Genomic DNA, 55939 nt, shown 5'->3' with positions numbered 1-55939 from the left:
CCGACCGGCTCCCCGAGACCTCGGGCCGCGGCGTCGGGGAGGGCACGTGGATGCCGGCCCCGATCGTCGGAGCGTCCGGCGAACCGGGGTAGACCGGGTCGTCCGGGTCCTCGATGAGCGGGCGCAGCCGCTGGCGCACCTCGTCCAGCGACATCCGCGCTTCCGGCTCCTTGCGCATCAGCGCGGTGATCACGTCCACGACCGGACCGGACCCCCGCGGCCGCGGCACCTCCCCGTCGACGACCTCGGTGATCGTGGCGACGGGGTCGCCGCCCACGTCGTAGGGCGGGCGGCCCTCGACCGCCGCGAACAGCGTGGCGCCGAGGCCCCACAGGTCCGCGGCCGGGGTGACGGCCTTGCCCATCGCCACCTCGGGCGCGATGTAGGCGGGCGAGCCGAGCACCAGGCCCGCGCTGGTCATCGGCGCGTCGGCCGCGTTGCGGGCGATGCCGAAGTCGGTGAGCTTGACCCGCCCGTCGTCGGCGATCAGCACGTTGCCCGGCTTCACGTCGCGGTGGGTGATGCCGCTGCGGTGCGCGGCGCGCAGCCCGCCGGCCGTCGCGAACCCGACGACCGCGGCCTGCGACGTGGTGAGCGGGCCCTGCTCGCTGATGATCGTCGCGAGGTTGCGCGACGGCACGAGCTCCATGACGACCATGGGCTCGCCCTCGACGTCGACCACGTCGTAGACGGTGATGATGTTGGGGTGGGAGAGGCCGCCCAGCGCGCGGGCCTCGCGCATGATCCGTTCCCGCGCCTCCGCCGCCTCGTGCTCGGGCACGCCGGGAGGGACCTTCAGCTCCTTGACCGCGACGCGGCGCTGCAGCACCTCGTCGAAGCCCGACCACACGGTGCCCATCGCACCGGCGCCGAGCAGCCCGGACAGCGTGTAGCGGCCTCCGATCCGCCGCACCTGCTCGGAGTCCGAGCCGTCCTGTCCCACGGGCCCATTCTGGCCAGTCGGGGCGCACGCTGCGCCTCCGCCCCCCGGATCCCCCCTCCGGGTGGTGCGGTCCGGCTCACGCGTCGCCGGGTGCCCAGCGGGTAGCCCTCCGGTCATGCCCCGCCCTCGACAGCACCGCCGCCCACGGCGGCCCGCGGGGATCCGTCGCGCGCGTAACACACGCGACGAACGGCACGACTACCCGTTCGGCGCAAGGGGTGACGACCGTTCGTCAGCCGTCACGTGCCCGCCCGCCTCACGTCGGCAACACCTCGGCGCCGAAATCGTGAACAGACCCGGTTCCGGTTGGTCTACCGCCGTCCGGGTGAGCACGATTGGAAGATGCACGTGAGAGCAGCCTCGACGCGCGGTCCGTTGGCGCACCGCGCCGTGGCGGACCGACCGAGGGTCGGCCGGGCAGGTGGTGCCCGGTGACCCTCCTGGAGGCACACACCGACCTCGTCGTCGCCGACCTCGCCGTGCCCGACCTCGGTGCGGGCACCGGCCCCGCATGGCTCGACGCATGGCTCGACGCCCACCGCGCCGACGTCGTGGGCTGGCGCCGATCGTTCCACGCGGTACCGGAGCTCGGTCGGTCCGAGTTCCGCACCACGCAGATGATCGCCCAGCGGCTGATGGCGGCCGGTCTCGAGCCGCGCACCCTCCCCGGCGGCACCGGTCTGGTCTGTGACATCGGGTTCGGCGAGCGGTGCGTAGCCCTGCGCGCCGACCTCGACGCGCTGCCCCTCCGCGAGGACACCGGTCTCCCCTTCGCCTCCACCGTCGACGGCGTGATGCACGCCTGCGGCCACGACGCGCACGCCGCCATGCTGCTCGGAGCCGGCCTCGCGCTGGCGTCGGCGCCCGCCCTCCCCGGCCGGGTCCGCCTGATCTTCCAGCCCGCCGAGGAGGTACAGCCCGGCGGCGCCATCGACGTGGTCGCCGACGGCGCCATGGAGGGTGTCGACCGGATCTTCGCGCTGCACTGCGACCCGCGCCTGGAGGTCGGCAAGGTCGGCACCAGGGTCGGGCCCATCACGTCGGCCTGCGACGTCGTCGAGGTCCGGCTCACCTCCCCGGGTGGGCACACCTCGCGCCCGCACCTCACGGCCGACCTCGTCGAGGCCATCGGCCTGCTCATCACGCAGGTGCCGCTGCTGCTCACCCGGCAGGTCGACCCCCGCTCCGGCACGGTCCTCGTCTGGGGCGCGGTGCAGGCCGGTGAGGCGGCCAACGCGATCCCGCAGCACGGCGTGTTGCGCGGCACCCTGCGCACGGCCGACCACGCCACGTGGGGCGAGCTGGAGGACGTCGTCCAGCGGCTGGTGGAGTCCGTCCTGGCGCCCACCGGGGTCTCCTTCGAGCTGGAGCACATCCGCGGCGTGCCGCCCGTCGTCAACGAGGCCGTCAGCTCCGGCATGCTGGCCGGCGCGGCCGTCACCGTCGGCGGCCCGGAGGCCGCGACCGAGACCCAGCAGTCCAGCGGTGGCGAGGACTTCGCGTGGTACCTCGAGCACGTCCCGGGCGCGATGGCGCGCCTGGGCGTCTGGCCCGGCCACGGGCCGATGCTCGACATCCACCAGCCCACGTTCGACCTGGACGAGCGGGCGCTCCCGTTCGGCGTGCGGGTCCTGACCCACGCAGCGCTCACCGCACTGACCACCTGACGGCCGGCCCGCCCCGCCCGGGCCCGGACCCCGACGCGCGACTCCGGGCCCGGGTGGGGCGTCAGTCGAGGTCGCCGTGGCGCATCAGCTGCCGCCCCGCCTCGGTGATCGAGCCGGACAGCGACGGGTAGACCGAGAACGTGTGGGCCAGGTCGGCCACCGTCAGCCCGTTCTGCACCGCGAGCGCGATCGGCAGGATCAGCTCGCTCGCCACCGGCGCCACCACGACCCCGCCGACCACCACGCCGGTGGCCGGGCGGCAGAACAGCTTCACGAAGCCCCGGCGCAGCCCCTGCATCTTCGCCCGCGGGTTCGTCGACAGCGGCAGCATGATCGTGCGCGCGGGGACCTCGCCCGCGTCGATCGCGCGCTGGTTGATCCCGACCGTGGCGATCTCGGGGCGGGTGAACACGGCCGCCGCCACGGTCTTGAGCTTGATCGGCGCGACGCCCTCGCCGAGGGCGTGCCACATCGCGATCCGGCCCTGCATCGCCGCCACCGAGGCGAGCATGAGCAGGCCGGTGCAGTCGCCCGCCGCGTACACGCCCGGCACGCTGGTGCGCGACACCCGGTCGACCGGGATGAAACCGCCCCGCCCGGTCTCGACGCCGATCTTCTCCAGCCCGAGGTCGCTGGTGTTCGGCACCGACCCGACCGTCATGAGCGCGTGCGAGCCGGTGATCGTGCGGCCGTCGGCGAGCGTGACGACGACGCCGTCGCCGTCACGCTTGACCGAGTCGGCCCGCGCCTGCGACAGGATCTCGACGCCCCGCTCGGCGAACACGTCCTGCAGCACCGCCGCCGCGTCGGCGTCCTCGCCGGGCAGCACCCGGTCCCGGCTGGACACCAGGGTCACGCGGGCGCCGAGCTCGACGTAGGCCGACACGAACTCCGCGCCCGTGACGCCGGAGCCGATCACGATCAGGTGCTCCGGCAGCTCCTGCAGGTCGTACAGCTGGCGCCAGGTGAGGATCCGCTCCCCGTCCGGGACGGCGTCGGGCAGCACGCGCGGGGTGGCCCCGGTGGCGATCAGCACCACGTCGGCGGGCAGCTCCTCGCGGCCGCCGTCCGGGGTGCGGGCCTCGACGAGGTGCGGCGCGTGCGGGGACGTCTCGTCGGTGAACGCGGCCGTGCCCCGGATGATCCGCACGCCCTCCCGCTCGACCCGCGCCCGCACGTCCGCCGACTGGGCGAGCGCGAGGCCTTTCACCCGGGCGTGCACGGTGGGCAGGTCGACGCCGACCGCCGCCGGGTCGGTCATGACGCCCAGATCAGGGGCCCGGTGCATGTCGACGCGGACCCCGGCCGAGGAGATGAACGTCTTCGACGGCACGCAGTCGTGCAGCACGCAGGCGCCGCCCATGCCGTCGCGTTCGACGACGGTCACGTCGCTCCCGTGCTGCGCTGCCACCAGAGCGGCCTCGTACCCCGCCGGCCCGCCGCCCATGATCACGATCCGCGTCACCGGAGCACGCCCTTCCCTTCGTCGACACGCTTCCCCGAGAACCGTACGCGGAGGGCCTCGCTCTACCCTGGTGCGGTGCCGCTCTACGCCGCCTACGGGTCGAACATGGATCCCGCACAGATGAAAGAGCGTGCCCCGCACTCGCCGATGGCGGGTACCGGGTGGCTCATGGGGTGGCGGCTGACCTTCGGCGGCGAGGACTTCGCCTGGGAGGGCGCGCTCTCCACGGTGGTGGAGGATCCGGACTCGCAGGTCTTCGTCGTGCTGTACGACGTGTCCGAGCTCGACACCGCCCAGCTCGACCGCTGGGAGGGCGGGGAGCTCGGTCTGCACAAGAAGCTGCGGCTGCGGGTGCACACGCTGGACGGGGACGTGCTCGCCTGGGTGTACGTGCTCGACGCCTACGAGGGTGGGCTGCCCAGCGCCCGCTACCTCGGGGTCATCGCCGACGCCGCCGAGCGGGCCGGCGCGCCGGACGACTACGTCGCGGAGCTGCGCAGCCGCCCCTGCCGCAAGAGCTTCTGACCCACCCCGCGAGTCGCGCCCGGGTACGCGCGAGTCGCGCTCTGGACGTCGGCGAGTCGCGCGCTGGGTGCGGGCGAGTCGCGCTCCAGGTACGCGCGAGTCGCGGGCCGGGTGTCCGCGAGTCGCGCGCTGGGTGCGGGCGAGTCGTGGGCTGGGCGTCGGCGAGTCGCGCCCCGAGTGCGGGCGGGTCGCGCCCCGAGTGCGGGCGGGTCGCACTGGGCGCCCCCGTGTCGCAGCGCGGCTACCGCCGAGTCGTGGCGTGCGCGTCAGCCGGCGGCCCGCACCCGGCGCTCGTCCGGGTCGCGGTGCCTGAGCCCCCGGAGCGCGCCCCGGGCCCGCCCGCTCACGTCGGCCCCTCGCTCCCGGAACGCCCGGGTGAGCGCCGCTTCGAACCGCCCGGGCGACGCGAGGTCCTCCGCCTCGACGACGATGACGATCCACCCCCTCCGGCGCAGGTCGTCGTTGCGGGCGGCGTCCTCCGCCGTGCGGTCGGCGTGGACGGCGTAGCCGTTGTACTCGACGGCGATCCGCAGCTGCGGCCACGCGTAGTCGAGCCGCCGGACCTCCCGGCCGTCCGGCCCGCGCAGCGACCAGTTGACCTCCGGGACGGGGAAGCCGCAGTCGACGATCCGCCAGAGGAACCAGCTCTCGGCAGGCGACTCGGCCCGCCCGGTCGCCACGGCGAGGATCCGGGCTCCGCGCCGGGTGCCCCGTGGGTCCCTGCGGCGTTCGAGCCGCTGCGCGATGAGCTTCCGGTACGCCTCCCTCCCGCCGGGGTCGACCATCGCGAGGACCTCGTCGGCCAGCGCCAACGCGTCGGTCGGCCGCGCGCGGCAGAGCATGTCGGTGAGCACCCGTTCGAGGTTGAACACGGCGAGCCCGTCGCGGACCTCGCGATCCGGGTCGATGAACCGGGCGTTGTGCACCTCGAGCCCAGGACGGGTGCGCAACCAGTGGCCGTAGGGCACGACGAGGTGCACCGGCAGCGGTTCGACGCTGCGGCAGCCGTGGACGTACGCCGCCGTCCGGCCGCCGAGCACCGCGTTCGGGCCTGCGAACACGAGGGCCGCGCAGGCGCGGGTGAGCGGGTCGGCGAGCCGGTCCTCGTCGACGAGCACGCCTGGCCACGGGGCGCGCCACCGCGCGGACTCCTGCATCCGCCGTACTTCCTGGGGGCCGAACCGGGCGATGGCGTCCTGACGGGAGAGCGCGCCGTGCGGGCCGAGGGGTGAGGTGTCCACGGCGACGACGATCGCCGCCGGAGCGCCCTTCGGACGGACGATGTGCGCAGCTGTGGATGGCCGGCGGCCGATGTGGATAACCGCGGCCCGCGGCCCAGACCCTCGACTCGCCCACACCGAGACCGCGACTCGCGGGCACTGGCGCGCGACTCGCCCGCACCGAGGCCGCGACTCGCGGGCGCTGGGGCGCGACTCGCCGACAGGCAGACCGCGACTCGCCTGCATCGAGAGCGCGACTCGCCGCCGCCGAGGGCGCGATTCGCCGACGCCGAGGGCGCGACTCGCCGGGGGACAGTCGGGGTGGGGTCCGGGCGATCCCCGATGCCACGGCCTCGAACGCCGCGGACGATCGACGGCATGAGCACCCTGCCTGCCACCGCCCGCGTGCCCGTCGGCGCCGCGCTGCTCGCCGGGGTCGGCGCGCAGTTCGTGGACGACCTCGCCTACGTCGTGCTCCCGCCGACCGCCCTGCTCGCTCCGCTGAGCGGGCTGATCGCCATCCTGCTCACGGCCGGTGCCGCCCGCTACGTGACGCGCGACCGCACCGGCCCCGGGGTGGCCCGCACCGGGCTCGCCGTCGGCCTGGTGTCGGCGGGCGCCGGGCTGCTCGTGTCGGGTGTCGGCGTCCTGGCGCTCGTGCTCGCCGGGCTGACCGTGCTGGCGGGGGTCGCGGGAGCCGTCGCCGGGCGCGGGCTGACGGCCGGCGTGGGCGACTGACCCGTCACGAACCCGCGGCCGCGACCGCGGCGGCCAGCAGTTCGGCGATGCGGTGCCGCAGCTGCCGCGCGTCGGTCGGGGCGACGGTCGCCCACTCCACCCCGTCCTCGCCGGTGGTGCGGGTGAGCAGGTAGCGGCCGCGCGGCCCGTCCAGCACGCCGAGCACCCCGCCGGCCCGCCGCAGCACGCCCCACCGGTCCGCCGCGAGCGCGACGACCTGGGCCCGCCGGCTGGTCCCCGCGAGCATCGACGTGAGCAGGGTCGCCTCGGTCTCGGGCACGCCCCCGGCGATCAGCGCAGGCCGCAGCTCGGCGGTCGCGGCGGACGCGAGGAGGGCGCTGGGCACCGTGCAAGCCCGGCCGGGCCCGCGGTCCGCGGGCGGGAACGCGCTCAGCAGCGCCGACGGCAGCGAGCCACACGCCGTGACGACCACGCCGTCCGCCTCCCGCACGGCCAGCGCGCCGACGCCGTGCCGGCCGGCCGCGAGCGCCCGCACCTCCTCGCCCCACCACCCGCGCAGCTCGAGCTGCTCCGCGGGCCGCGCGAGCAGGTGCATGAGCCGCGCGGTCTCCGGGTCGGGCCCGGCGGGCCCGGCGAGCTCCCGCTCGCGCAGGCCGCGCCACGCCTCGGCCTGGATCATGCGCCGCTCGGTGTGGGTGCGCCCGGGCGAGGTGAGCTGCAGGACCACCGGGGTGGCACCCAGCCCGAGCCACTCCCAGAGCACGTCGAACTCGGCGGTGGTGAGGACGTGGCGGCGGGCGTCGACGGCAGCCGAGACGGTGTCGGTCACGGGCGGGGACGCTAGGCCGCCGCCGCGGCGGGCCGGGGCGGTTCGGCGCGGATCGTGTGCGGGTGCGAACGGGCCCGGACACACCGACGGCCGGTGCGCGGGCCCACGCACCGGCCGTCGACGTCGTCCTTCAGCTCGTCCGCGCGAGCGCCGAGTTGGGACTGCGGCACCCGGTGAGCGGGCAGAGGCTCGTGCAGGCGAGGCGGCGACGCAGCTCCGCGTCGCCCCGGGTCCCGGCGAACGGCCAGTCCCCGGTGAACCGCTGCAGGTACCAGTACAGGAACAGGTAGTCCTGGTCAGCGGTGTCGGTGACGAACACGGGACGCCCCGGCAGCCGGTGGACCCAGCTGGCGTAGGCGTGCATCGCCGGGGCGGGTGGTCGGCTCGCCCGCCTGCTGGAGAGCCAGTCCTCCGACCGCCGCCTCCACGACTGGAGGGCGCGCGGGTGAAGGGTCGCCCCGGGCAGTTCTCGGATGTTGGTGGTGAACACGGAGGTCGGTCGTCCCTCGCCGTGCGGGTACGCGGCGGAGACGAGGGTGAGCAGGGAGTGTGGGCCGGGGATCGGCCCGTCGGTGTGGATGTGGCTGGTCACATGGGTGTCGGGGGGCATGACGGATCCTGGTCGCCGTAGCTCGGTGGATGTGGCGTGTTCACGGCGCGGCTCAGCCAGCGTGGTGAACGGATCCGCGGCGCGGTGTTCCGCGTGGCGGTATCACCGGGCCCCGTGGTCAGTCGTCACACGGGTCGTCACTGCTTCCGCTATGCACTTGTTCAGCACGGTGCGGTGAGCTGTGGTTCACCTGGCGGGGTGACGTTAAGCCGCGGTGTAGTCGATCGTCAACTCTGCGTCGCCGAACGCCGCCGGGTCAGTCGTCCGTAGCCAGCCTTCCTGCGACGAGCACGTCCACGCGCCGCCCGTCCACCACCCACGCCTCGCGCTGGCGACCCTCGACGCGGAACCCGCACTTCTCGGCCACCCGGGCGGAGGCCGTGTTGCCGTCCGCCCAGGCGTAGGTCACCCGGTGCAGGCCCACCCCGCCGAAGGCGAACCGGAGGACGGCCGACAGCGCGTTGGTGGTCATCCCGCGCCCCCGCGCGCCGGGCAGCGCCCAGCACGCCGCCTCGGCGGTGCCGTGGCACAGGTCGAGCGCGGCGAGCTCCACCTCGCCGAGCATCTCCCCGGTGGTCGGCTCGCACACCGCCCAGGTGTAGCGGTCGTCGCTCAGCCACTCCGCGGCCCGGCGCCGGATGTAGGCCTCCGCTTCCGCGGGCTCGGGCGGGGGCCGGTGCCGCCACCGCGCGATCTCCGGGTCCTGGCTCGACGCGACCACCGACGGCCGGTCGTCCAGCCGGTCGTCGCACCGCAGCGCGCGCAGGTACCAGAGCCCTGCGTTGATCTCGACGGGTTCCAAGCGGCCGCGGCCTCAGTCCTTGATCTCGCAGATGACGGTGCCCTGGGAGACCGAGCTGCCCTGCGTGGCGGACAGGCCCGTGATCGTGCCGCTCTTGTGCGCGGTGACCGGGTTCTCCATCTTCATCGCCTCGAGGACGACGATGAGATCGCCCGCGGAGACCGTGTCGCCGTCCGACACCGCGACCTTGATGATCGTGCCCTGCATGGGCGCGGTGACCGCGTCGCCCGATACGGCGGTGGTGCTCTTGCCGCCACCGCGCTTGCGCGGCGGGGCCTTGGCCGCGGTGGCCGCGCCCGCGCCGCCGCCGATGGCGAGGTCGCCCGGCAGCGACACCTCCAGCCGGCGCCCGCCCACCTCGACGACGACGGTCTGGCGCTGGGCCTCCTCCTGCTCGGCGCCCTCGCCGCCGGTGAACGGCTCGACCGTGTTGTTCCACTCGGTCTCGATCCACCGCGTGTGCACCGAGAAGTCCTCGGTGAAGGCGGGGTCGTCCACGATCAGCCGGTGGAACGGCAGCACCGTGGCCATGCCCTCCACCTGGAACTCGGCGAGCGCCCGCCGCGACCGCTCGAGGGCCTGCTTGCGGTCGGCGCCGGTGACGATCAGCTTCGCGAGCAGCGAGTCGAACTGCCCGCCGATGACCGAACCGGCCTCGACGCCCGCATCGACCCGCACGCCCGGCCCCGACGGCAGCGTGAGCGCGGTGACGGTGCCCGGGGCGGGCAGGAAGCCGCGGCCCGCGTCCTCGCCGTTGATGCGGAACTCGATCGAGTGCCCGCGCGGCTCCGGGTCGGAGTCCAGCGCGAGCGGCTCGCCCTCGGCGATGCGGAACTGCTCGCGCACCAGGTCGATCCCCGAGGTCTCCTCCGAGACCGGGTGCTCCACCTGCAGCCGGGTGTTGACCTCGAGGAAGGAGATGAGCCCGTCCTGCCCGACCAGGAACTCGACGGTGCCCGCGCCGTGGTAGCCGGCCTCCTTGCAGATCGCCTTGGCGGCCTCGTGGATCGTGCGGCGCTGCTCATCGGTGAGGAACGGGGCGGGCGCTTCCTCCACGAGCTTCTGGAACCGCCGCTGCAGCGAGCAGTCGCGCGTGCCCACGACGACGACGTTGCCGTGGGTGTCGGCGAGCACCTGCGCCTCGACGTGGCGCGGTTTGTCGAGGTAGCGCTCCACGAAGCACTCGCCTCGCCCGAACGCGGCCACCGCTTCGCGGACGGCCGACTCGTACAGCTCGCGGATCTCCTTGCGCTCCCGCGCGACCTTCATCCCGCGGCCGCCACCGCCGAACGCCGCCTTGATCGCGATCGGCAGCCCGTGTTCGTCGGCGAACGCCTCGACCTCCTCCGGCCCGGAGACCGGGTCGGGGGTGCCGGGGACGAGCGGCGCACCCGCGCGCATGGCGATGTGGCGGGCGGTCACCTTGTCGCCCAGGTCGCGGATCGCCTGCGGCGTGGGCCCGATCCACGTGATGCCCGCGTCGATCACGGCCTGCGCGAAGTCGGCGTTCTCGGAGAGGAAGCCGTAGCCGGGGTGGATCCCGTCGGCGCCTGCCTTGCGCGCGGCGCCGATCACCTTGTCGAAGTCGAGGTAGGACTCGGCCGCCGTGGTACCGCCGAGCGCGAACGCCTCGTCGGCCAGCCGCACGAACGGGGCGTCGCGGTCGGGGTCGGCGTAGACCGCGACGCTGGTGATCCCGGCGTCGCGGCAGGCGCGGACGACCCGGACCGCGATCTCCCCTCGGTTGGCGACGAGAACCTTGCTCAAGCGCGGCACGGTCAGCCTCCTGGAGTGGCGTGGCCCCGGGGGACCTGTGCCCCGGCGCGGTGGTTGTCCGGGAGTTTAAGGACCGATCGTGCCCGTCGGGTGTGGCGTGGACGACGTCGTGGACCCGCCCCCGCAGCTCCGCCACCCCTCGAGACGGAGCTGCGGGGGCGGGGCGATCTCGCGATCACCCCGGCCGTTCCGCCCGGCGGTGGCGGCTGTCACCCCCTGCTGCCGCCACCGCCGCGTCCGCCGTCACCCCCTCCACTGACGGCGAGCCCGGAGACGCGGGACTCCCGCGCCACGGTGGTACGCGGCGCGATCTCCCGGGCGAGGTTCGGCGCGGAGGCCGCGAGCGCACCCGTGCCGAAAAGACCCACTTCGAGCGCGGCGTCCGCCGGGTCGGGCGAGCGCCGGTCCGGCTCCCGCTCCGGCGCGTGGGCCCGGTGCCGGTCCCGCAGCGCGGCGAGCGCGCGGTTCCCGCGCCGGCTGCGCCGCGGCGCAACCGCGATCTGCACGACGGCGACGGCCGTCACGAGCACCAGCGCGGACACGAGCGGCGCGACCGGCCGCGCCTCGGCGATGTCGGCGAGCACACGCACGAGCCCGAGCGCGGCGACGCCGAGCATCCAGCAGCCGACCTGGCGGATCCGCTTGCGCCGGTCCTCCGACAGCAGGAACCCGGCCGCGACGAGCCGCTCCTCGATCTCGGCGAGCGCGGGCCGCACGGACCGGTGGTACAGGAGCCGCCGGTGCCCGACGGGGGAGCCCGCCGTGGCGTGGATGGCCCTTTCCAGGGCGTCCGCGTCGGGATCGAGCCGCCCGACCGCGCGCACGGTGCCGTCCGCGGCGGTGAGCGTGCCGCGCAGGTGCATCGCGCACAGCGCCGACCAGACCGCCAGCTCGCCGCCGCCCGCCAGGTAGGCGACGTCGTGCGGGTGGACCGTGATGTCGGCGATCGGATGCGTGGCCCGGGGTTCTGCCAGCGCTCTTCGGGTGCAGACGCCGGCCACCCCGACCGCAGCGGCGATCAGGAGGTAAGCGGGCAGGAAGGTCGTCCCGGCGATGCCCCAGGTGTCAGCGGTAGCTGCTGCGAGGGCCATCAACACCTCCTGGGCCGTCCTCATGAGACGGCTCACAGTGTCGCGGCCCACACCCGGCGGGCGGAACGTTCTTCACAAGGACTTGAGGTTGCGACCCGAGGTTCTTGAGGTTTTCCTCAGGTACCGATCGCCGCCCTGACCTGCCTCTTGATCCGCGCGAGCATCGCGGCCATGCCCCGCAGCCGCAGCGGGCTGACGGCCTCGCCCAGCCCGAGCGCCGTGTAGAAGTCGTCGGGAACGGCGAGCACGTCGTCGGCGCTCTGGCCGTCGAGGCCCGTGTGCATGATCGACGCGAACCCGCGCGTGGTGGGCGCCTCCGGCGGGGCCGAGAAGAACAGGTGCACGCGCCGGTCCGGACCGGGCTCGACCTCGACCGCGAGGAACAGCGGCGACTGGCACTCGGGCACCTGCTCCATCGTGCTGGCCGCGTCCGCGTAGCGCTCCGGGAGCTCGGGCAGCTCCTGCGAGAGCTCCAGCAGCAGCTGCAGCCGGTCCCGGGGCCCGACGCTCGCGAAGTCCTCGACCAGCTCCGCGAGCTGCGGGGGCAGGGTGGCGGTCATACCGACCCGCGCTCCGACCCCTGCACGATCGGCACGCGGACCGAGTTGCCCCACTCCGTCCAGCTCCCGTCGTAGTTGCGGACCTTCTCGAACCCGAGCAGGTGCGTCAGCACGAACCAGGTGTGGCTGGAACGCTCACCGATGCGGCAGTACGCGATGACGTCGTCGTCCGGGGAGAGGCCCTGCTCCTGCAGGTAGATGGCCTCCAGCTCGGACCGCGGCTTGAACGTGCCGTCCTCGGCGGCCGCGCGGGCCCACGGCACGTTCGCCGCGCCCGGGATGTGGCCGCCGCGGACCGCGCCCTCCTGCGGGTAGTCCGGCATGTGCAGCAGCTCGCCGGAGTACTCGCCGGGCGAGCGGACGTCGACGAGCGGCTTGCCGAGGTGCTCGAGCACCTGGTCCTTGAACGCCCGGATCTTGCTGTCGTCGCGCTCCACGACGGGGTACTCGACCGGCGTCGGCTTGGGCTGCTCGGTGGTCATCTCGCGGCCCTCGGCCACCCACTTGGCCCGGCCGCCGTCGAGGACCCGAACGTCCGGGTGCCCGAAGAGCGAGAAGACCCACAGCGCGTACGTGGCCCACCAGTTGTTGCGGTCGCCGTAGAACACGACCGTGGTGTCGCGGGAGATGCCGCGCTCGCCGCAGATCTGCGCGAAGCGCTCCCCGTCGACGTAGTCGCGCGTGACCGGGTCGTTCAGCTCCGTGTGCCAGTCGAGCTTCACCGCCCCCGGGATGTGCCCGGTGTCGTAGAGCAGCACGTCCTCGTCGGACTCGACCACGACGAGCCCGCTGTCGCCGAGGTGCTGCGCGAGCCACTCGGTGGTGACCAGGCGCTCCGGGTGGGCGTACTCGGCCAGCTTCGGGTCGGGGTCGTTCGGGAGTCCCATGCCTGCGAGGTTAGTCCCTCCCACATCAGTCGAGCAGGACCGTGCGCAGGTCGAGCCGGCGCAGGACCCGGTCGGCCGCCTCGGGGTCGACGCCCGGCTCCCGGCGGGCCGCGAGGATCTCCTCGCGCGCCGCGGCCAGCGCGTCGGCCTGCACCTGCTGCGCGAGCTCGCGTCCCCGGCGCAGCGCCTCGACCCGCTCCCGCTCCTCCTCGGTCGGCGGATCCCCGCGGAGCAAGGACTCCATCCGGCTCATCCGCTCGTGCAGCGCGGTGAGCGCCTCGTTCGGCAGGTCGTCCGAGCGCTCGTGGCACGCCATCCGGGCGAGCGCCGCGCGGCGGGCCCGCAGCGTCAGCTCCCGCTCGGCCGCGTGCTCGGCGTCCGCGTCGGCCTGCACGCCGAGCAGCCGGACCAGCAGCGGGAGCGTGAGACCCGGCCCGATCAGCGTCACGACGAGCACCGAACAGGCGATCACGACCAGCTCCGAGCGGGCGGGGAACGCCCCGTGCAGCGTCGTGGCCGGGAGCGCGAGCGCGAGCGCCAGCGTCGCGAGGCCGCGCATCCCGCACCACGTGAGCACGACGACCTCGCGGCCGGTGCGCGGCGCCGCCGACGCGTCGGTGGAGCGGCGCACCGCCAGCCACGCCCCGATCATCCACACCGCGCGCACGCCGACCACGACCGCGCACACCACGGCCGCGTGCGCGAGCATCCGCGGCAGGTCCTCGCCCGCCTCGTCGACCACCTGGCGCAGGTCGAGGCCGATCAGGCCGAACGCGACCCCGGTGACGAGCAGTTCGACGACGTTCCAGAACGAGCGCTGCACGATGCGGTCGGCCGCCTCGTCCACGGCGCTGGTCCTGCGCAGCTCGAGCGCCACCACGACGACCGCGACGACGCCGGACGCGTGCAGCTCCTCCGCCGCGAGGTAGACCGCGAACGGCAGGACGACCGTGAGCGCGCTGCGGGCCGTCGGGTCGTTCACCCGGTCCTTGATCAGCCGCGCCAGCCGGGCGAACGCGAGCCCCAGCAGGACGGCCCCCGCCGCGCCGAGGACGAACCGCAGCAGCAGCTCGGACGCCGACAGCTGGCCGCCCTGCACCGTGACCAGCACCGCGGTCTGGAACACGACGAGGGCGGTGGCGTCGTTGAACAGGCCCTCGCTCTGCAGCACGGCGAGCAGCCGCCGCGGCATCCGGACCGGCCCGGCGACGGCCTCGACCGCCACCGGGTCGGGCGGGGCGACCATCGCCCCGAGCGCCACCGCCGCGGTGAGCGTGATGCCGGGGACGAGCGCGAACGCGGTGCCCGCCACCGCGGCGATCGTCACCGCGACCAGCGCGACGGCGAGCAGCGCGATGCTGCGCCACTGGGCCCGGAACAGCGCCCACGTGGTGCGCTGGGCCGTCGCGAACAGCAGCGGGGGGAGGAACAGGGGAAGGATCAGTTCGGGGTCGATGTCGAACGCGTGCGGCAGGCCCGGGATGGCGCCGACCCCCACGCCGAGCAGCACCATCAGCACGGGCCACGGCAGCCGGAGCCGGTCGCCGGCCGCGGTCAGGAGCACGGCCGCGAGCATCAACCCGACGACGAGCAGCAGGAGCTCCACCGCGACAGCGTGCCGGAACCGGTCGTGGGATCCTGCACGCAGGGCCCCGAGTCGCGATCACATTCGCCTACTCGCGCACCCAGAGCGCGACTCGCCGAACCCGAGAGCCCCACACCTCGGCGAGTCGCGGTCCTACACGCGCGAGTCGCGGTCTCGGTGTCGGCGAGTCGCGGTCCCAGTGCGTGCGAGTCGGGCTCTCGATGCGCGGGAGTCGCGGTCTCGCCCCCTGGGGTCGATGTCCGCGCAGTCTCAGCTGACGACTCGCCCGCATCCAAGGCGCGACTCGCCTGCACTCAGCGCGCGACTCGCCGGCACTCAGGGCGCGACTCGCCGGCACTCAGGGCGCGACTCGCGGGGGTGGGGTCCACAGGTCGGTGACCGTCACCCCGACGTTCGCCAGCAGGCGGCGCACCAGGGGGAGGCTGATGCCGATCACGTTGGACGGGTCGCCCTCGATCCCCTCGACGAACCAACCGCCCAGCCCGTCCAGGGTGAACGCTCCCGCCACCGCGAGCGGCTCGCCGGTGGCGAGGTAGGCGTCCAGCTCGGTGTCGGTCGGCTCGGCGAACCGGACGGTGGTGACCGCGTGGCCCTCGGTGGCCCGGTCGATGGCGCCGTCGGCGAGGCGGAGCACCGCGTGGCCGGTGACGAGCTCGCCGGTCCCGCCCGCCATCGCCTTCCACCGGCGGCGGGCCGTGTCCTCGTCGCCCGGCTTGCCGACCAGCTCGCCGCCGAGCAGCAGCATCGAGTCGCAGCCGATCAGCACGGCGTCCGGGTGGGCGTCGCCGATGCGGCGCGCGACGGTGGTGGCCTTCGCCGCGGCCAGCCGCGTGACCTTCTCGGCGGGTGAGGCGTCCGGCATCGCCGCGAGCAGCGCGTCCTCGTCGACGTCCGCGGTCTCGACGACGGGGTCGATCCCCGCGGCTTGCAGCACCGCCCGGCGGGCGGGGGAGGCGGAGGCGAGCACGACGCGCACGACGGGGGAGCCTACGAGACCCGCGGCATCAGTCGAGCGCGGCGTAGGTCGCCGTCCAGAAGTCCCGCCGGACGGGGTTGGCCTCCGGGGGTTCGACCCGCTGGGTCAGCAGGATCCCCACGAGGTCCTCGGCTGGGTCGGTGTACCAGGACGTGCCCAGGCCGCCGTCCCAGCCGTAGCGGCCGGGGGTGCGCCACAGGTCGCCGCCGCGCAGGCCGACCGCGACGCCGAAACCCCAGCCGTCGAGGCCGCCGAGGGACTCCTCGCACTGCTGCGGGGTGAGCTGGTTCGAGGTCATCAGCTGCACCGACCGGCGGGACAGGATGGGCGCGCCGCCGTCGCGGAGCATGCGGGCGAACGCGAGGTGGTCCTGCGCCGTCGAGACCAGCCCGCCGGACCCGTCCGGGAAGGCGGGCGGGCGCGACCAGGCGCTGCCCTCCCTCGGGTCGAACGGCTCGAGCGCACCGTCCTCTCCGACCCGGTAGGCGGCGGTGAAGCGGTGGAGGTCGGCGGTGGGCGCCACGAAGCCGGTGTCGCGCATGCCCAGCGGATCGAAGATCCGCTCACGGAGGAACTCGGCGAAGGGCTGCCCGGAGGCCCGTTCGACGAGGATGCTCTGGACGAACGAACCGATGTTGTAGGCCCAGCGGCGCCCCGGCTGGTCCAGCAGCGGCAGCGTCGCGATCCGGCGCAGCCACTCGTCGGGCGGGTGCGGCAGGTCCGGCCGCGGCGGGCCGAAGCCCGTGATGCCGAGCTCCTGCGCCGCGGCGAAGTAGGGGGAGCGGAACGCCTCCTCGGAGAACAGCATCCCCATCCCGAGCCGGAAGTCCAGCGCGTCCCGCACGGTGATCGGCCGTTGCGCGGGCACCGTGTCGTCCAACGGCGCGCCCGGCGAGCGCAGGACGCGGCGGTCGGCGAGCTCGGGCAGCAACACCTCGACCGGCTCGTCGAGGCGAAGCCTGCACTCCTCGACGAGGATCAGCACCGCCACCGCCGTGATCGGCTTCGTCATCGAGCTGATCCGGAAGATCGTGTCCGGGCCGACCGGGACGCTCCCGTCGAGCTCCGTCGTGCCGATCGCGTCGATGCGGGTCTCGCCGTGCCGCTCGACGAGCGCGACCAGGCCGGGCACCCGGCCCGCTGCCACGTGCTCGGCCATGATCCGGCGCAGCCGGGCCCAGCCGGGTTCGCCGAACCCGCTTCCACGGTGGGACGTCATCGTGCGTGGTGCTCCATTCGTCGTCCGACGGTCGCGGGGTCCCCCGGAAGGTGAGACCCCGCGACCGCGGTCGACTCATCGGTGCACCCGCACGCGGTGCTAGATCGCGACGCTCCGGGTGAACGCGTCGGACTCCTGCCGCGGGGCGGGCGCGACCGCGGCCGGGGCGGGCCGCTTCATCACGAAGGCGTTGCGCGCCGCGGCGAAGCCGTAGCGGTCGTCGAAGATGTCGCGGCTCATCTCGGCCAGCTCGCGGATCCGGTAGGTCTCCAGCGGGCGGCGGCGCTCGTCGGCCGCGCGGGCGGCGGCCTTCGCGGAGAGCCGCTGGCCCAGCCCGTCGGAGGTGGCGAGCCGGAACGCGTACTCCAGCACGGCGGCGTCGAACTCCTCGGGCTCGCCGGCCAGCACCGCGTCGGCGAGCCCGATGGAGGCCGCCTCGGCGGCGCCGATCGGCAGGCACTCGCCGGTGAGCCGCTCCGCCTCGGCGGCCCCGACGCGGCGGGGGAGCGTGTAGGTCCAGTACTCCGAGCCGGTCAGACCCATGGTCCGGTAGTGCGGGTTGAGCACGACGCCGTCGCGCACCAGCACCTGGTCGGCACCGAGGCCGAGCATCACGCCGCCCGCGCCCGCGTTGCCGCCGACGGCGGCGATGACGAGCTGGTGGGTGCAGGTGATGATCTCGCGGCAGACGTCGTTGATCGCGTTGATGTTCCGCCACGCCTCCGCCGCCGGGTCCGGGTGGGCCTCGATGACGTTGAGGTGGATGCCGTTGGAGAAGAACTGCCCGCCGCGCAGGACCAGCACGGAGGTGTCCTGCGCCGCCGCGGCGCGCAGCGCCGAGACGAGCCGGTGGCACTGGGCGGTGGACATCGCGCCGTTGTAGAAGTCGAAGCCCACGACGCCGACCGGGCCGTGGCGCTCGTAGGTGATCTCCCGGTAGCCGCCGTCCGGCGCACCGAGCGGCTCGAGCGACTCGGGGACGCCGTCGAGCCGGTCCCGCAGCACGGTGGTGGCGGGCAGCTTGATGCGCGGGCCGTCGCCGAGCGGGCGCAGGTGGCCGATCCACAGCGCCCCGTCGCCGGTGCGGACGAGCACGGCGCCGTGGCGGCGCAGGGCGATCGTGCCGGGCTCACCAGGCGTGGCGGGCCCGCGGTGGGCGTCGAACACCGACACCGGCAGCCCCGCGAGCTCGCTGCGCACGCCCGGCGAGCCGTCGCCCGCGCGGATGCGCCGCAGGATGTGGTCGGTGGGGTCGGACCACGAGAATGCCCGGTCCGCCTGGCGCATCGTCGGCCGGAGCCGGCCGCGGACGCCGGGACGGGAGTAGTCGAGCGGCCGCGGGACGAACGTCGGGTCGCTCACCTTCGCCGCGACCTCGCGCGCGAGCGCGGAGGCGGCCTCGGTGACCGGGCCCGCGTACAGCGCGCTCTTGCGCGGCGGCTCCGCCGGGACGGGGAACGTGCGGGTGCCCCAGATCGGGCCCGCGTCCATCTCGTCGATCGCCCCGAGCGCGGTGACGCCCCACTCCCGTTCACCCTCGGTGATCGCCCAGTCCAGCGACGACGGGCCGCGGTCGCCCTCGATCCCCGGGTGGATGATCACGGTGGGCCGGGAGGCCCAGATGTCGTCCGGGATCCGCTCTTTGAGGAACGGGCAGATGATCACGTCCGGGTCGACGGTGGCGACCGCTGCTCGCATCGCCGCATCGGACTCGGCCGTGCGGTGGACGACCTCGTGCCCGTCCGCACGAAGATCGGCCCACACGCGCTGGGTGAGTCCGTTGAATGACGAGCACAGCAGGAGGATTCTCACGCCGATCTCCGTAGTTGGGATTCCGATGCATGGCGCAACGGCGGATTCCACGGAGTACGGGATTCCGCGCGTGATGCGCTCGTGATGCGTCTGCCGTAGACACCCGCACCCTCCCGGCTTGCTGCTCGTTGAAGGGGAGCGAGGAGTGGTGCGCGTTCGCACTGTAACCGGATCGAGGCGAGCCGCACTGGTGCCAAACGGCCGCAGTGATGCGGCCATTCGGCGTAGCCTCCTTAGGCTGAACAGCATGGGTACGTCCCGTTCACGGTCGCGCGCCCAGCGGCAGTCCGGACGCGCCCAAGGACTATTCCTGGCTACGCAGGGTGATCGCATGCCTGCTAGCGGTAATTGACGCCGGGTGCTGACTGCTCTTTCTTCGGTTTCCGGATGAGCTGAACGGACGAGTGGCGAAGGCGAGCGGTCCAGCGGTTAGGCCGTTTTGCGCATCGCCGTCATGGGCGCAGGCGAGAGAGGCGTGCGGCCTTGTACTGTCCCGCTCTCCGAACACGGAATGGTGATGGCGACCGGACGGAGCGGACCTCCATGCAGACCAGTGCGCCGATCGGCCCTCCCGAGGAGGGAACCGACGCAACGGGCCGGGCGGTGGATCGCCTGCTGGCCTACCTGCCGCGCGGCAACACGCTCGACGACAGGTCGTGGCAGCGCCGCCACCGGCTGCTGCAGTGGGTGCTGCTGATCCACATCCCCGCGATGGCCGTGCTCGGCCTCGCGATCGGCAACACGCCCCTGTGGGTGGGGTGCTCGTTGATCGCGCCCGTGGTCTTCCTCGTGCTCGGTCACCTGGTGCGCTCGCGCGGGGTGGCCTCGTTCGCGGTGACCGGCGGCCTCGTCTTCTGCTCGATCGGCCTCGTGGTCCTGACCAGGGGCACCATCGAGGCCCACTTCCACTTCTTCATCATCATCGGGTTCATCGCCCTGTACCAGGACTGGGTGCCGTTCCTGTGGAACGCCGCCTTCACCACGGTCAGCCACGGCGTCGGCTCGATCTGGGCGCCCGAGCTGATCTTCAACCACCCCGCGGCGCAGCAGCACCCGTGGGTGTGGGCGTCGATCCACGGCATCGGCGTGTTCATCGCCTGCGTCGGCATGGTGATCTTCTGGCGGATCACCGAGGACGAGCAGAACGAGAAGGAGGAGCTGGGGCGCCAGCTGATCACCGCGGACGCGGAGATCGGGCGGCGTCGCTTCACCTCCGAGATGCTGGTGAACCTCGCCCGGCGCAACCAGAGCATGCTCTACCGCCAGCTGGACATCATCAACCAGCTGGAGGAGAAGGAGCGCGACCCCGACGCGCTGTCGCAGCTGTTCACGCTCGACCACCTCGCCACGCGCGTGCGTCGCAACGCCGAGAGCCTGCTGGTGCTCGCCGGTGAGCAGCCGCCGCGCACCTGGTCGGCCCCGGTCCCGCTGCGCGACGTCGTGCGCGCCGCGATCGCCGAGACCGAGGACCTCGACCGAGTGGTGTTCGCGATCGACGACCGGCTGGCCGTGTCCGGCTCGGCCGTCGCCGACCTCACCCACCTGCTCGCCGAGCTCACCGAGAACGCGGTGCGCTTCTCGCCCCCGGACACGGCGGTGACGATCCGCGCCCGGCAGGACCCCCGCGACGAGGGCGGTTACCTGCTGACGATCGAGGACTGGGGCGTCGGCATGCCGCCTGAGGACCTCGCGGCGGCCAACGAGCTCCTCGCCAGCCCGCAGGAGGTCGACCTCGCCGTCGCCCAGCGGCTCGGTTTCCACGTCGTGTCGCGGCTCGCCGCCCGCCACGGGATCAAGGTGTCGCTCGGCAACACCCCCGGCACCGGTGTCACGGCCGTCGTCGCGCTCCCCGCGTCCCTCTTCGCGGCCGCTCCGTCCGACCCGGTGGTGCCGCAGGAGGTGCGTGGCAGCGACGCGCGCCAGCACGCGGCCGCCCAGCGGGTGCACCAGTCCGGTGCACGCTACGACGAGCGCCCGGCCAACGGCACGGGCTGGGTGGAGCCCTCGACGGGCGCCGTCCGCGCCGGCGGCCCGGTGGGACGCACCCCGTCCGCCGTGCCCATGGAGTCGATGAGCGGCCCGAGCCGGCACGGCCTCGACGGCGCGCCCGACGGCGGCTGGCGCGGGTGGTGGAACCCGGAGTCGGTGGCGACGCCGACGCGGCACAGCGACCGCCAGCCGGTCGGGGCCTCGTCGAACGGCAGCTACGGCAACGGCTACCAGAACGGCCACCAGAACGGCCACCAGACCAACGGTTACACCAACGGCCTCTCCACCAACGGCCACCACACGAACGGCCACGACCCCGCGGCCCACGACACGGCCCACGACACGGCCCACGACGTCGCGGGTCGGGACGGGTCGGCGGACGCCGGGACGCAGGCGCCGGGCTGGCCCCCGTCCCCGACGCCGCGGCCGCGGCAGGCGTTGCCCGCCGTCGAGCGGTCCGCCCCGGAACCCGACGGGTCCGCGGGCGGCGCCCAGGCCGACATCCCGGCCCCGCGCCGCGGCGGTGAGGTCGGCGGCGGCAACGGCAAGCCGGGGCTGCGCCGGCGGGTGCCACAGGCGCACCTCGCGCCCGAGCTGCGGCAGCCGGTCGCGGGCGACGGGGACACCGCTCCCCGGATCGACAGCGCCGCGGCCAGCGCGCTCTCGCGCTACCAGGCGAGCAGGCAGGCGGCGCAGGCCGTCGTGGACGAGACCGGAACGGCAGAAGGGACCCGCCAGTGAGCATGCGAACGGGGCAGCTTGACTGGCTGCTCGCGGAGTTCGCCCGGGACGTGCCGGGCGTCGTGCACGGCGTCGTGGTGTCCGGTGACGGCCTGCGGCTCGCCACGTCGCCCGGCGTCAGCGTGGCGCTCGGCGACCAGCTGGCCGCCGCCGCGTCCGGGCTGGTGAGCCTGGCCCGCGGCACGGCGCACCTGCTGGAGGCCGGCCCGGTCACGCAGACCATCCTCGAGATGGCGGGTGGTTACCTGTTCGTCTCGTCCGTGAGCCAGGGAGCCACGCTCGCGGTGTACACGCACCGCAATTGCGACATCGGGATGGTCGGCTACGAGATGACGATGCTCGCGTCGCGGGTGGGCCACGCGCTCACGCCCGCTCCGCGGGCGGGCGCGGGACGGTAGCGGTGTCGCTTCCCGACGCAACGGGGCACCACAGCGCGGGTGGCAACGGCGGACGTGTGGTGCCGGTGTACGCGGTCACCGGCGGGCGCACCCGCTCGGCCACCGGCTCGGAGCTGCCCGTCGAGACCCTGGTGACGGTGACCCCGATGGGCCAGCGGGCCGACGAGCTGCACCTGGAGTACCGGGCGACCGTCGAGCTCGCGGCGCGGCCGATCTCGGTGGTCGAGATCGGCGCGGCGCTGCGGGTGCCGGTCGGCGTGGCCAGGGTGTTGGTCAGCGACCTCGTCGATGCCGGTTACCTGGCCGTTCACCTTCCGCCGTCGGCGGACAACGGCCCGGCCCCCGAGATCCTGGAACGGCTGTTGGAGGGACTACGTGCACGCTCACACTGAGCCCGACGAGCTCATCCCGCTGAAGGTGTTGATCGCCGGCGGGTTCGGAGTGGGCAAGACGACGCTCGTCAGCTCGCTGTCGGAGATCCCGCCGCTGCTCACCGAGCAGGCCATGACGGCGGCGTCGATCGGCGTCGACGAGGCGGACATGGTGCCCACGAAGACCACCACGACGGTCGCGATGGACTTCGGCCGGATCACCGTCGACGAGTCGCTGATCCTCTACCTGTTCGGGACGCCGGGCCAGTCCCGGTTCTGGTTCATGTGGGACGAGCTCGCCCGCGGTTCCGTCGGGGCCGTCGTGCTGGTGGACCTGCGGCGGATCGACGACTGCTTCCCCGCGATCGACTTCTTCGAAAGCAGGCGGTTGCCGTTCGTCGTCGCCGTGAACCGGTTCCCCGGCGCCGACGACTACGACGCCGAGACCGTGCGCGACGCGCTCGCGCTGGCCTCGGACTGCCCGCTCGTGTGGATGGACGCGCGGGACGCCCGCTCCAGCCGCGACACGCTCGTGACGCTGGTCGAGCACGCGCTCGCCCGCACCGCGATGGTGCGCGCCGGCTGAGGCCCGCAGAACGCGAGACCGGCCCGCCCCCGAGGGGACGGGCCGGTCCTGCGTGGGCGGGTCAGCAGCTGCTGCCGCCGGCGCTCCCCCCGCCGTCGCTGCAACCGCCGCCGAACCCGCCGCCCCAGCTGCTGGAGCCGCCATCGCTGTGGCTCCCCCCGCTCCAGCTGCTGGAGTCGCCGGCGTACCCGCCGTAGTGCCCGCCGCCGCCGCTGCGGACGGTCGCGGCGGGCACGCCGCTGTAGCCGTCGCCGCCGCGGGCCGCCGCCCGTGAGGTGCTGGTCGCGGTGATCCCCCGGCGTCGCCCGCCCCGGCCGTCGTCCGGCCGGCCGATCGCGGCGATGACCACCGCGATGACGATGATCGCGGCGATGCCGAACAAGATGATCGCTTCCACCTCGATCGCCTCCTCTGGCCGTCGGCGCACCGTCCCCCCTGGACGCCGATCGCCTCGGGCCGTCGCTTCCGAGTGTGTTGCGCGCCACGGAGGCGCGCCCAGCGACTTGGGCAAGGCTTGAGGTGGCTTCAGGAAGCCTTGAGGTTCCCGCGATCCCGCTCAGCGCGGCCAGAAGTACGTGCGCCAGGCCCCCGGGCCGGGGTGCAGCGGCGTGCGGAACCGGGTCGAGGGGTCGGACCAGCGGTCCCGCACGGGCGGCGCGGCGGGCGCGGCCGCCGCCCGCGCCGACGCCGCCGCGAGCACCACCGTGAGCGCGGCGAGCTCCTCGTCGGTCGGCTCGCCCTTGATGACGCGGAAGGCGGCCCTGCGCTCTTCGGGCGTCCCGCTCACAGCGGGATGTTCCCGTGCTTGCGGGCCGGGACGCCCTCGCGCTTCGTGGCGAGCAGCCGCAGCGCCCGCACCACGTGCCCGCGGGTGTGCGACGGCGGGATGACGCCGTCGATGTAGCCGCGGTCGGCCGCGATGTAGGGGTTGGCGAGGGTGTCCTCGTACTCCTGCTGCAGCTGCGCGCGGCGCGCGGCGAGCTCGTCGCCCGACAGCTGCGCGAGCTCCTTGCGGTAGAGGATGCTCACCGCGCCCGCCGCGCCGGTGACCGCGATCTGCGCGGTCGGCCACGCGAGGTTGACGTCCGCCCCGAGGTGCTTGGAGCCCATCACGTCGTACGCCCCGCCGTAGGCCTTGCGGGTGATCACCGTGACCTTGGGGACGGTGGCCTCCGCGTAGGCGTAGATCAGCTTCGCGCCGCGACGGATGATCCCGTTCCACTCCTGGTCGGTGCCGGGCAGGAAGCCCGGGACGTCGACGAACGTGAGGATGGGGATGTTGAACGCGTCGCAGGTGCGGACGAACCGGGCCGCCTTCTCCGACGCGTCGATGTCGAGGCAGCCCGCGAACTGCGTGGGCTGGTTGGCGACCACGCCGACCGACCGGCCGTCGACCCGGCCGAACCCGACGACGATGTTGGGCGCGAACAGCTCGTGCACCTCGAGGAACTCGCCGTCGTCGAGGACCCGCGTGATCACCTCCTTGATGTCGTACGGGGTGTTGGGCGAGTCCGGGATGATCGCGTCGAGCTCGCGGTCGGTGTCGGTGAGCGAATCGGTGATCGCCCCCTCCGTCGGCTCCGTCGAGGCGAACGAGGGCGGGTCGGACAGGTTGTTCGACGGCAGGAACGACAGCAGCTCCTTGACGTAGGAGAACGCGTCGGCCTCGTCCTCGGCGAGGTAGTGGGCCACCCCCGACTTCGTGTTGTGCGCCCGGCCGCCGCCGAGCTCCTCGAAGTCGACGTCCTCGCCGGTGACCGTCTTGATGATGTCCGGGCCGGTGATGAACATGTGGCTGGTGCGGTCGACCATCACGGTGAAGTCCGTGATGGCGGGCGAGTACACCGCCCCGCCCGCGCAGGGGCCCATCACGAGCGAGATCTGCGGGATCACGCCCGAGCAGCGCACGTTGCGCATGAAGATCTCGCCGTAGAGCCCGAGCGCGACGACGCCCTCCTGGATGCGCGCCCCGCCCCCGTCGTTGATCCCGATGACCGGGCAGCCGATCTTGGCGGCGAGGTCCATGACCTTGACGATCTTCTCGCCGTACACCTCGCCGAGCGCGCCGCCGAACACCGTGGCGTCCTGGCTGAACACCGCCACCGGACGGCCGTCGATCGTGCCGGTGCCGGTCACCACCCCGTCGCCGAACGGGCGCTTGTCCTGCATCCCGAAGTTCGTGGAGCGGTGGCGGGTGAGCGCGTCGAGCTCGACGAACGAGCCCGGGTCGAGCAGCTGGTCGATGCGCTCGCGGGCGGTCTGGCGGCCCTTCGCGTGCTGCCGCTCGACCGCGGCCTCGCTGCCCGCGTGCACGGCGCCGTCGATGCGCCGGTACAGGTCGGCGATCTTGCCCGCGGTGGTGTGGATGTCGGGCTCGTCGGGGCCGGACGCGAACGGCTCCGTTGCAGCGCTCATGGCCCGGGAGCCTAGCCGCGCGCGCGGCGGTCTCGACGCGATGCGCGTCACGCGCGGGCCGTGGCGGGCGGCACCCCGGGCCGCGGTTCGCCGTGGGTGGGTGCGCGTCCGGCGACGCGCGGGTGCCGCCCGCCGCGCGCGCCGGCAATCGCGAGCGGGCGGAGTGGCCCGCCGGTAGCGTCCGGTGGCATGCACCGGACGGTCGAGCCGCTGGACGCAGCGGCCTTGCGGGCTGCGCTAGGCGGGCGGTGGGCGCAGGTGGACGTGGTGGAGCGCACCGGCTCCACCAACGCCGACCTGCTGGTCGCCGCCGCGAACGGTGCGCCGGACCGCACCGTCCTCGTCGCCGAGCACCAGGAGGCGGGGCGCGGCCGGCTCAACCGCTCCTGGGTGGCGCCCCCGGGCACCGGGATCACGGTCAGCGTGCTGCTGCGGCCCGCGGGGGTCCCGCCCTCGCGGTTCGCGTGGCTCCCACTGCTCACCGGGCTCGCCCTGCTCGACACCGTGCGCATGGTGAGCGACGTGCCGGCCGGCCTGAAGTGGCCGAACGACCTGCTGCTCGGCCGGCGGCAGCGGAAGGCGGCCGGCATCCTCGCCGAGGTCGCCGACGCCGTGCGGCCCGCCGTCGTCATCGGGATCGGGGTGAACGTCGCGGCCGCGCCGCCCGACCAGCCGGGGGCCACCTCGCTCGCCGACGAGGGCGCCTCGGTCGACCGCACCCGGGTGCTCACCACGCTGCTGGACCGGCTCGCCGAGCGCGAGGCCCAGTGGCGCGACGGCCGCGGCGACGCCGAGTCCACCCGGCTGCGCGCCGACTACCGCGCCGCCTGCGTCACCCTCGGCTCCGAGGTCAAGGTCGAGCTGCCCGGCAGCGCGCCGCTGCGCGGCATCGCCGAGGACGTCGACCCCGACGGGCGGCTGCTCCTGCTCGACCCGTCGGGTCACCGACGTGCCGTCGCCGCGGGCGACGTGGTGCACCTGCGCCCGTCCGGGTAGCGAGCCCCCCGGCGGCCGCGCGGAACGCCTAACGTGGCGTTCGTGGCCTACCCGGACGATCTGCTCGCGGAGGGCGAGCAGGTGGTCGTGCACCGGCGTCCGCACTGGAAGATGCTCGTCGGCCCGGTCCTCGTGCTGCTGCTCGTCGTCGGGGTCGCGAGCTTTTCCGCCGCGGTCGTGCGCGAGCAGACGTGGGCGCCGTGGGCGTGGCTCGGCCTCGCCGCGGCCGGTCTCGCGCTCGTCGGCCGGTTCACCGTCTACCCGGTGGTGCGCTGGCGCACGACGCACTTCGTGGTGACCGACCGCAGGGTGCTGGTGCGCGAGGGCGTCGTCACCCGCCAGGGCATGGACGTCCCGCTCCGGCGGATCTCGAGCGTCCAGTTCCGCCAGGGCCCGCTGGAGCGGCTGCTCGGGTCCGGCACGCTGGTGATCGAGTCCGACTCGGACGAGGCGCTGGAGTTCGACGACGTGCCGGGTGTGCGCCGGGTGCACGCCGTGCTCTACAACCAGGTGGCCCACTAGCGGCCAGTAGCGAGGTGAGACGGTGACCAGAGCCCTGCCGATGTCCGTGCCCGCGCCCGGCCTGCCGGAACGCGTCACGATCTACGAGGTCGGGGCGCGGGACGGGCTGCAGAACGAGTCGGCCGTCGTGCCGGTCGAGGTGAAGGCCGAGTTCCTGCACCGGCTCGCCGCCGCGGGGCTGAAGGTGCTGGAGGCGACGAGCTTCGTGCACCCCAAGTGGGTGCCCCAGCTCGCCGACGCGTCCGACCTGCTGGCTCGCCTGGAGCGGGCCGAGGGCGTCGACTACCCGGTGCTCGTGCCGAACGAGCGGGGCCTCGAGCGCGCCCTCGACGCGGGTGTCTCGCACATCGCGATCTTCGCGAGCGCCACGGAGGCCTTCGCCCAGCGCAACCTCAACCGCACCCTCGACTCCCAGTTCGAGATGTTCGAGCCGGTGGTCGAGCGGGCGCTCGCGGAGGGGCTGCGGGTGCGCGGGTACGTGTCGATGTGCTTCGGCGACCCCTGGGAGGGCGCCGTCGCGCCGGAGCAGGTGGCCGGGGTGACCCGCAGGCTCGTCGACATGGGCTGCCACCAGATCTCGCTGGGCGACACGATCGGCACCGGCACCCCCGGGCACGTCGACGCCGTGCTCGACGCCTGCGTCGCGGCGGGCGTGCCGATCCGCCAGCTCGCCGTGCACTTCCACGACACCTACGGCCAGGCGCTCGCCAACACCCTTGCCGCGCTGCGCCGCGGCGTGCGCACCGTGGACGCGAGCGCGGGCGGCCTGGGCGGCTGCCCCTACGCGGAGTCGGCCACCGGCAACCTCGCCACCGAGGACCTGGTGTGGATGCTCGACGGGCTCGGCATCGCCCACGGGGTCGACCTCGACGCGCTCGTCGCCACCAGCGTGTGGATGGCCGGGCAGCTGGGGCGCCCGTCGCCGTCCCGGGTGGTGCGGGCGCTGGGCGGCGACGGGTAGGAGCCACACGTCGGGAATCGGCGAGGGTGCTAGGGCTGCGCCTGGCCGTCGCGCGTGCCGAACATCCCGGTGAACGTGCTGCGGAACACCACCTCGTCGCCGCGGCGCAGCCACGCGCGCAGCTTCACCAGCCCCAGGTTCGGGCGGCTGCGGGAGCGGCGGGCCTCGAGCACCTCCATCGACGCGCGCAGCTCGTCGCCCGCGAACACCGGGGCGGGCCAGGCGATCTCCTCACCGCCGGGGGAGCCGAGGGAGGCGGCGCGGGCGAGCACGCCGTCGGCGTAGGCCCGCATCCACAGCGAGGCGGTGAACCAACCCGACGCCGCGAGGCCGCCGAAGATCGACGCCTTGCCCGCCTCCTCGTCGACGTGGAACGGCTGGGGGTCGAACCGGCGCGCGAACGCGACCATCTCGTCGCGGTCGACCACGATCGTGCCGAGGTCGAAGGAGCGGCCGGGGGCCAGGTCCTCGAAGTAGAGCTCGGTCATCGCGTCACCTCCCCACGATCGCGAGCGCGGCCTTGTGGAGGGCGCCGTTGGAGGCGAGCCCGTCGCCGCCGTCGAACGTCTCGGCGCCCGAGAGGTCGGTGAGCCTGCCACCCGCCTCGGTGAGGATCGGGACGAGCGCGGCGAGGTCCCACGCGTTCGCGGTCGCGTCCACGGCGAGGTCGATCACCCCCTCGGCCACCAGGCAGTACATCCAGAAGTCGCCGAACGCCCGGGTCTCCCAGCAGGCGTCGACGAGCCGCAGGTAGTCGTCGCGGCGGCCCAGCTCGGCGAACGCCTTGACGTCGGTGGTGGACAGGTAGGCGTCGGCCAGGTCGGTGACGCCGGAGACGCCGATGCGGCGGGTGCCGCCCGCGTCGGACGTCCACGCGCCCTCGCCGCGCGCGGCCCACCACCGCCTGCCCAGCGCGGGCGCGCTCGCGACCCCGACCACCGGCTCCCCGCGCACCGTGAGCGCGATCAGCGTGGCCCACACCGGCACGCCGCGGGAGAAGTTCTTCGTGCCGTCGATCGGGTCGATCACCCAGCCGCGTTCGGCCTCGGACACGACGCCGCCGCGCTCCTCGCCGAGCACGGCGTCGTCCGGCCGCTCGGCCGCGATCCTGCGGCGCAGGGCGTCCTCGACGGCGGTGTCGGCGTCGGTCACCGGGGTCCGGTCCGGCTTGCGGGTGACCCGCAGGTCGGCGGCCCGGAACCGCGCGAAGGAGATCTCGTCGGCGGTGTCGGCGAGGCGCAGGGCGAGCTCGAGATCGGCGTCCACGACCGGCAAGCCTGCCTCATTCCCCGACGGCGCCGTCGATCCGCTCCCGCAACAGGTCGGCGTGGCCGTTGTGGCGGGCGTACTCCTCGACCATGTGGACCAGCACCCAGCGCGCCGAGAGCTGCCTGCCCTCCCGGTCGGTGACCGGGACCTCGAGCGACGGCAGCGAGGCCGCGATCTCCCGCGCCCGCGCGCACTCCGCGCGCCACGCGGCGAGGTCGTCGTCGACGCCCGCCGGGTCCACGTCGTCGAACTCGCCGTCGGGGTTGGCGTCGGAGTAGTAGAGCGGCGGGGCGTCCTCGCCGGCGAGGCGGCGGCGGAACCACGCCCGCTCGACGTCGGCCATGTGCCGCACCAGCCCCAGGAGCGACAGCGTCGACGGCGGCGCGGACCTCGTCACGAGCTGCTCGGGGGTGAGACCGGCGCACTTCATCTCGAGGGTCGCCCGGTGGAAGTCGAGCCAGCCGGCGAGCATCGTGCGCTCGTCGGCCGCTCCGGGCGGGCGGGGACGGTCGTCGGCCATGCGGGCGATGATCCCCCGCCGCCCTCCCGGCGCGGTCGGGGGGAGCGGGTGGCCGCCCGATCCGGTTCGCGGATGCCCCGGGAGACCCCGTGCTGCCTAGACTTGCGGGGGTGACCACCGTCCTGCTGGCCGAGGACGACGCCGCGATCGCCGAACCCCTGTCCCGGGCGCTGCAGCGCGAGGGCTACGCCGTCGAGGTCGCCGCCGACGGCGCCGCCGCGCTCGAGCGCGTGCGGCGCGGTCACGTCGACCTGCTCGTGCTCGACCTCGGCCTGCCGGTCATGGACGGCCTCGAGGTGTGCCGCCGGGTGCGGATGGACGACCCGGACCTGCCGGTGCTGATGCTCACCGCCCGCACCGACGAGGTCGACTTCGTCGTGGGACTCGACGCCGGCGCCGACGACTACGTGGGCAAGCCGTTCCGGCTGGCCGAGTTGCTCGCCCGGGTGCGGGCCCTGCTGCGCCGGCTCACCCCGGAGGCCGTCGAGGTCGCCGGCGTGCGGATGGAGCTGTCCGGGCGCCGGGTGCTCGTCGACGGCGTCGAGGTGGGCCTGGCCAACAAGGAGTTCGAGCTGCTGCGGGTGCTGCTGCTGCGCGCGGGCCAGGTCGTCACGCGGGAGGAGATCCTGCGCGAGGTGTGGAACGACCCGGACATGAAGACGTCCAAGACGCTGGACATGCACATGTCCTGGCTGCGCCGCAAGATCGGCGGTGAGCACCGCATCGCCACGGTGCGCGGCGTCGGCTTCCGGTTCAACAACAACTAGGGCAGCGGGCCGTGCGCCGCCGGATCCTGCAGTCCACGCTGCTCGTGGTCGCCATCACGGCCCTCGTGCTGGGCGGGCCGCTCGCGATCACCACGTGGCAGCTGGTCGAGGACATCCACCGCGCCGACCTGCTGTCGCGCCTCGAGCAGGTGGCGGCGCGGCTGGACACCGTCGGCGCGACGATCGACAGCGCCGCCATCGAGCTCGCCGTGCCCGCGGGTGGGCGCCTCGTGCTGCAGCGCTCCGGCGAGCCGGACCAGGTGCTCGGCGCCGACGTCGGTCCGGACCCGGTCTCCGAGTCGCTGCCGTTCGCACCGGGCGGTCTGCTCGTCATGCAGGAGCCGCTGCAGCTGATGCGCACTGAGCAGCTGCAGGTCACGGCCGTGGTGCTGCTGCTCGTCGTGCTGTCGGTGGGCACCGGCGCCGTGGTGGCGACCGTCACGGCGCGGCGGCTCGCCGAGCCGCTGCGCGGGGTCGCCGACCGCGCGGCCCGGCTCGGCGCGGGCGACTTCCGGGCGGTGCCCGACCGGCACGGCATCCCCGAGCTGGACCGGGTCTCCGACGTGCTCGACACCTCTGCGGTGGCGCTGGCCGATCTGCTGCAGCGGGAACGCGCGCTCGTGGGTGACGTGTCCCACCAGCTGCGCAGCCGCCTCACCGCGCTGCAGCTGCGGCTGGACGAGCTCGCCGCCCACCCCGACCCCACGGCGCGCAGCGAGGCGCTGGCCGCGCTCGAGCAGGCCGAGCGCCTGTCCGAGGTGCTCGACGAGCTGCTGGAGACCGCACGCGTGGCGCGAGCGGCGGGCGCGGAGCCACAGGACCTGAAGGAGACCCTGAGCGCCGTGGCCGACGAGTGGCGCCCCGCGCTCAAGGCGGCCGGCCGGGCGCTCAAGGTCCGCGCGCCCGACGGCCTGCTCGCCCGCGTGACGCCCGCCCGCATCCGGGAGGCGATCGGCGCCCTGCTCGACAACGCGATCCAGCACGGCTCCGGCACGGTGACCCTGAGCGCCCGCGCGGCCGAGAACAGCCTGGTGGTGGACGTCGCCGACGCGGGCCCCGGCGTGCCGGACGAGCTGGTGCCGCACGTGTTCGACCGGGGCGTGTCGGTCGGCTCGTCCACCGGCATCGGCCTCGCGCTCGCCCGCGCGCTGGTGGAAGCCGACGGCGGGCGGCTGGAGCTGTCGCGGGCCCGCCCGCCGATCTTCACGATCTTCCTGCCGGCGGCGAGGGCGGACGACGTGGTGGCCGCCGGGCCGCGGCGCACGTCCGCGCCGCGCTGAGGCGCGTCAGGCGGCGGGCACCCTGCGCCGGACGCCCTCGTCCGGGAAGACGAAACGGCGGAAGGCCCACCAGCGGAACGCCATGCCGGCGAGCACGCCGAGGATCTGGCCGCTGACGAAGTCGGCGATCTCCTGCGTGAGCAGGCTCACGGACGGGACGGCGAGGTCGAACACGTAGCGCGAGATCGCCAGCGGCGCGGAGTAGACGCCCACGCCGATGCCGCTGACGAGGAAGAACAGCGCCGCCTCGTGGTGGCGTTCGCGCCCGCCGCGCGTGCGGAACGACCACTCGCGGTTCAGCACGTACGACACGATCGTCGCCACCAGCACTGCGATGATCTTCGCCGTGAGCGGCTTCTCCGCCAGCACCGTGGACTTGAGCAGCAGGAACACGACGGTGTCGATCACCCAGGTGGTGCCGCCGACGAGGGCGAACTTCACCAGCTCACGGTGCTTGATGGCGATGTCGCGGTAGGGCTGCGGGATCATCGCCAGCGCCGACTCGACAACGGACACCTGTTCGATCGTGCCAGACGTCGGCGCCCGGCCGCCCGCCGGTAGGCTTCCTCCACCGTGGACGCCACCCGCTCGCACCCCGCCGGGCGCCTACCGGTCGTCGGGATGGTCGGTGCGGGGCAGCTCGCTCGCATGACCCACCAGGCCGCCATCGCGCTGGGTCAGTCGCTGCGCGTGCTCGCCGCCGACCCCGCCGACCCCGCCGCGCTCGTGTGCGCCGACGTGCACGCGGGCACGCCCGGCGACCTGGCCGCGCTGCGCGCCTTCGCCCGCGGCTGCTCGGCGGTGACGTTCGACCACGAGCAGGTGCCGCAGGAGAACCTGCGCGCGCTCGTCGAGGCGGGTGTGCCGGTCCACCCCGGCCCGGACGCGCTGCTGCACGCCCAGGACAAGCTCGTGATGCGCACCAGGCTCGCCGGGCTCGGCCTGCCCGCGCCCGCCCACGCCGAGGTGCGCGAGCCGGGCGACGTCGCGGGGTTCGCCGCCGAGCACGGCTGGCCGGTGGTGCTCAAGGCCGCCCGCGGCGGCTACGACGGGCGAGGCGTGTGGCACCTGCGCGGACCGGATCCGGCGCTCGTGGCCGAGTTGCTCGCCGCGGGCACGCCGCTCCTGGTGGAGGAGGCCGTGCGGATGCGGCGGGAGCTGGCGGCGCTCGTCGCCCGGTCCCCGTTCGGCCAGGCGGCCGCCTGGCCGGTGGTCGAGACCGTGCAGGAGGACGGGCAGTGCGTGCAGGTGCTCGCGCCCGCTCCCGGCCTCGACGAGGACGTGGCCGCCGAGGCACAGCGGATGGCGCTGCGGATCGCAGCGGAGCTGGGGGTCACGGGGCTGCTCGCGGTCGAGCTGTTCGAGCGGACCGACGGCGTGCTGGTCGTCAACGAGCTCGCCATGCGGCCGCACAACTCCGGGCACTGGACGATCGAAGGTTCGCGCACCTCGCAGTTCGAGCAACACCTGCGCGCGGTGCTGGACTACCCGCTCGGCGCCACCACCCCGACCGCGCCCGCCGTGGTCATGGCGAACGTCCTCGGCGCGCCGCAGCCGGTCGCGATGTCGATGGACGAGCGGGTGCACCACCTCTTCGCGCGCTTCCCGGACGTGAAGGTGCACCTGTACGGGAAGGCCGAGCGGCCGGCCCGCAAGGTCGGGCACGTCACCGTGCTCGGCGACGACATGGCCGCCGTGCGGTCGCGGGCGGCGCTCGCCGCGGCGTGGCTGTCCACGGCCGAGTGGCCGGACGGCTGGTCCCCGCACACGGGCGGCGCCCGGCAGGAGGTGCACCATGGCTGAGCCGGTGGTCGGCGTGATCATGGGCAGCGACTCGGACTGGCGGGTGATGCAGGCCGCGGCCGACGCCCTCGCCGAGTTCGAGGTGCCCTACGAGGTGGGCGTCTACTCCGCGCACCGCACGCCCCAGCGGATGCTCGACTACGCCGCGAGCGCGGCCGACCGGGGCCTGCGCGTGGTGATCGCGGGCGCGGGTGGGGCGGCGCACCTACCCGGGATGGTCGCCGCGGCCACGCCGCTGCCGGTGATCGGCGTGCCGGTGCCGCTCGCCCAGCTCGACGGCCTCGACTCGCTGCTGTCGATCGCCCAGATGCCCGCGGGCGTCCCGGTGGCCACCGTGGCCGTCGGCGGGGCGCGCAACGCCGGGCTGCTCGCCGTCCGGATCCTCGCCGCCGGCGACCCCGCGCTGCGGGAGCGGATGGTGCGTTTCCAGGCCGACCTCGCCGAGACCGTGCTCGCCAAGGACGCGAAGCTGCGGGCGGCCGCCACCGGGCGCGACGCCGCGGGGTGAGCCGAATTCCCGTGGCGGCGCCGCCCCCGCCGTGCGTAGGGTGGCGGTACACGGGAAAGGAGGTGGTCCAGCGTTGAATAGCTACAGGACTCGTGAGGTGGCTGTCCGCTAGCACCACGTGGACTCGTTTCCGACGGCCTCGTGGAAAGCCGGTGTGGTGCCGGCGAATACCAGGCGGTCACCCGTGATCCCCGGGTCCGAGCCCGTCCAGCTCGGTCGACGCAGGCTCGCCTGCGGCCCGGGGATCACGCATGTCCGAAGACGGTCACGCTCGGCCGATGGAGACCTCGTTCCCGTCCGGGTCGGTGACGACGGCCGGCCGCTGTCCCCACGCTGCGGTGCGGGTTCGGCGACGATCCGAGCGCCGGCGGCGTAGAGGTCCCACAGGCGCCCGAGGTCGGGACGACAGCACCGGGAACAGCTCACCGAACACCCGGGCACTTCCCCGGCGGTGCCGCTCGGGTGGCACCGCGTGCGCACATCTCAGCGGATCCGCCGCGGCGGTCGTCGCCCGGGGCGGCACCACCGTTCCCGCCGCGTCGCGCGTCCGTGGCACCACCGCGAGCCCGGTCGCAGCCCGCGGCCGGGCTCGCCGCGGTTGCCGGGGAGCTCAGGGTTCGGGGGAGAGCAGCGCGCCGATCTCGCGGAGCCGGCTCTCGTGCACGCGGGCGTGGTGCTCGCAGAGGACGAGGTCGAGCGCGCTCGGCAGCACGGCCCGCACGCGGGCCGCTGCGCTGCACCGGTCGCACCTGTCGTGCCCGGTGAGGGTGGGCGATGCGTCGGCGGCGTGCACGGCGGCCGTCCTCAGGCGGCGCCCGCCGCCGGGCGGAACAGCGGACCGGTCGCGGAGGGGCCTGCCGTCCACGACCGGTTCGCCGCCCGTGCCGCAGGGGGTCCCGGGGCGATCGGCGGAGCGGAGGAGGGCGAGTCCACGTCGGCTGAGGGGGGCGCCTGCGTGCTCATCGTCGATCTCCGTTCCGCCGGAGCGCCGTCTGCGGCACGGAAGAAGGATCCGGCACCGGGACGGGCCGTTGCCACCCCGCTGTCCCTCCGTCGGACTCCTGCCAGCCTCACCTTCCACATGGGGGTTGTCCCCCATTGCCGCCGTCAGGCGTGCCGTTCCAGGCGGGCGACGGCGGCTTCGAGCCGCTCGGTCACGTCCGGCTCTCCGGGCTCCCGCGGCAGCAGGTCGACGACCTTCCGGAACCGCTGCCGGTAGTGCTCCAGCTCCTCCGGCCGCCCGCCCGCGGCGAGCCACCCGCGCAGCGCGAGGTTGTGCGCCGCCACCACGGCGGCGCCGATGACCGCGGCGCGCAGGTCGCCGTCCGGCTCGCCCGCGTAGCGCTCGCGCAGCCTGCGGGTGAACAGGCGGCGGTAGTGGTCCACCCGCGCCGACTCCCGGTCGCGCAGCGCGGGCACCTCGTGGGTGAGCCGGAACCGTTCGACCGACAGCTCCGGGTCGTCGGCGTAGAGGTCGAACACCGTCTCGCCCGCGCGCACCACGAGCGACGCGGTGGGCTCCGTCGGGTGCGCGGTGGAGAGCACCTCGTCGACCCGCGCCAGCGCGACCTCGTGGTCGGGCGAGATCGCGTCCTCCTTGCTCGGGAAGTAGCGGAAGAACGTCCGCCGCCCGACGCCCGCCGCGGCCGCGATGTCGTCGACCGTCGTCTCCTCGTAGCCGCGCGTGCGGAACAGCCGCACGGCCGCCGCCACGAGCGCGCGCCGCACCTCCGCTCGTCCCTCGGCCGAGCGGCCACGACGGACATTCATGGCACGGAGAGTAACAGGGACCGGTGTACAACGGCACTGAGTGCCGTTAAGCTGGCCGGCATGAACCCCGACTTCGACACCTACCGGCTCAGCGAGGAGCACGAGGCGCTGCGCGAGGCGGTGCGGGCGCTCGCCGAGAAGGAGATCGCCCCGTACGCCGCGGAGGTCGACGAGCAGGGCCGCTTCCCGACGGAAGCGCACAACGCACTGGTCAAGGCGGGGTTCCAGGCCGTCATCATCCCCGAGGAGTTCGGCGGGCAGGGCGCCGACGAGCTGGCGGGGTGCATCGTGATCGAGGAGGTCGCGCGGGTCTGCGCGTCGTCGTCGCTCATCCCGGCGGTCAACGGGCTCGGGCTCACGCCGATCCTGCTCTCGGCGTCCGACGAGCTGAAGCGCGAGGTGCTGCCGTCGATCGCCGCGGGCGACGCGATGATCAGCTACGCGCTCTCCGAGCGGGAGGCCGGCTCGGACGCCGCCTCCATGAAGACCCGCGCCCGCCGCGACGGCGACTCGTGGGTGCTGAACGGCACCAAGTGCTGGATCACCAACGCGGGCGAGTCCACCTGGTACACGGTGATGGCGGTGACCGACCCGGAGAAGGGCGCGAACGGCATCTCGGCGTTCGTCGTGCACCGCGACGACCCCGGCTTCGAGGTGGGCGCGAAGGAGCGCAAGCTCGGCATCAACGGCTCGCCCACCCGCGAGATCTACTTCAACGACTGCCGCATCCCGGCCGAGCGGATCATCGGCGCCGAGGGCACCGGCTTCAAGACGGCGCTGGCCACGCTCGACCACACCCGCCCGACGATCGGCGCCCAGGCGGTCGGGATCGCGCAGGGCGCGCTGGACGCCGCCACCGCCTACGTCAAGGAGCGCAAGCAGTTCGGCAAGCACATCGCCGAGTTCCAGGGCATCCAGTTCATGCTCGCCGACATGGCGATGAAGGTGGAGGCCGCCCGCCAGCTCGTCTACGTCGCCGCGTCGCGCGCCGAGCGGGGTGAGCCGGGCCTCGGCTTCATCTCCAGCGCCGCGAAGTGCTTCGCCTCCGACACGGCGATGAGCGTCACCACCGACGCCGTGCAGCTGCTCGGCGGGTACGGCTACACCAAGGACTTCCCGGTCGAGCGCATGATGCGCGACGCCAAGATCACCCAGATCTACGAGGGCACGAACCAGATCCAGCGGATGGTGATGGCGCGGGCGCTCCTGCGGTGAACCTCCAGGTCATGATCGACCCGTGACGGTGCGGTCACCGGTTGTGCGGCAGCGCGCGGGATGACATCCTCCGGCGCACGATGTCGGCGAGACACAGCTCCCCACTGTCCTTGCTCCCGGCGCTCGACTCGTCACGGCTGGCCTGGGTCGACGCGGCCAAGGGCATGTCGATCCTGCTCGTGGTGGCCCACCACGCGGTGTCGTTCCTGCACACCTCCGGGCTCGTGCCACCGGCCGTCGTGGCGGCCAACACCGCGCTCGCGTCGATGCGCATGCCGTTGTTCTTCCTCGTCTCGGGGCTGTTCGTCGCGCGGCCGCTCGCGGCGCCGTGGCGGGTGCTGCTGCACAAGCGGGTCGCGTTCTTCGCCTACCTGTTCGTGCTCTGGACGCTGCTGCGCTTCGCGTTCTTCCACATCCCCGCCGTCGCGGCCGTGGACCCCTACGTCGACGACACCGATCCCGTGGCGCTGGCGCTGTCGCCGCTGATCCCCGGCTCGGGGATGTGGTTCATCTACGCGCTCGCCCTGTTCGCCGTGCTCGCCAAGCTGGGCAAGGGCCTGCCGGTGTGGCTCCAGCTGGGCGCTGCCGGGGTGCTGTCGGCGTTCGTCGGGGCCGAGATCGTGCAGTTCGAGGAGGACGTCTGGACGCGCATGGCGCGCCACCTGTTCTTCTTCCTGCTCGGCTGGCACGCCCGCACGATCGTCGAGCGCGTGGCCGGCGCGAGCACCGCGCTGCGGGTGGCGGGCGCGGCCGCGACGAGCGTGGGTTGCGCGGTCGGCATGGTCGCGCTCGGCCTGCGCCCCGTCCCGGGCGTGGCGCTCGCGCTCAACGTGCTCGCGGTGACCTTCGGCGTGCTGTTCGCCGCGTGGATCGCGCGGTACCGGCTGGGGCGCCCGCTCGTGGCGCTGGGTGCGCAGACGCTGCCGGTCTACCTGCTCCACGTGTTCTGGGTCGCCGTGGTCATGGTTCCGCTCGCCGACGTCGCGATCCCGCAAGCGGTCCAGTATGCGCTGCCCGTGGTGATCGCCCTCGTGTGCACCGCGCTGTCGCTGCTCACGCACCGGCTGCTGGTGGCCGCGGGCGGCACGTGGCTCTTCGCGCTGCCGGGGCGGCTGGCCTACCGCGCCCCCGCGCCCGCGCGCTGAGCCCGGCTCCGCGCTAGCCGAGCCGGACCGTGGTGCGCTCCGTCGCGGCCTTACGCTCGAGCGCGGCCTCGTCGGGGTTGCGGACCTGCACGAGCGACGCCTCCGCGGCCAGCACGGCGAGCAGCCCGTCGCGCAGGCCCTCGTCGGTGTCCCACTCGAGCGTCGACAGCACGCGGTCCGAGCGCGAGAGGCCGAGCTCCGCGGCGCGGGAGCGGGCGGCGGCGAGGACCTCGGCGACGGTCGCGCCGTCGAGGGCGGCGGCGGAGTCGGGGATCTGCTCCCACGGCTCGAAGTCGTCGCCCTGCAGCCGCACCTCGGTGGCGAAGTCGACCACGCCCGCGGGCAGGCCGGGGACGCCCTTGCCGAACGCATCGAGCGACAGCGCCACGACGCCGCCGGACGGGCCGGACGCCAGCGCGACGTCGACGCGGTCGGCGTCGCAGAGCACCCAGTCGGCGCCCGCGGGGTCGCGGACGACCTCGGCCCCGCACCACCACGCCGCGAGCAGCACGGCCGCGGTCTGCCAGTGCGCGGGCAACAGCGGCGCGATCCGCGCGCCGGGCTCGACGTCGCACTCCTCGCGCAGCAGGTTGGCGGCCTTCGCGGCCCAGTTCGCCGTGGTGGTGCCGGAGAGCTCGACGCGTTCGCCGGTCGCGTCGTCGTAGAACGTGATCAGCGGGCGGGCGGCCACGCTCGGGGTGCGCAGCGGGCCGAGCAGGGCGGCGGTCAGGCTCACGCCCGCCACCCTATGGCGCGCTCAGTCGACGCAGGGCACCCCGGACGCCGTGATCGGCTCGGTGGGCGGGGGCGGCGTGGTCGCGGGCGGCGTCGGGGACGGCGCGGGCGGCTGCTTCGCCGTCGGCACCACGGCCGGGTCGAAGTCGCCGCCCAGCACGACGTTCAGGTGCCCGCGGGCCACGGACCCGTCCTGCTCGGTGCGGATGCCGCCGAGCTGCTCGGCCACGGCGCGCGCGGCGTCGGCGTCGGGGCTCGCGTAGCGGACGACCGAGGTCTCGGTGGCGGCGGTGTTGTCGACGATCCCGCGGGCGAAGCCGAGCCCGCGCAGGTGGTCGGCCACGTTCGCGGCCATGCCGCTCAGCCGCGAGCCGTTGCGCACGTCCACCACGTAGCGGGACGCGACGAGGTCCGGCGGCGGGGGCGGCACGGCGGCCTGCACGGCGGCCGCCTCGGCGGCGGCCCGCTCGGTCGCCTCCTGCTCGGCGATGTGCCGCTCGATGAACTCCTCGACGGCCCGGGGTTCGACGAGGACGACGTCGCCGCGCGCGTTGGACTCGCGGCCGTTGGTGGGGATGGTCACGAACTTGAGGTCCCCGGCCGCGATGTCGGCGGCCTGCCGGGCGAACGCGAGCAGGTCCCAGCCCTCGTCGATCACCAGCGACTGCTGGGCCACCTCGACCAGCGCGGCGAGCCGGGCGGGGTCGGTCAGCGTGCCGGTGGAGAGGATCTTGTCGGCGACCGCGGCGAGGAACACCTGCTGGCGGCGGATGCGTGACAGGTCGCCGTCGGGCAGGCCGTGGCGCTGGCGGACGAACGCGAGCGCGTCCGCGCCGGAGATCGTCTGCGGGCCCGCGGGGAAGCGGGCGCCGGACAGGTGGTCGTCGACCGGGTTGCGCAGGCAGACCTCGACGCCGCCGATGGCGGTGGTGAGGTTGTAGAAGCCGAGCAGGTTGACCTCGGCGTAGTGGTCGACGGTCTGCCCGGTGAGCCGCTCGACGGTGCGGATCAGCGTGGTACGGCCCTCCCGGGCCGACTCGGCCTCGATCCGCTGCGGGTCCCGCACGCCCTCGGCGACCAGCCGCTCGGCGGCGAGCGCCTTCGTGGCCGGGTACGCGGCGTTGATCTTGTCGCGGCGGTAGCCCGGGATGTCGACGTAGGCGTCGCGCGGGATGGAGAACGCCGTGGCCGACCCGCCGCCCTCCGGCACGTGCAGCAGGATGATCGTGTCGGAGTTGAGCACGCCGGTGTCCGGGCCGCTCGACAGCATCCGCTGCACCTCGGGCGGCAGCGGCCTGCCCTGGGCGTCCGTGCGGCTGTCCACCCCGACGAGCAGGATGTTGAGGTCGCCGCCGTCCCCGCCGCCCGCGATCACGTCGGTGGTGGTGATGCCGGCGGTGATGTCGCGGTACAGCGTCCACGCCGTGCCGGTGAGCACCATGACCAGCGCCGAGGCCACCACCAGCGCGGTGCGGAGGCGGTCGCGGAGCGTGCGAGGTCGGGCCGGGCGCACCGGCCGGGGGCGCGGGCGCGGCCGGGGCGGGCCGGCCTGCCGGGACCCGCGCGCGGGGGCGGGGCGGTCCCAGGCGGCGGGACGGGGCCGCGTGGTGCTCCGTCCCTCCATCGGTGCACCTCCGGTCGTCGCGCTCCGCCTCCTTCTCCTAGGGTGCAACACGGGACGCGCTCGTCCAGAACGCCGGGGGGCGTGTCGCGGGTGACCGCCGTCCCGGCTGTGCCAGTTGCACACCGTTACTCCGGTGGACGCGGCCGGAGCGGAGGGAGCGCGCGTTGTCCGAGCAGCTGTCGCTTCTGCTGCCCGTCTGGGCGGGTGATCGCCCCGACTTCCTCGACGCCGCGTTCCGCTCCTCGGTGGACGCCCAGACCCGCCGCCCCGACCAGGTCGTGATCGTCCGTGACGGGCCGGTGCCCGACCCGCTCGTGGACAAGCTCACCGAGCTCGCGAAGGAGAGCCCCGTCCCGGTCGACGTCGTGGAGCTCGAGCGCAACGTCGGCCTCGGGCCCGCGCTCGACGCCGGGCTCGCCGCCTGCCACCACGAGGTGGTGGCCCGCATGGACGCCGACGACATCTCGCTGCCCCACCGGTTCGCGGTGCAGCTGCCGATCATCGAGGCGGGCGCCGACATCGTCGGCTCGGGGCTGGTCGAGTTCGCCGACGACCCGGAGGAGCTGGGCGCGCTGCGGGCCGTGCCGACCGACCCGGAGGAGATCCGCCGCCGGGCCCGGTTCGCCACCCCGTTCAACCACCCGACGGTCGTGTACCGCAAGGCGCTCGTCACCGGCGTCGGCGGCTACACCGACTTCGCGAAGATGGAGGACTACCTGCTGTGGGCGAAGCTGATCCTCGCCGACGCGCGGGTGGCCAACGTCGCGGAGCCGCTCGTGAAGTACCGCGTGGGCGCGGGCGCCTACGCCCGCAGGGGCGGGCGCGATCTGCTGCGCGCCGAGATCGCCCTGCAGCGGCGCTTCCGGCAGCTCGGGTTCACCACGCGCACCCAGTTCGCGCGCAACCTCGTCGTCAGGGGCGGCTATCGGTTGGTCCCGGAGGGCTTGCGCCGATCGGCGTACCGGAAGGTCATCGCCCCGTACCGCCGGTGACACCCGTCCCCGGTAGTGGCAGCATCGCGCCACCCGATCGAGGGGGTGCGATGGATTCCTCACCGGAGGATCTCGCGGTGGAGGGCGCGGCGCTGCTCGCCGACGGCCGCCCGCGCGAGGCGGCCGAGGTGCTGCGCCGGGCCGTGGCGGGCGGGGACCCGTCGGCGTTCGACCTGCTCGTGCGCGCCTACTTCGACAGCGGCAGCTGGCGCGCGGCCGTCGAGCTGCTGGAACCGCACGTCGAGCAGGGCGACCTGCGCTGCGCCGGGCGGATGGGCGTCGCGCTGGTGCAGCTCGGCGAGCGGGAGCGGGCCGAGGCGGTGCTGCGGCTCGCGGTGGGGTCGGGGGACGTGCCGGCCGCGAACGACCTCGCGATCCTGCTGCGCGACGAGCGGCGGCTGGGCGAGGCCGTCCGGGTGCTCGTCGACGCGGCCGCCGCGGGCGACCAGCTCGCCGCGGCCAACCTGGTGGCGCTGCAGCTCGAGGCGGGGGATCTGCCCGCCGCCGTCGAGGCCGCCGAGCGGTACGCCTCCGAGCGGCGCCCCGACACGATCCTGGCCCTGGCCGACGTCCGCGCCCAGCAGGGCCGCTACGCCGACGCGGACGCGCTCTACCAGCGCGCCGCGCGGCTGCGCGCGCTGCGCGCCCACACCTCCTACGGGCAGTTCCTGCACGCCCGCGGTGACGTGGCGGCGGCGGAGCGGGAGCTGTGGGAGGCCGAGCGGGTCGGCGAGCCGGGGGCCGCGTTCGCCTACGGCCGGTTCCTGCTGGACGAGGGGCGGGGCGAGGAAGCGCGCCCCCACCTGCAGGCGGCGGCCGCCGAGGGTGACGAGGCGGCCCTCGCCGCCCTGGCGGAGCTGGACGGGGTGGATGCCGACGAGTACTGAGCCGGGCACCGGCCTCCCGCTTCCCGAGGCCGTCCTCGTCACCGACGGCGGCATGGCCACCGCGCTCGAGGCGCGCGGCCACGACCTGTCCGACGCGCTGTGGTCGGCGCGGCTGCTGCTCGACGCGCCTTCCGAGATCGCGGCCGTCCACCGCGACTTCTTCGCCGCCGGCGCCGACATCGCGATCACCGCGAGCTACCAGGCCTCCTTCGAGGGGCTCGCCGCCCGCGGCGTCGACCGGCAGGGGGCCGAGCGGCTGCTGCGCCGCAGCGTCGAGCTGGCGAGGCAGGCCGCGCCGCCCGACGGCCGCCCGCGATGGGTCGCGGCCTCGGTCGGCCCGTACGGGGCCGTCCTGGCCGACGGGTCGGAGTACCGCGGCCGCTACGGGCTCCCCGTCGCGGCGCTGCGGGACTGGCACCGGCCGCGGATCGAGGTCCTCGCCTCCGCGGGGCCCGACCTGCTCGCGCTCGAGACCGTGCCCGACGTCGACGAGGCCGAGGCGCTCGTCGAGGCCGTCGCCGGGATCGGGGTGCCCGCGTGGCTGAGCTACAGCGTCGCGGGCGAGCGCACCCGCGCCGGCCAGCCGCTCGCCGACGCCTTCGCCGTGGCGGCGGACGCGCCGGGGATCGTCGCCGTCGGGGTCAACTGCTGCGCGCCCGCGGACGTGCCCGCCGCAGTGGCGCTGGCCCGCGAGGTCACCGGCAAGCCGGTGGTCGCCTACCCCAACAGCGGGGAGGGCTGGGCGGGTGGGTGGACCGGCCCCTCCCGCTTCGTCGCCGCCGACGCCCGCCGCTGGATCGAGCTCGGCGCCCGGATCGTGGGGGGCTGCTGCCGCGTGGGGCCCGCGCAGATCGCGGAGCTCGCCGCGGCGGTGGGGCGTCGGTGATCACCGCTAGTCTGCGCGCGGTGGAGAGCGATCCGGTGCGGGAGTACGGCGACGCGCTGGCCGCCGTCACCGTCACCCGGCGCGGGCGGCCGGCGCTGGAGGGGCTGCGGGCGACGCTGCCCGAGCAGCTGCCCCTGGTGGTGGTGGACACCGCCTCGTCCGAGCGGGGCGGCGACGCCGTGCGCCTGCCCGAGGACGTGGGCTGGGCCGCCGCGGTCAACCGCGGGGTGGCCGGGCTGGCCCGGGAGGTGGGCTGGGTCGTGCTCACCGCGCCGGGCGTGCGCTGGCGGCCGGGGGCGGTCGACGCCCTGCGCGCCGCCGCGGTGCGCCACCCCAGGGCCGGGCTGCTCGGACCGGCGCAGCACGGGGCCACCGGGCGCACCGGCGGGCCGGTGCCGCGCCTGCGCGACGCCGTCCGCGGCCGCATCCCGGGGCCCGCGGGGCCAGGGCCGACGGGGTGGCTGTCGAGCGCCGCCCTGCTCGTCCAGCGCTCCGCGTGGGACTCCGTCGACGGGTTCGACGCCCGTTACCTGGACGGACCCGGCGGGTTCTGCGACATCGACCTCGGGGATCGGATGGGGCGGGCCGGGTGGCTCGTCGTTTTCGTCCCGGATGTCGTGATCGATGTCGAGCCCGGTGACACGATCGTGGACGGGCACGGCATTCTGGAGCCGCACGCGGCCGGGCTGCACCGGTTCGTGCGCGACCGCGCTCGCGGACCGGCGCGGGCGCTGGCGGCGCTCGCGCGCCGCGCACTTTGACCCTTGGACGTAGGAGGAGAGCGCGTGCTGGACGACGTCGAGGCCGTGGTGCTGGTCGGCGGCAAGGGAACGCGGCTGCGGCCGCTCACGCTGTCGGCCCCCAAGCCCATGCTGCCGACGGCCGGCGTGCCGTTCCTGGCACACCTGCTCTCGCGGATCCGGGCCGCGGGCGTGCGCCGGGTGGTGCTCGGCACCTCGTACCTCGCGGAGACGTTCTCCGAGTACTTCGGCGACGGCAAACCGCTCGACCTCGAGCTGGAGTACGTGGTCGAGGACGAGCCGCTGGGCACCGGCGGCGGCATCCGCAACGTGTACAAGTACCTGTCGGCGCGCGACATCCTGGTGTTCAACGGCGACGTGCTGTGCGGCACCGACCTGACCGCCGTCGTCGACACCCACCGGCGCACCGAGGCCGACGTCACGCTGCACCTGGTGCGGGTGCAGGACCCCCGCGCGTTCGGCTGCGTCCCCACCGACGAGGACGGCCGCGTCACCGCGTTCCTCGAGAAGACCGAGGACCCGCCCACCGACCAGATCAACGCCGGCTGCTACGTGTTCCGCCGCGAGGTGATCGAGCAGATCCCCGAGGGCAGGCCGGTGTCGGTGGAGCGCGAGACGTTCCCCGGGCTCCTGGAGTCCGGCGCCCGCGTCTCCGGCCACGTCGACTCCGCCTACTGGCGCGACCTCGGCACCCCGCTCGACCTGGTGAAGGGCTCGGCCGACCTGGTCCGCGGCGTCGCGCCGTCGGCCGCCCTGCCCGGCCCGACCGGCGAGCAGCTGCTGCTGGAGGGCGCCGAGGTCGACAGCACGGCGCGCGTGTTCGGCGGCACGGTCGTCGGGCGCGGCGTGAAGATCGGCAAGGGCGCCCGCGTCGACGGCTCGATGCTGTTCGACGGCGCCGTCGTCGCCGACAACGCCCGCGTGGTGAACTCGGTGGTCGGCAACGGCGCCCGGATCGAGGAGAGCGCCGCCGTCTACGACGCGGTGATCGGCGACCGGGCCGTCGTCGGCGCCCACTGCGAGCTGCGGCACGGCATGCGCATCTGGCCCGACGTGGTGCTGCCGCCGCACGGCCTGCGCTTCTCCCCGGACGTCTGATCGTGGTCGGGGCGAGCACGCGCGAGTGGCGGCCGGGCTTCCCGCTCGACGTCGCCGGCGTGCTCGCCCCGCTGCGCCGCGGCCGCGGCGACCCCACCTGGCACGCCGACGGCTCGGCGATCTGGCGCACCGGCACCACCCCGGACGGCCCGGTCACCGTGGCGCTGCAGCGGCGCTCCGACGGCGCCGTGGTCGCCGACGCGTGGGGGCCGGGCGCGGCGTGGTCGCTCGACCGGCTCCCCGCGTTGCTCGGCGCGAACGACCGACCCGAGGAGTTCGTCGCCCACCACCCGCTGGTCGCCGACGCCGCCAAGCGGATGCCCGGGCTGCGCCTCGGCGCCACCATGCGGGTCTGGGACGTGCTGGTGCCCGCGGTGCTGGAGCAGAAGGTCACCGGCACCGAGGCGCGCCGCTCGTGGCGCGAGCTGTGCCGCCGCTACGGCGAGCCGGCGCCGGGCCCCGTCCCGGACGGCATGCGGGTCCCGCCGACGCCGGCCCAGGTGCGCGCGATCCCGGACTGGGAGTGGCACAAGGCGGGCGTCGACCTCGCCCGCAGGCGCGCCATCCTGGCCGCGGCGGCGGTGGCGCACCGGCTGGAGACCGCCTGCGAGCTGGGCGGCGCCCGCGGGCGGGAGCTCCTGCGCAAGGTGCCGGGCATCGGGGTGTGGACCGCCGCCGAGGTCGCCCAGCGCGCGTGGGGCGACGCCGACGCGGTGAGCGTCGGCGACTTCCACATCCCGTCGGTCGTGGGCTGGGCGCTGCTCGGCCGCCCCCTCGACGACGCGGGGATGCTCGCCGAGCTCGCCCCGTACGCGCCGCAGCGGCACCGCGCGGTGCGCTACATCGAGGCGTCGGGGTTCCGCCGCCCGCGCTTCGGGCCGCGGTTCGCGCCGAAGGACTACCGAGCCATGTGAGCCGGGCTCAGCCCTTCACCGCGCCCGAGGCCAGGCCGGCCACGTAGAAGCGCTGCAGCGCGACGTAGAGCACCACGCAGGGGATCATCGCGATCACCGACCCGGCCGCGATGTAGCCGAAGTTGATGTCGCCGTACGTGCCCTGCTGCAGGTTCACCATCGCCACCGGCAGCGTGTAGAGGTCGCGGTCGGTGAGGAAGGTGAGCGCGCCGAGGAACTCGGTCCACGCGGCGAGGAACGCGTAGAGCGCCACGGTCGCCGCGCCGGGCAGGATCAGCGGCCGCAGCACGGACGTGACGATCCGGAACGTGCTCGCGCCGTCGATGTGCGCGGAGTCCTCCAGCTCGCCGGGCACCGACGAGAACGCGTTGCGCATGACGAGCACCCCGAACGGCAGGTTCACCGTGGTGTTGAACAGCACCAGCCCGAGCAGGCTGTCGGTGAGCCGCATGAGGTTCATCTGCAGGTACAGCGGCGTGAGGATGGCCTGGAACGGCACCATCATCGACGCGACCACCAGCGCGAACGCCACCGGAGCCGCCCGGAAGCGGAACCGGGCGAAGCCGTAGCCCGCCGCGGTGGCGAGCACGGTGGTCAGGGCGGCCGTGCAGAGCGCGACGACGAGGCTGTTGCCGACCGCCCGGATCAGGTTCCCCGGCCCGGTGACGAGCGCGACGAAGTTCTCCGCGGTGAGGTCGAAGAACGTCGCGGGGTCGGGCGCGGCGACGATCACCTCGCCCGGCTGCACCGACCGGAACAACCCCCACGCCAGCGGAACGGTGAACACCCCGAAGGCACCCGTGCCGCCCACCGCGTAGAGCACCCGCTTGGTGCGCGTCTCGCGCCGCCCGGTGTCGTTCCTGCTCGACGTGCTGCTCATGCTCACTCCTCGCCGCGCAGCAGCCGCAGCTGCAGGGCCGTCACCAGCGCGACCACGACCACGAGCACGATCGACAGCGCCGTCGCCGAGCCGAGCTGGAGCTGCACGAACGCCCGCTTGTAGATGTGGAGTACGACGGTCGTGGTCGCAGATCCCGGACCGCCGCTGGTCAGGATGTAGAACTGGGTGAACGCCAGCAGCGATCCGATCACCGAGATCACGAGGCTCATCGCGATCGTGCGGCGCAGCATGGGGATCGTGATCCGCCATTCCTGCTGCCACCAGCTCGCGCCGTCGAGGTCGGCGGACTCGTAGACCTCGCGCGGGATGGCCTGCATGCCCGACATCAGCAGCAGCATCGTGAGGCCCGAGACGCCCCAGATCACCAGCACCGAGATCAGCACCGTCGCGAGCCGGCCGTCCACCAGCCACGCGGTGCTGCCGTCGGTGAGGCCGAGGGCGGCCAGCACCAGGTTGACCGCGCCGCTCCCCGGCTGCGCCTCGAGCAGCGCGATGAACGACAGGGTCGTCAGGCCCACCACGAACGGCAGGAAGAAGACGGTGCGCAGCAGCGTCGCGCCCCGGCGCCGGGTGCGCACCAGCACCGCGAGCGCGTAGCCGAGCACGAGGATCGGGAGCGTGACGATGGCGGTGTAGAGCAGCGTGTAGCCGACCGCGCGCAGGAAGCCGAGGTCGTTGCCGATGTTGACGTAGTTGGTGAGGCCCGCGAACTCGACCTCGCCGATCAGCGGCCAGTTCGTGAAGGAGATGCCGAGCGCGAACGCGAGCGGCGCCAGCGCGAACACCGCGATCATCGCGAGCGCGGGTGCGACGAGCAGCAGCCCGGTGCGCGGGGGGTGGGTGAGCGAGCGCGCGCGGCGGGCGGGTGCCGCGTCGGTCGGCGCCGCCGCGGGCGCGGACAGCACGGCGCTCATGCGCTCGCCTGCCCGAGGATGCGGTCGAAACCGTCTTGCGCTTCAGCCATGGCAGCCTCGATCTCGCCGTCGAAGACCGCGCGGCGGAACATCGTGAGCCACGGGCCGTCCGGCTGGTTGAAGATCTCGTTGTACGGGAGCGTCCTGGGCGCATAGCCCTCGTGTTGCTCCAGCAGCGGGGGCAGGACCAGCGGGTACCGCGCCGCGAACTCCGGGGTCGCGACGTCGCTGCGCACGGGCGTGTAGCCGCCCTCCGGCAGCGCCGACTGCTGCGCGAGGTCGAGCGCGAACCGCACGAACTCCCACGCCCCGGAGGCGTTCGCGGCACCCCGCGGGATGCACATGTTGTCGCCGCCGTCGAAGAACGCCCGGCCGCCGTCCGGCCCGGGCAGCAGCCGGACCGTGGTGGCGGCGACGAGGTCGGGGTCGGCGTCCGAGGTCACGGTGCTGTAGTTGGAGGGGAACATCCCGATCCGCCCCGCCCGGTAGTCCGCGCCCCAGCGGGAGGCGTCGTCGGCGAAGTTCTCCGGCGGCACGAGCCCGTCCACCCACAGCGCCCGGTAGAACTCGAGCATCCGCGCCACGGCCTCGTTGCCGAGCACGTTGCCCGTCTGGGCCCCGACCTCGCCCGTGATGAGGTCGGTGTCGGCGGCCCACACGTGCGGCTGGACCACGAACCCGAGCGCGCCCTGGGCGTTGCCGGGGAACGACCAGCCGCGGACGTCGCCGCCCAGGGCGGTGATCCGCCGGGCGGCGTCGAGCAGCGCGTCCAGGTCGGTGGTGGCCTCGTCGACGTCGAGCCCGGCCCGCTCGAACAGGCGCGTGTTGCAGAACAGGGCGGAGTTGTCGGCGAGGTAGGGCACCGCGAAGCGGCGCTCGCCGACCGTGGCCAGCGCCAGGTGCCCCGGGCTGAGCCGGTCGGCGTAGTCCAGCTGCGCGATCAGGTCCGTGAGGTCGGTGAACGCGTCGCGGAAGACGAACAGCAGCGAGTTGATGTCGTCGATGTCGACGAGGTCCGGCACGTCCCGGGCCCGGATCGCCGTGGCGAGCTTCGTGACGTACTGGACGTCCGGGATCGGGGTGAGCTCGACGACGAGCCGGTCCTGGCTCGCGTTGAACCGCTCGACGAGGTCGGTCAGCCCGGCCTGGGTGGCCGCCCGGCACCACACGCGCACGGTGCCGGTGGCCGAGGTGCCGAAGCCGGGGGCCGTGGTGTCCGGCTCCGGCAGCACCGAGCTGCACGCCGGCAGCGCGGTGGCGAGCGCGCCGAGGCCGGCGAGGCGGAGGAAGCCGCGTCGTGAGGTCGTCATCGTCCTCTCCTGCGGGCCGGCGATTCAGGCGGTGGGCAGCCAGACGCGCATGGGGGCGGGGCCGCGGTTGGCCCAGGCGTAGTACGGCACGAGCGTGAGCCCGCCCGCGGTGACGACCGTGACGCCGCCGAGCAGGTCGGGGCGGTGCTCGCTCGACCGCGGCGCGTCGGGGTCGATGCGCAGGTCGTCGACCGGGGTGGCGTGGTCGGCCTGCTCGGCGGCGTACACCAGCGGGCCGCGCTCCAGCGCGATGCAGCCGCGGACCGCGTCGACGCGCGGGTGCGCCGTGGTGGTGCGCACGTCCATCGGCAGCCGCAGCTCCACGACGTCGCCCGCCGCGGCGTCCACCGCCGCGTAGCCGGGCTGCACCGGCGTGCCGTCGAGCGTGGCCGACCCCGCCCACGCGGGCACCCGCAGCGAGAGCCGGACCGGCCCGGGCGCGGCGTCGACGCGCACCCGCACGAGCCCGTCCCACGGGTAGTCGGTCTCGACGGTCAGCGTCGTCGCACCGGCGGTGATCGTGCCGGGCGCGTACTGGTGCAGCTGGACACCCCGGTCGTCGCGGGTGGCGAGGTAGCCCTCCAGCCCGGCCAGGGTGCGCATGACGTTGGGCGGGCAGCAGGCGCAGTCGAACCAGCCGCGCCTGCCGTGGGCGGGGGAGCGGTTGCCGTCGGCGTGGGCGTCGCTGCGCAGCTGCAGCGGGTTGACGTAGAAGTACTCGGTGCCCGCGAGCGACACCCCGGACAGGAAGCCGTTGAAGAGCATCCGTTCGATCGCGTCGGCGTAGCGGGCGTCGCCGGTGGCGAGCAGCATCCGCCAGGCCCACTGCACGCCGCCGATGGCCGCGCAGGTCTCGGCGTAGGCGCGGTCGGTGGGCAGCTCGTAGGGGTCGCCGAACGCCTCGCCCTCCCAGCGCGCGCCCAGCCCGCCGGTGACGTACATCTTCGTGGCGGTCATGTGGTCGAACTGGGTGGCGAGGGCCCGCAGCAGGTCGGCGTCGCCCAGCTCGGCGGCGACGTCGGCGGCGCCCGCCGCGAGGTAGACCGCGCGGACGGCGTGGCCCTCGACGGTGGTGGCCTCCCGCACCGGGACCCGGTCGGAGAAGTAGGTCGGCTCCTTCCCGTACGCAGCGATGAGCCCGTGCCCGCGGGCGTCGACGAAGTAGCGGGCGAGCTCCAGGTGGCGCGGGTCGCCGGTCTCGCGGTGCAGCTCGACCAGCGCCATCTCGATCACCGGGTGGCCGTCGACGTCGTGGCGGCGGTCCGGGCCGAAGGTGTCGGCGAGGTGGTCGGCGAACCGCACCGCGACGTCGAGCAGCGCGGTGTCGCCGGTGCAGCGCGCCTGCGCCACCGCGGCCTGGATCAGGTGGCCCGCGCAGTAGTGCTCGTGGCTCCACGGCAGGTCGGTGTAGCGCCGGTCGCCGTGGCGGACCTGCACGACCGAGTTGAGGTAGCCGTCGGGGGCCTGCGCCGCCGCGACGACGTCGGTGACCTCGCGCTGCAGCCGAAGCAGCTCGTCGGACGGCTCGCGGGCGTACTCCCACGCGACCGCCTCGAGCCACTTGTAGACGTCCGAGTCGGCGAAGACCGGACCGACCGGCTCCCCGCTCGACCGGCCGGCCGCGATGCGCAGGTTCTCGAGGTTGCCCGCCTCCTCCAGGCGCTCCCGCCCCACCCGGATCGCGGCGGCGTTGGCCCGCTGCCGCCCGGCCCAGAACCCGCCGATGCGCACGTCGCCGAGGCCCAGCGGGCGCAGCGCGGCACGGGCCGTCGGCGTCGGGGCGGCGGGGCCGCGCGTGCTGGTCGAGGACGAAGTCGCCGTCATGCCGCTCCTGAAGCGTACGGAAAATTAGGAATTCGTTTTCCGGCAGACCGTAGGCGCGTGGATGCGGCCCCGTCAAGGCGAACTGCCAGGCTGCCGGGGTAGGCTGCGATCGACGTCGGAACGAGCGGAAAGGGGTGCCGGGTGACGAGTGGCCGCACCGGCGTCGTCCGCATCACCGACGTCGCCGCGCTCGCCGGGGTCTCGCCCGGCACCGCGTCGAAGGCGCTCAACGACACCGGGCAGCTGCGTCCGGAGACCCGCGAGCGCGTCCGGCGGGCCGCCGAGCAGCTCGGCTTCACCCCGGACGGCCGCGGGCGCGCGCTGTCGTCGGGGCGCAGCTACACCGTCGGGCTGATCACCACCGACAGCTCGGGTCGGTTCAGCATCCCGATCATGCTCGGCGCCGAGGACGCGCTGTCGGCGGGCGAGATGGCGCTGCTGCTGTGCGACACCCGCGACGACCCCGTCCGCGAGCAGCACTACGTCCGTACGCTGCTCGCCCGCCGGGTCGACGGGATCATCGTCACCGGCAGGCGCACCGAGCCGCGGGCCCCGATCGACGTCCCGATCCCGGTCGTGTACGCGTTCTCCGCCTCCACCGACCCGGCCGATGCGTCGATCCTCGTCGACGACCAGGGCGGGGCGGCGAGCGCGGTCCGGCACCTGCTCGACACCGGCCGCACCGCGATCGCCCACGTCACGGGCCCGGAGCGGCACCGCAGCGCCGTCGAACGCGCCGTGGCCGCCGCCGAGACCGCGGGCGATGCGTTCCGCGGGCCGGCCCTCTACGGGGAGTGGAGCGAGCGGTGGGGGCGGGCCGCGGTGGACCTGCTGCTGCGCGCCCACCCCGACCTCGACGCCGTGTCCTGCGGCAGCGACCAGATCGCCCGCGGCGTGTGCGAGCGGCTGCGCGAGCTGGGCAGGCGCATCCCCGACGACGTCGCCGTCACCGGCTACGACAACTGGGACGTGATGGCGCTGGCCTGCCGGCCGCCGCTCACCACCGTCGACCTCGAGCTGGAGGAGCTGGGCAGGCGCGCGGCCGGGATGCTGCTCGACGCCGTCGGCGGGCGGCCGCACCGCGGCACGCTGGAGATGCCCACCCGGCTCGTGATCCGCGCCTCCACGCTGCCCGACTGATCCCGCTCGGGGTCACGCCGGCGGCGCCAGCTCGACGAAGCGGCGCACGTCCGCCGGGCCGAGCAGCGCCCGCGCCCACCCCGGCAGCCGGTCACCGACCTCGGCGCGGTCACGCACCCCCACCAGTGCGACGTCCGCCGCGACCCCGCCCTGCACCAGCCGTCCGCCGCCGGACCGTTCCAGGTTGGCACGCCAGTGCACGTCCTCGCCGTAGGCGAGCGCGATCAGCCATCCCCCGTCGGACGGGAAGGCCATCACCGGGGAGCGGTACCGGCGTCCGGTCCGGCGCCCCGTGTGCTCGACGACGGCGAGCGGGCGCACCCGCCGGGCCAGCGGGAGCACCGCCGGGTTCAGGGCGCGGGCGACCCGGCGGAACGGTCTGGGCAGCGGCATCTCGGCCGCCAAGATACGGGCGGTATCTCCAAGAAGATACGGCAAGTGTCTTAGGGTGGCGACCATGGGAGTTCGCCGGCACGGCGCCGAGCTCGAGCGCGCGATCGTCGAGGCCGTGTGGGCGGAGCTGGACGAGGTCGGGTTCGCGGCGTTCCGCGTCGGCGCCGTCGCCGAGCGCGCCCGCACGAGCAAGCCCGTCCTCTACCGGCGGTGGCCGGGGCGCGCGCACCTGGTCCTGGCCGCGATCCGGTACGCCGCCCGCGCCCCCGCCGCGCCGGACCCCACCGGCTCCCTGCGCGGCGACCTGGTCGCCCTCATGGCCGCGCTGGCCGCGCACGCCCGCCGCATCCCGTCGTCCGCGCTGTGGGGCGTCCTGGCCGAGGGGGAACGCGACCCCGGCTGCGCGCCGCGATCCTGGACGCCCTCGACGACGGCACGGCCCACGACGCGCTCGCCGCCATAGCCGACCGCGCCACCACCCGCGGCGAGCTACCCGCCCGGCCCGGCCCCGCGCTGCTGCGCCTCCCGGCGGTGCTCGTCCGCGAGCGGGTGCTCGTCGGCGTCCCGCCCACCGACGCCGAGGTCGAGCACCTGGTGGACGAGGTGGTTCTCGTCGCATGGCGCGCGGGTGCGGACGCAGGGTGATCACGCGCGCGTAGGCTCGCGCGCGTGAAGGTGACGGTGTTGGTGGGCGGTGTCGGCGGCGCCCGGTTCCTGCTCGGCGTGAAGGCGGCGCTCGGGCTGCCCGCGGTGGGGGAGGGCGAGTCCCCGCACGAGGTGACCGCGGTCGTCAACGTCGGTGACGACGTCTGGATGCACGGCGTGCGGATCTGCCCGGACCTCGACACCTGCATGTACACCCTGGGTGGCGGCATCGACACCGAACGCGGCTGGGGGCGGGTCGGCGAGACGTGGACGGTGCGCGACGAGCTCGCCGCCTACGGCGCCGAACCCACCTGGTTCGGGCTCGGCGACCGGGACCTCGCCACCCACCTCGTGCGCACCCGGATGCTGCGCGCCGGTTACGCGCTCTCCGACGTCACCGCGGCGCTGTGCACCCGCTGGCGCCCCGGCGCCCGGCTGCTCCCGGCCACCGACGACCGCGTGGAGACCCACGTCGTCGTGGACGACCCGGAGACCGGGCCGCAGGCCCGCAAGGCCATCCACTTCCAGGAGTGGTGGGTGCGCTACCACGCAGAGCCGGTCGCCCACGAGATCGTCTCGGTCGGCGCGGACCAGGCGACCCTGCTGCCCGCCGCCCGCGACGCGATCCTCGAGGCCGACGCCGTGCTGCTCGCGCCGTCGAACCCGGTCGTCAGCATCGGCACCATCCTCGCCGTGCCCGGCGCGCGCGACGCCCTGCGCGAGACGAAGGCGAAGGTGGTGGGGCTCTCGCCGATCATCGGGGGGAAGCCGGTGCGCGGGATGGCCGATGCGTGCCTGACCGCGATCGGCGTGGAGACCACGGCCGAGGCCGTCGGGCGGCACCTCGGGGCGCGCTCCGCGGGCGGGGTGCTCGACGGCTGGCTCGTGCACAGCGGCGACACCGCCGACGTGCCGGGCGTCGAGGTGCGGTCGGTGCCGCTGCTGATGACCGACGTCGAGGCCACCGCGGCGATGGCCCGGCGCGCCCTCGAGCTCGCGGGGGCGACCGTTGCGTGACCACGCCGCCCCCGAAGGGCTCTCCGTCCTCCCGGTTCGCGGGCTCCCGGAGTTCCGCCCGGGTGACGACCTGGCCGGCGCGCTCGCCGCGGCGGCGCCGTGGCTCGAGGACGGTGACGTCGTGGTCGTCACGTCCAAGGTCGTGTCCAAGGTCGAGGGCAGGCTCGTGCCCGCGCCCACCGACCCGGAGGCGCGCGACGCGCTGCGCCGCGAACTCGTCCTCGCCGAGACCGAGCGGGTGCTCGCCCGGCGCGGGAAGACGCTGATCGTCCAGGGCAAGCTCGGGATCGTGCAGGCCGCGGCGGGCGTCGACGGCTCGAACGTGCGCCGCGACGAGCTCGCGCTCCTGCCCGCCGACCCGGACGCGAGCGCCGCCCGGCTGCGGGCCGACCTGAAGCGGCTGCGCGGCGTCGACGTGGCGGTCATCGTCACCGACACGCTCGGCCGGACCTGGCGGGTGGGCCAGACCGATGTCGCGATCGGCTCCGCCGGGCTGCCCGTGCTGCACCGCTACGAGGGCGCGCACGACGCCGAGGGCAACGAGCTGCTCGTCACCGAGGTCGCGCTGGCCGACGAGGTGGCGGCGGCGGCCGACCTGGCCAAGGGGAAGCTCGGCGGGCTGCCGGTCGCGGTGGTGCGGGGCCTGCACCCGGTCGACGACGGCTCCACGGCGCGCGACCTCGTCCGCCCGGTCGAGGAGGACCTGTTCTGGCTCGGCACCGAGGAGGCCATCGCCCGGGGCAGGCGCGAGACCGTCCTGCTGCGCCCCGACCCGGACGAGCTCGCCGACGAGGAGGTGGACGCCGCCGCGGTGCGCCGTGCGGTCGGCGCGGCGCTCGCCACCGAGCCGACGATCCGATTCGCCTGGATGCGCGAGAAGGGCCGGCGCGCGGCGCTCGTCGCGGCGTTGGCCGACGAGCGGCTGGCGCGCGCCCCCGAGCTCGTGCTCGCGTTCTCCGCGGGCGCCGACCCGCTCGCCGCGGGCGCGGGCGTCCACGCGTTCCGGGTCGCGCTGGCGGCCGATGGCCTCGCCTCGTACTGGACGGGGCCGGTCGCGGAGCACGCGGTCGGCGCGTACGTCGACATCCCGCCGGGATGGGAGCTGCGCGGCGCCGTCGGCGTCGGCGTGCCGGCCGAGCCGCCGCAGCCGCGGGCGCCCGGGGAGCCGGCGATCGGGCTCGTCGAGTGGTAGCGCCAGCCACGGCGGCGGCGGAGCTGCGCGCCTGGGAGCCGGCGGATCCCGGCCAGCAGGGCCTGCGGCACGCGCTGCTCGCCTTCATCGATGCCCGCCCCGACGACGCGTGCTCGCGCTCGTGCGTGCCCGGCCACCTCACCGCGTCGGCGCTCGTGGTCGACGCCGCCGCGGAGCGCACGCTGCTCACCCTGCACCCGCGGGTGGGGCGGTGGATCCAGCTGGGCGGGCACTGCGAGCCCGGCGACGCCTCGCTCGCGGACGCGGCGCTGCGGGAGGCCGCCGAGGAGTCGGGCATCGAAGGGCTCGTGATCGACCCGGAGCCGCTGCACGTCGACGTCCACCCGATCACCTGCTCGCTCGGCGTGCCGACCCGCCACCTCGACGTCCGGTTCCTCGTGCGGGCGCCCGCCGGGGCGGTGCCGCGGATCAGCGACGAGTCCGACGACCTGTGCTGGTGGCCGCTCGACGCGCTACCCGAGGACGCCGACACCGTCCCGGCGATGGTGGCGGCCGCCCGCCGCCGCCTGGCCTGACCCACCCCCGGCGAGTCGCGCTCTCCGTGTGCGCGAGTCGCGCTGTGAGTGCGGGCGAGTCGCGGTCTCCGTCCGGGCGAGTCGGGGTCTCGGTGCATGCGTGTCGCGGTCTCGATGTGCGCGAGTCGCGGTCTCGGTGCGCGCGAGTCGGGGTCTCGGTGCGCGCGTGTCGGGGTCTCGGTGTGGGCGAGGTGCGGCCTGCGCTCCCGGCTCTCGGTCCGCGCGCA

Annotated in this window: 57 protein-coding genes (1 of these 57 cut by a window edge); 27 read left to right on the top strand and 30 right to left on the bottom strand. The window is 74.6% G+C overall.

Features of this window, described 5'->3' with window-relative positions; all coding sequences use genetic code 11:
* Positions 1 to 943, bottom strand: the 5' portion of a protein-coding gene (locus VKZ81_RS35005; protein WP_324246066.1) for a serine/threonine-protein kinase. It extends 665 nt beyond the left edge of the window; the window shows 943 of its 1608 coding nt (coding positions 1-943); the start codon lies at positions 941 to 943; its stop codon lies off the left edge, out of view.
* A gap of 431 nt (positions 944 to 1374) precedes the next feature.
* On the opposite strand from VKZ81_RS35005, the gene VKZ81_RS35000 reads away from it, so the two are divergent.
* The gene (locus tag VKZ81_RS35000; protein WP_324246065.1) at positions 1375 to 2610 is read left to right on the top strand and encodes an amidohydrolase; all 1236 of its coding nucleotides are present in this window, start codon (positions 1375 to 1377) and stop codon (positions 2608 to 2610) included.
* Positions 2611 to 2671: 61 nt separating this feature from the next.
* On the opposite strand, the gene VKZ81_RS34995 is transcribed toward VKZ81_RS35000, so the two are convergent.
* Positions 2672 to 4075 (bottom strand): NAD(P)H-quinone dehydrogenase, encoded by a 1404-nt coding sequence (locus VKZ81_RS34995; protein ID WP_324246064.1) that lies wholly within the window; start codon positions 4073 to 4075, stop codon positions 2672 to 2674.
* Between the two features lie 75 nt (positions 4076 to 4150).
* On the opposite strand from VKZ81_RS34995, the gene VKZ81_RS34990 reads away from it, so the two are divergent.
* The gene (locus VKZ81_RS34990; protein ID WP_324246063.1) at positions 4151 to 4600 is read left to right on the top strand and encodes a gamma-glutamylcyclotransferase family protein; all 450 of its coding nucleotides are present in this window, start codon (positions 4151 to 4153) and stop codon (positions 4598 to 4600) included.
* A gap of 266 nt (positions 4601 to 4866) precedes the next feature.
* On the opposite strand, the gene VKZ81_RS34985 is transcribed toward VKZ81_RS34990, so the two are convergent.
* Positions 4867 to 5841, bottom strand: a complete 975-nt coding sequence (locus VKZ81_RS34985; protein ID WP_324246062.1) for a hypothetical protein — start codon at positions 5839 to 5841, stop codon at positions 4867 to 4869.
* Between the two features lie 357 nt (positions 5842 to 6198).
* On the opposite strand from VKZ81_RS34985, the gene VKZ81_RS34980 reads away from it, so the two are divergent.
* Complete coding sequence (locus tag VKZ81_RS34980; protein WP_324246061.1) at positions 6199 to 6558, top strand: hypothetical protein; 360 nt, start codon at positions 6199 to 6201, stop codon at positions 6556 to 6558.
* A 4-nt stretch (positions 6559 to 6562) separates the two neighbouring features.
* On the opposite strand, the gene VKZ81_RS34975 is transcribed toward VKZ81_RS34980, so the two are convergent.
* The 11 genes from VKZ81_RS34975 to VKZ81_RS34925 all read right to left on the bottom strand — a co-directional run bounded on the left by VKZ81_RS34975 (position 6563) and on the right by VKZ81_RS34925 (position 18639).
* Positions 6563 to 7348 carry an ESX secretion-associated protein EspG gene (locus tag VKZ81_RS34975; RefSeq protein ID WP_324246060.1) on the bottom strand — a complete coding sequence of 262 codons (786 nt, stop codon included), beginning with the start codon at positions 7346 to 7348 and terminating at the stop codon, positions 6563 to 6565.
* Positions 7349 to 7478: 130 nt separating this feature from the next.
* Positions 7479 to 7958 carry a hypothetical protein gene (locus tag VKZ81_RS34970; protein WP_324246059.1) on the bottom strand — a complete coding sequence of 160 codons (480 nt, stop codon included), beginning with the start codon at positions 7956 to 7958 and terminating at the stop codon, positions 7479 to 7481.
* Positions 7959 to 8214: 256 nt separating this feature from the next.
* Positions 8215 to 8760 carry a GNAT family N-acetyltransferase gene (locus VKZ81_RS34965; protein WP_324246058.1) on the bottom strand — a complete coding sequence of 182 codons (546 nt, stop codon included), beginning with the start codon at positions 8758 to 8760 and terminating at the stop codon, positions 8215 to 8217.
* Between the two features lie 12 nt (positions 8761 to 8772).
* Positions 8773 to 10536 carry an acetyl/propionyl/methylcrotonyl-CoA carboxylase subunit alpha gene (locus VKZ81_RS34960; protein ID WP_324246057.1) on the bottom strand — a complete coding sequence of 588 codons (1764 nt, stop codon included), beginning with the start codon at positions 10534 to 10536 and terminating at the stop codon, positions 8773 to 8775.
* A 209-nt stretch (positions 10537 to 10745) separates the two neighbouring features.
* Positions 10746 to 11627 carry a TIGR04222 domain-containing membrane protein gene (locus tag VKZ81_RS34955; protein WP_324246056.1) on the bottom strand — a complete coding sequence of 294 codons (882 nt, stop codon included), beginning with the start codon at positions 11625 to 11627 and terminating at the stop codon, positions 10746 to 10748.
* Between the two features lie 116 nt (positions 11628 to 11743).
* Positions 11744 to 12187, bottom strand: coding sequence for a SufE family protein (locus tag VKZ81_RS34950; RefSeq protein ID WP_324246055.1), 444 nt, complete (start codon positions 12185 to 12187; stop codon positions 11744 to 11746).
* Positions 12184 to 13074 (bottom strand): sulfurtransferase, encoded by an 891-nt coding sequence (locus VKZ81_RS34945; protein WP_324246054.1) that lies wholly within the window; start codon positions 13072 to 13074, stop codon positions 12184 to 12186. The genes VKZ81_RS34950 and VKZ81_RS34945 overlap by 4 nt, the downstream gene beginning before the upstream one ends.
* A 25-nt stretch (positions 13075 to 13099) precedes the next feature.
* Entirely contained in the window at positions 13100 to 14680 is a 1581-nt protein-coding gene (locus VKZ81_RS34940) for a Na+/H+ antiporter (RefSeq protein WP_324246053.1), read from the bottom strand.
* A gap of 337 nt (positions 14681 to 15017) precedes the next feature.
* On the bottom strand, positions 15018 to 15656 hold the full coding sequence (locus VKZ81_RS34935) for a Maf family protein (RefSeq protein ID WP_324246052.1): 639 nt from the start codon (positions 15654 to 15656) through the stop codon (positions 15018 to 15020).
* Between the two features lie 28 nt (positions 15657 to 15684).
* The gene (locus VKZ81_RS34930) at positions 15685 to 16875 is read right to left on the bottom strand and encodes a serine hydrolase domain-containing protein (protein ID WP_324246051.1); all 1191 of its coding nucleotides are present in this window, start codon (positions 16873 to 16875) and stop codon (positions 15685 to 15687) included.
* 99 nt (positions 16876 to 16974) lie between these two features.
* Entirely contained in the window at positions 16975 to 18639 is a 1665-nt protein-coding gene (locus tag VKZ81_RS34925; protein WP_324246080.1) for an enoyl-CoA hydratase-related protein, read from the bottom strand.
* Between the two features lie 651 nt (positions 18640 to 19290).
* On the opposite strand from VKZ81_RS34925, the gene VKZ81_RS34920 reads away from it, so the two are divergent.
* From VKZ81_RS34920 to VKZ81_RS34905, 4 genes are read left to right on the top strand one after another with little or no spacing between them, the layout of a single operon-like run.
* Positions 19291 to 21417 carry an ATP-binding protein gene (locus VKZ81_RS34920; protein WP_324246050.1) on the top strand — a complete coding sequence of 709 codons (2127 nt, stop codon included), beginning with the start codon at positions 19291 to 19293 and terminating at the stop codon, positions 21415 to 21417.
* Positions 21418 to 21419: 2 nt separating this feature from the next.
* A complete protein-coding gene (locus VKZ81_RS34915) occupies positions 21420 to 21815 on the top strand; it encodes a roadblock/LC7 domain-containing protein (RefSeq protein ID WP_324246079.1) in 396 nt (131 codons plus the stop codon).
* Between the two features lie 59 nt (positions 21816 to 21874).
* A complete protein-coding gene (locus VKZ81_RS34910; protein WP_324246049.1) occupies positions 21875 to 22207 on the top strand; it encodes a DUF742 domain-containing protein in 333 nt (110 codons plus the stop codon).
* Positions 22191 to 22772 (top strand): GTP-binding protein, encoded by a 582-nt coding sequence (locus VKZ81_RS34905; RefSeq protein WP_324246048.1) that lies wholly within the window; start codon positions 22191 to 22193, stop codon positions 22770 to 22772. The genes VKZ81_RS34910 and VKZ81_RS34905 overlap by 17 nt, the downstream gene beginning before the upstream one ends.
* Before the next feature lie 61 nt (positions 22773 to 22833).
* On the opposite strand, the gene VKZ81_RS34900 is transcribed toward VKZ81_RS34905, so the two are convergent.
* The 3 genes from VKZ81_RS34900 to VKZ81_RS34890 form a co-directional block, all read right to left on the bottom strand.
* Entirely contained in the window at positions 22834 to 23169 is a 336-nt protein-coding gene (locus VKZ81_RS34900; RefSeq protein WP_324246047.1) for a hypothetical protein, read from the bottom strand.
* 159 nt (positions 23170 to 23328) lie between these two features.
* Positions 23329 to 23559, bottom strand: a complete 231-nt coding sequence (locus VKZ81_RS34895; protein WP_324246046.1) for an acyl-CoA carboxylase subunit epsilon — start codon at positions 23557 to 23559, stop codon at positions 23329 to 23331.
* Positions 23556 to 25187: an acyl-CoA carboxylase subunit beta gene (locus tag VKZ81_RS34890; RefSeq protein ID WP_324246045.1), complete on the bottom strand. Its 1632-nt coding sequence runs from the start codon at positions 25185 to 25187 to the stop codon at positions 23556 to 23558. The genes VKZ81_RS34895 and VKZ81_RS34890 overlap by 4 nt, the downstream gene beginning before the upstream one ends.
* Before the next feature lie 189 nt (positions 25188 to 25376).
* Between VKZ81_RS34890 and VKZ81_RS34885 the strand changes: the two genes are divergently transcribed.
* From VKZ81_RS34885 to VKZ81_RS34875, 3 genes are read left to right on the top strand one after another with little or no spacing between them, the layout of a single operon-like run.
* A complete protein-coding gene (locus tag VKZ81_RS34885; protein WP_324246044.1) occupies positions 25377 to 26183 on the top strand; it encodes a biotin--[acetyl-CoA-carboxylase] ligase in 807 nt (268 codons plus the stop codon).
* 42 nt (positions 26184 to 26225) lie between these two features.
* The gene (locus VKZ81_RS34880; RefSeq protein WP_324246043.1) at positions 26226 to 26705 is read left to right on the top strand and encodes a PH domain-containing protein; all 480 of its coding nucleotides are present in this window, start codon (positions 26226 to 26228) and stop codon (positions 26703 to 26705) included.
* A 40-nt stretch (positions 26706 to 26745) separates the two neighbouring features.
* The gene (locus VKZ81_RS34875; RefSeq protein ID WP_324246078.1) at positions 26746 to 27666 is read left to right on the top strand and encodes a hydroxymethylglutaryl-CoA lyase; all 921 of its coding nucleotides are present in this window, start codon (positions 26746 to 26748) and stop codon (positions 27664 to 27666) included.
* A gap of 29 nt (positions 27667 to 27695) precedes the next feature.
* Here VKZ81_RS34875 and VKZ81_RS34870 read toward each other — a convergent pair whose 3' ends face one another.
* The 3 genes from VKZ81_RS34870 to VKZ81_RS34860 are packed head-to-tail and all read right to left on the bottom strand — an operon-like array spanning position 27696 to position 29455.
* Entirely contained in the window at positions 27696 to 28154 is a 459-nt protein-coding gene (locus VKZ81_RS34870; RefSeq protein ID WP_324246042.1) for a MaoC family dehydratase, read from the bottom strand.
* Between the two features lie 4 nt (positions 28155 to 28158).
* Positions 28159 to 28932 (bottom strand): histidinol-phosphatase, encoded by a 774-nt coding sequence (hisN, locus tag VKZ81_RS34865; protein ID WP_414709552.1) that lies wholly within the window; start codon positions 28930 to 28932, stop codon positions 28159 to 28161.
* A 16-nt stretch (positions 28933 to 28948) separates the two neighbouring features.
* Positions 28949 to 29455, bottom strand: a complete 507-nt coding sequence (locus tag VKZ81_RS34860) for a DinB family protein (RefSeq protein WP_324246040.1) — start codon at positions 29453 to 29455, stop codon at positions 28949 to 28951.
* Between the two features lie 110 nt (positions 29456 to 29565).
* Between VKZ81_RS34860 and VKZ81_RS34855 the strand changes: the two genes are divergently transcribed.
* Positions 29566 to 30222, top strand: coding sequence for a response regulator transcription factor (locus VKZ81_RS34855; protein WP_324246039.1), 657 nt, complete (start codon positions 29566 to 29568; stop codon positions 30220 to 30222).
* 11 nt (positions 30223 to 30233) lie between these two features.
* The gene (locus tag VKZ81_RS34850; RefSeq protein WP_324246038.1) at positions 30234 to 31502 is read left to right on the top strand and encodes a sensor histidine kinase; all 1269 of its coding nucleotides are present in this window, start codon (positions 30234 to 30236) and stop codon (positions 31500 to 31502) included.
* Between the two features lie 6 nt (positions 31503 to 31508).
* On the opposite strand, the gene VKZ81_RS34845 is transcribed toward VKZ81_RS34850, so the two are convergent.
* Positions 31509 to 32018: a GtrA family protein gene (locus VKZ81_RS34845; RefSeq protein ID WP_324246037.1), complete on the bottom strand. Its 510-nt coding sequence runs from the start codon at positions 32016 to 32018 to the stop codon at positions 31509 to 31511.
* 57 nt (positions 32019 to 32075) lie between these two features.
* On the opposite strand from VKZ81_RS34845, the gene VKZ81_RS34840 reads away from it, so the two are divergent.
* Together VKZ81_RS34840 and purE are read left to right on the top strand one after the other, a co-directional pair.
* Positions 32076 to 33305, top strand: a complete 1230-nt coding sequence (locus VKZ81_RS34840; RefSeq protein WP_324246036.1) for a 5-(carboxyamino)imidazole ribonucleotide synthase — start codon at positions 32076 to 32078, stop codon at positions 33303 to 33305.
* Positions 33298 to 33813 (top strand): 5-(carboxyamino)imidazole ribonucleotide mutase, encoded by a 516-nt coding sequence (purE, locus tag VKZ81_RS34835; RefSeq protein ID WP_324246035.1) that lies wholly within the window; start codon positions 33298 to 33300, stop codon positions 33811 to 33813. Before VKZ81_RS34840 ends, purE begins: the two co-directional genes overlap by 8 nt.
* Positions 33814 to 34423: 610 nt before the next feature.
* Here the strand turns inward: purE and VKZ81_RS34830 are convergent.
* Positions 34424 to 34606, bottom strand: a complete 183-nt coding sequence (locus VKZ81_RS34830) for a DUF7455 domain-containing protein (protein WP_324246034.1) — start codon at positions 34604 to 34606, stop codon at positions 34424 to 34426.
* Between the two features lie 314 nt (positions 34607 to 34920).
* A complete protein-coding gene (locus VKZ81_RS34825; protein WP_324246033.1) occupies positions 34921 to 35583 on the bottom strand; it encodes a TetR family transcriptional regulator in 663 nt (220 codons plus the stop codon).
* A gap of 60 nt (positions 35584 to 35643) precedes the next feature.
* On the opposite strand from VKZ81_RS34825, the gene VKZ81_RS34820 reads away from it, so the two are divergent.
* Both VKZ81_RS34820 and VKZ81_RS34815 read left to right on the top strand, forming a co-directional pair.
* Positions 35644 to 36798 (top strand): acyl-CoA dehydrogenase, encoded by a 1155-nt coding sequence (locus tag VKZ81_RS34820; protein ID WP_324246032.1) that lies wholly within the window; start codon positions 35644 to 35646, stop codon positions 36796 to 36798.
* A 110-nt stretch (positions 36799 to 36908) separates the two neighbouring features.
* Positions 36909 to 37943 carry an acyltransferase family protein gene (locus VKZ81_RS34815; protein WP_324246031.1) on the top strand — a complete coding sequence of 345 codons (1035 nt, stop codon included), beginning with the start codon at positions 36909 to 36911 and terminating at the stop codon, positions 37941 to 37943.
* 13 nt (positions 37944 to 37956) lie between these two features.
* Here VKZ81_RS34815 and VKZ81_RS34810 read toward each other — a convergent pair whose 3' ends face one another.
* Positions 37957 to 38679, bottom strand: a complete 723-nt coding sequence (locus VKZ81_RS34810) for a TIGR03089 family protein (RefSeq protein ID WP_324246030.1) — start codon at positions 38677 to 38679, stop codon at positions 37957 to 37959.
* Positions 38680 to 38700: 21 nt separating this feature from the next.
* Positions 38701 to 40302 carry an LCP family protein gene (locus VKZ81_RS34805; protein ID WP_324246029.1) on the bottom strand — a complete coding sequence of 534 codons (1602 nt, stop codon included), beginning with the start codon at positions 40300 to 40302 and terminating at the stop codon, positions 38701 to 38703.
* Between the two features lie 164 nt (positions 40303 to 40466).
* Here VKZ81_RS34805 and VKZ81_RS34800 point away from each other — a divergent pair, with 164 nt between their 5' ends.
* Genes VKZ81_RS34800 through VKZ81_RS34775 form a run of 6 tightly spaced genes read left to right on the top strand, consistent with a single transcriptional unit; the run spans position 40467 to position 45840 of the window.
* Entirely contained in the window at positions 40467 to 41294 is an 828-nt protein-coding gene (locus VKZ81_RS34800; protein WP_324246028.1) for a glycosyltransferase, read from the top strand.
* Positions 41295 to 41344: 50 nt separating this feature from the next.
* Positions 41345 to 42181: a tetratricopeptide repeat protein gene (locus tag VKZ81_RS34795; protein WP_324246027.1), complete on the top strand. Its 837-nt coding sequence runs from the start codon at positions 41345 to 41347 to the stop codon at positions 42179 to 42181.
* Complete coding sequence (gene mmuM / locus VKZ81_RS34790; protein WP_324246026.1) at positions 42165 to 43067, top strand: homocysteine S-methyltransferase; 903 nt, start codon at positions 42165 to 42167, stop codon at positions 43065 to 43067. The genes VKZ81_RS34795 and mmuM overlap by 17 nt, the downstream gene beginning before the upstream one ends.
* A gap of 20 nt (positions 43068 to 43087) precedes the next feature.
* Complete coding sequence (locus tag VKZ81_RS34785; protein WP_324246025.1) at positions 43088 to 43828, top strand: glycosyltransferase family protein; 741 nt, start codon at positions 43088 to 43090, stop codon at positions 43826 to 43828.
* 27 nt (positions 43829 to 43855) lie between these two features.
* Positions 43856 to 44926, top strand: coding sequence for a mannose-1-phosphate guanylyltransferase (gene manB / locus VKZ81_RS34780; RefSeq protein WP_324246077.1), 1071 nt, complete (start codon positions 43856 to 43858; stop codon positions 44924 to 44926).
* A 2-nt stretch (positions 44927 to 44928) separates the two neighbouring features.
* On the top strand, positions 44929 to 45840 hold the full coding sequence (locus VKZ81_RS34775) for a DNA-3-methyladenine glycosylase family protein (protein ID WP_324246024.1): 912 nt from the start codon (positions 44929 to 44931) through the stop codon (positions 45838 to 45840).
* 7 nt (positions 45841 to 45847) lie between these two features.
* Here the strand turns inward: VKZ81_RS34775 and VKZ81_RS34770 are convergent, their stop codons facing one another.
* From VKZ81_RS34770 to VKZ81_RS34755, 4 genes are read right to left on the bottom strand one after another with little or no spacing between them, the layout of a single operon-like run.
* Positions 45848 to 46720, bottom strand: a complete 873-nt coding sequence (locus tag VKZ81_RS34770) for a carbohydrate ABC transporter permease (protein WP_324246023.1) — start codon at positions 46718 to 46720, stop codon at positions 45848 to 45850.
* 2 nt (positions 46721 to 46722) lie between these two features.
* On the bottom strand, positions 46723 to 47655 hold the full coding sequence (locus VKZ81_RS34765) for a carbohydrate ABC transporter permease (RefSeq protein ID WP_324246022.1): 933 nt from the start codon (positions 47653 to 47655) through the stop codon (positions 46723 to 46725).
* On the bottom strand, positions 47652 to 48965 hold the full coding sequence (locus tag VKZ81_RS34760) for an ABC transporter substrate-binding protein (protein WP_324246021.1): 1314 nt from the start codon (positions 48963 to 48965) through the stop codon (positions 47652 to 47654). The genes VKZ81_RS34765 and VKZ81_RS34760 overlap by 4 nt, the downstream gene beginning before the upstream one ends.
* Positions 48966 to 48989: 24 nt before the next feature.
* Complete coding sequence (locus VKZ81_RS34755) at positions 48990 to 50789, bottom strand: glycoside hydrolase family 127 protein (protein WP_324246020.1); 1800 nt, start codon at positions 50787 to 50789, stop codon at positions 48990 to 48992.
* Positions 50790 to 50930: 141 nt separating this feature from the next.
* Between VKZ81_RS34755 and VKZ81_RS34750 the strand changes: the two genes are divergently transcribed.
* A complete protein-coding gene (locus tag VKZ81_RS34750) occupies positions 50931 to 51929 on the top strand; it encodes a LacI family DNA-binding transcriptional regulator (RefSeq protein WP_324246019.1) in 999 nt (332 codons plus the stop codon).
* 12 nt (positions 51930 to 51941) lie between these two features.
* Here the strand turns inward: VKZ81_RS34750 and VKZ81_RS34745 are convergent, their stop codons facing one another.
* Positions 51942 to 52322 carry a nitroreductase family deazaflavin-dependent oxidoreductase gene (locus tag VKZ81_RS34745; protein WP_324246018.1) on the bottom strand — a complete coding sequence of 127 codons (381 nt, stop codon included), beginning with the start codon at positions 52320 to 52322 and terminating at the stop codon, positions 51942 to 51944.
* Between the two features lie 64 nt (positions 52323 to 52386).
* Between VKZ81_RS34745 and VKZ81_RS34740 the strand changes: the two genes are divergently transcribed.
* The 4 genes from VKZ81_RS34740 (at position 52387) to VKZ81_RS34725 (ending at position 55712) form a co-directional block, all read left to right on the top strand.
* Positions 52387 to 52785, top strand: coding sequence for a helix-turn-helix domain-containing protein (locus VKZ81_RS34740; protein WP_324246017.1), 399 nt, complete (start codon positions 52387 to 52389; stop codon positions 52783 to 52785).
* Positions 52786 to 52991: 206 nt separating this feature from the next.
* Entirely contained in the window at positions 52992 to 53984 is a 993-nt protein-coding gene (cofD, locus tag VKZ81_RS34735) for a 2-phospho-L-lactate transferase (RefSeq protein WP_324246016.1), read from the top strand.
* The gene (locus VKZ81_RS34730) at positions 53977 to 55176 is read left to right on the top strand and encodes a coenzyme F420-0:L-glutamate ligase (RefSeq protein ID WP_324246015.1); all 1200 of its coding nucleotides are present in this window, start codon (positions 53977 to 53979) and stop codon (positions 55174 to 55176) included. The genes cofD and VKZ81_RS34730 overlap by 8 nt, the downstream gene beginning before the upstream one ends.
* On the top strand, positions 55170 to 55712 hold the full coding sequence (locus VKZ81_RS34725) for an NUDIX hydrolase (protein WP_324246014.1): 543 nt from the start codon (positions 55170 to 55172) through the stop codon (positions 55710 to 55712). The genes VKZ81_RS34730 and VKZ81_RS34725 overlap by 7 nt, the downstream gene beginning before the upstream one ends.
* The last annotated feature ends 227 nt before the right edge of the window (positions 55713 to 55939 follow it).

The organism is Pseudonocardia sp. (assembly GCF_035305885.1).
In the GTDB taxonomy this organism is placed as follows: domain Bacteria; phylum Actinomycetota; class Actinomycetes; order Mycobacteriales; family Pseudonocardiaceae; genus Pseudonocardia.
This window is presented reverse-complemented; position numbering and strand designations above follow the sequence as displayed.

What these genes read in the sequence shown, in the direction of transcription:
- VKZ81_RS34980 (WP_324246061.1), top strand. Translation starts at nt 6,199, where the DNA reads ATGAGCACCCTGCCTGCCACCGCCCGCGTGCCCGTCGGCGCCGCGCTG.
- VKZ81_RS34970 (WP_324246059.1), bottom strand. Translation starts at nt 7,958, where the DNA reads ATGCCCCCCGACACCCATGTGACCAGCCACATCCACACCGACGGGCCG.
- VKZ81_RS34955 (WP_324246056.1), bottom strand. Translation starts at nt 11,627, where the DNA reads ATGGCCCTCGCAGCAGCTACCGCTGACACCTGGGGCATCGCCGGGACG.
- VKZ81_RS34950 (WP_324246055.1), bottom strand. Translation starts at nt 12,187, where the DNA reads ATGACCGCCACCCTGCCCCCGCAGCTCGCGGAGCTGGTCGAGGACTTC.
- VKZ81_RS34945 (WP_324246054.1), bottom strand. Translation starts at nt 13,074, where the DNA reads ATGGGACTCCCGAACGACCCCGACCCGAAGCTGGCCGAGTACGCCCAC.
- VKZ81_RS34930 (WP_324246051.1), bottom strand. Translation starts at nt 16,875, where the DNA reads ATGACGTCCCACCGTGGAAGCGGGTTCGGCGAACCCGGCTGGGCCCGG.
- VKZ81_RS34915 (WP_324246079.1), top strand. Translation starts at nt 21,420, where the DNA reads ATGCGAACGGGGCAGCTTGACTGGCTGCTCGCGGAGTTCGCCCGGGAC.
- VKZ81_RS34890 (WP_324246045.1), bottom strand. Translation starts at nt 25,187, where the DNA reads ATGAGCGCTGCAACGGAGCCGTTCGCGTCCGGCCCCGACGAGCCCGAC.
- VKZ81_RS34885 (WP_324246044.1), top strand. Translation starts at nt 25,377, where the DNA reads ATGCACCGGACGGTCGAGCCGCTGGACGCAGCGGCCTTGCGGGCTGCG.
- VKZ81_RS34875 (WP_324246078.1), top strand. Translation starts at nt 26,746, where the DNA reads ATGTCCGTGCCCGCGCCCGGCCTGCCGGAACGCGTCACGATCTACGAG.
- VKZ81_RS34870 (WP_324246042.1), bottom strand. Translation starts at nt 28,154, where the DNA reads ATGACCGAGCTCTACTTCGAGGACCTGGCCCCCGGCCGCTCCTTCGAC.
- VKZ81_RS34860 (WP_324246040.1), bottom strand. Translation starts at nt 29,455, where the DNA reads ATGGCCGACGACCGTCCCCGCCCGCCCGGAGCGGCCGACGAGCGCACG.
- purE (WP_324246035.1), top strand. Translation starts at nt 33,298, where the DNA reads ATGGCTGAGCCGGTGGTCGGCGTGATCATGGGCAGCGACTCGGACTGG.
- VKZ81_RS34825 (WP_324246033.1), bottom strand. Translation starts at nt 35,583, where the DNA reads ATGAATGTCCGTCGTGGCCGCTCGGCCGAGGGACGAGCGGAGGTGCGG.
- VKZ81_RS34820 (WP_324246032.1), top strand. Translation starts at nt 35,644, where the DNA reads ATGAACCCCGACTTCGACACCTACCGGCTCAGCGAGGAGCACGAGGCG.
- VKZ81_RS34805 (WP_324246029.1), bottom strand. Translation starts at nt 40,302, where the DNA reads ATGGAGGGACGGAGCACCACGCGGCCCCGTCCCGCCGCCTGGGACCGC.
- VKZ81_RS34795 (WP_324246027.1), top strand. Translation starts at nt 41,345, where the DNA reads ATGGATTCCTCACCGGAGGATCTCGCGGTGGAGGGCGCGGCGCTGCTC.
- mmuM (WP_324246026.1), top strand. Translation starts at nt 42,165, where the DNA reads ATGCCGACGAGTACTGAGCCGGGCACCGGCCTCCCGCTTCCCGAGGCC.
- VKZ81_RS34770 (WP_324246023.1), bottom strand. Translation starts at nt 46,720, where the DNA reads ATGAGCAGCACGTCGAGCAGGAACGACACCGGGCGGCGCGAGACGCGC.
- VKZ81_RS34765 (WP_324246022.1), bottom strand. Translation starts at nt 47,655, where the DNA reads ATGAGCGCCGTGCTGTCCGCGCCCGCGGCGGCGCCGACCGACGCGGCA.
- VKZ81_RS34760 (WP_324246021.1), bottom strand. Translation starts at nt 48,965, where the DNA reads ATGACGACCTCACGACGCGGCTTCCTCCGCCTCGCCGGCCTCGGCGCG.
- VKZ81_RS34755 (WP_324246020.1), bottom strand. Translation starts at nt 50,789, where the DNA reads ATGACGGCGACTTCGTCCTCGACCAGCACGCGCGGCCCCGCCGCCCCG.
- VKZ81_RS34745 (WP_324246018.1), bottom strand. Translation starts at nt 52,322, where the DNA reads ATGCCGCTGCCCAGACCGTTCCGCCGGGTCGCCCGCGCCCTGAACCCG.
- VKZ81_RS34740 (WP_324246017.1), top strand. Translation starts at nt 52,387, where the DNA reads ATGGGAGTTCGCCGGCACGGCGCCGAGCTCGAGCGCGCGATCGTCGAG.